Raw genomic sequence first — 57671 nt, 5'->3', positions numbered from 1 at the left:
ACTAAATGCAGGATTCGAAGAGGCTAAAAAATTAGGTTTAAATACATCAAACTCTGTTGGAATGGGTTATTGTTTTGGTGGAAGTTCTATTTTAGAAATGGCAAGAAGTGGAGCAGAGTTAAAAGCATTTATTCCTTTTCATGGAAATCTAGCAACTCCAAATGGACAAGATTATAAAAATACAAAAGGAAATATTGTAGTTTTCCACGGAAGTGCAGATACAGTTGTTCCTTTTAGTGAATTTGCTGATTTAGCTGTGGAGTTAGAAAAAACTGGAATTAACCATGAGATGATAACTTACAGCAAAGCACCACATGCCTTTTCTGTATTTGGAGCAAAAAGTTATGAAGAGGTTGCAGATAAAAAATCTTGGAAAAGATTTACAGAAGTTTTAGAAGAGACATTAAAATAAAAGCAAGTAAACCTTGCTTTTATTATTGTTCAAGTATATCTAACGTTGGTTCCCAAGAGTTAGTAAAAATATGTTTTTCTAATCTTGCTTTTATTTCATCTGGGATTTTTATAGCCATTTTTGTAGAAAAATCATAATGAATTAAAACTGATTTTGAAGAAGTACATAAAATTCCCTTTTGATAAACAGCATGTTTTAACTCAAAAGATGAATTTCCTATCTTTGATACAGCTGTTTTTATAACAACTTCTTCACCCCAAAATACCTCTTTTAAAAAGTCATTTGAACTGTGAGCCATCACTAAATTCCATTTTTTTACATCCAAGTTTGGTAAAAATAGTTTGTATATTGGCTCCCTTGCCGCTTCAAACCAAACTCCGTAAGTATTATTATTTATATGTCCTAAAGCATCTGTTTCGCTAAATCTTGGCATTATATTTTGTGTTAACACTGTTTTCTCCAATCAAAAGAGAAAAGTTTAACGAAATGAGTTTAGAGAAAAATAAAATTAAAAAATATAGAAAGAGAAAAATCCTCTTTCTTCTGTATTAAAATATATAATAAAAATTGTTTTCAAAAAAGTTTGTTAATACATTTACTATTACATCTGTAATCACATTTGAAAAAACATCAAAAATATATTTAACTATTATTTTTGCAAAATCTAACATTTTAACTCCATAAAAATTGCACAACAAGGTACTCTTATTGTTTTTTGATTTAACAATTTCACAATAGTTTATGATTAATAAAGAAGATATCAGATAGAATTTCAATCTCACAAGAAAGACATCTGTTATCGGTTTTTAATAATCGGTAACTTTTGTTTAATCATCACCTATAACATTTATATTTTAAGAAATATGTGGAGTTTTAAAACTTCAACACATAAATCTAATTTTTAGAAGTCGTCGAAATCTATACTTCCCTTACTATAATTAACAACATTCCCTTCAAAGAAATTCGTTCTTTGGTCATTGAAAGACGCATAACCATCAACCCATGGGATAGGATGTTTTACATTGTATTCTGGTTTATATCCAACAGCTTCTAATCTTCTATCAGCTAAGTATTGAATATATTGTTTGATAATTCCATCTGTAAATCCAAGGATTTGCCCTTGAGTGATATATGCTCCCCAAGATGATTCAAGTTCTACAGCTTTTCTAAACATTGCTCTTACTGTCTCTTCTAACTCTTGAGTAAATAAATCAGGTCTTTCTTTTCTAACACTATTTATCATGTTTTGGAAAAGTAAAAGGTGAGTTACTTCATCTCTTTGGATAAATCTAATCATTTGAGAACTTCCAAGCATTTTTCCTGATTTTCCAAGGGCATAAATAGCTGCAAATCCCGCATAAAAATATAAACCTTCTAAAATCTGATTTGCAAAAAGTGCTAAAACGATTTTTTCATCAGTGATTTCACCTGAAAGATTTTTATAAACATCTGCAATATAGTTGTTTTTTTCTCTTAATTTTGCATCGTTTTTCCACATATCATAAATCAAATCTGTATTATCAGAAATAGACTCAACCATAACTGCATAAGATTTACTATGATTTGCTTCTTCGTAAGATTGTCTACTTAAACAAGCATTTATTTCAGGAGCTGTTATATATGGATTTATATTGTCCATTAAATTATTTGTTTGTAAAGAATCCATAAAAATAAGTTGAGATAAAACTAAATCATACATTCTTTTTTCTGCAGGTGTTAAAAACTTATAATCTTTTGCATCACCTGTCATTTGAACTTCTCTTGGAAACCAAGTATTTGCTTCCATTGTATCCCAAAGATTTAAAGCCCATTGATATTTCATTTTTGTGAAATTAATCATTCCATCACTATTTCCACCAAAAATTCTTCTATCGTTTAAACTCTCTTTTGAGTCTGGGTTATATATGGTTTTTCTATCCATTTGGAAGTCCTTTGCTTTTTTCTAAAATTTTATTATATTTATTGATTTGTTCGTATAAAAAGAATGTAAGGTTATCTTACTGACAACCTGCACACTCCATACTTCTATCTTCTACATCATTTTTTGCTTCAGGAGATTGGCTTCTTAAATAGTATGTTGATTTAAGACCTAGTTTCCAAGCTAATGTATAAATTTCATGTAAATATTTTCCACTTGCTTTATCTAAACTCATAAAAATATTTGTAGATTGACCTTGGTCTATCCATTTTTGTCTAATTGCAGCTGCTTTAATAACTTGTAATTGGTCAATTTCAAAAGCAGGTGTATAATATGCCCAAGTTTCAGGGCTTAGTTTTGGAACAACAACTGGAATTAATCCTGATAAGTTTTCCTCAAACCATTTTCTTTTATAAACTGGCTCAATAGCTTGAGTAGTTCCAACTAAAATAGAAATAGAAGAAGTTGGAGCAACAGCCATTAAGTAACCATTTCTCATTCCATCTTTTTTAACTTTTTCTCTTAATACATCCCAATCATAAGAAGTGTCAAATAAGTCTTTATCTACAAGTGCATTTACAGCTTGTGGAGCATGGTCGTGAGGCATAATACCTTGAGACCATTTAGAACCTTCAAAAGTTGGATAAATACCTTTTTCTATTGCTAAATCTGAACTTGATTTAATTGCATTATATGAAATTGCTTCCATAACTTGGTCAATTTTTTTGAAGTGTTCATTTGAACCCCAAGCTAGTTTGTATTCAGCTAACATTTCAGCTTCACCCATAACACCAAGACCAATACTTCTTGATTTTAGGTTTGTTACTTTTACTTTTTTAAGTGGATAGAAGTTTAAATCAATTACATTATCTAGCATTCTAATAGCTATTGGAACAACTCTTTCAATATCCTCTTTTGTATTTATTCTTGATAGATTTATTGAAGCTAAATTACAAACAGCTGTATCTCCATCAATTTTCTCTTTTTCTACTATAAATACTCTTTTTCCATTGATGCTATCAAGTGCAGAAACTTTATTTGCTTTTTTAGTAATTCCACCATCAACAACAACTAAATCCTCTTCATCAAAAGTTTGAACTGTTCCATCTACAAACTCAAGTCTGATTTTGTAGTAGTTTGGATTTGTATTTTGGAAAATCTCTGTACAAAGATTTGAACTTCTAATATGCCCAACATGAGAGTTTGGATTTGCTCTATTAGCATTATCTTTGAAACATAAGAATGGACTTCCAACTTCAAAATATGAAGTTAGGATTTTTTTCCATAAATCTTTTGCTTTCATTCTATCTTTTGTAATAGTTTCATCATTTTCGTAAGCAATATATTTTGCTTTGAACTCATCACCAAAACATTCACTTAAATCTTTTACTTCATAAGGGTCAAATAAAGTCCAATAAGAGTCTTCTAAAACTCTTTCCATAAATAAATCTGTAATCCAAAGAGCTGGGAATAAATCATGCGCTCTTCTTCTTTCTTCACCAGAGTTTTTCTTTAAATCAACAAAATCAACAATATCCATATGCCATGGTTCCATATAAACAGCAATTGCACCTTTTCTAGTCCCAAGTTGGTCAACAGCAATTGCAATATCATTTGTGATTTTTAAAAATGGTACAGTTCCACCAGCAGCACTTTTGTGGTCATCAATAACTCCACCTAAAGCTCTGATTTGGTTCCAATCCCAACCAATTCCTCCACCATATTTAGATAGAAGTGCCATCTCTTTGTATCCATCAAAAATACCTTCAATATTATCAGGACTTGACCCAATATAACAAGATGATAATTGATGTCTATTTGTTCTAGCATTTGATAGAGTTGGAGTTGCAAGCATTACTTCAAATTTAGAAATAACATCATAAAACTCTTTTGCACATTGTTGTTTATTTTTTTCATCTTGAGCTAAGAACATAGCAATAGCCATAAACATTTGTTGAGGAAGTTCTATTGGCTCTGCATTTCTATTTTTTATTAAATATCTATCGTATAAAGTTTTAATACCTAGGTAGTTAAATAAAAAGTCTCGTTCTGGTTTAATATATGCATTTAAGTCATCTAAATCAAAACCTTCACCAAGACTAGGAATTAATCTTCCAGCCTCTTTTCCATATTTTAAATAATCTCTTAAATGACAATATGGTTCACCTTTAATACCATGAGTTACTTTTCCAACTCTATGGTATAAATCAAATACAAATAGTCTAGCAGCTACAAATGTCCAGTTTGGAACATCAATATCAATTTTTTCAACTGCTGTTTTGATTAAAGCATCTTGGATATCCGAACTACTCATACCGTCAATAAATTTAATTTGAGCATCAAGTTCTAACTCACTTTGACTAACACCATCTAAATCAGCTGTTGCCTCAATAGTCATTTTTTGAATTTTAGTAATATCTAAAACTTCTTTACGACCATTTCTTTTTTGAATCATAATTCCCATAAAATACTACCTTATTATTTAAAAACTCTATTAAAAATAGCGTCTACATTTTTTGTGTAATAATCAAAATTAAAACACTCTCTAATTTGTTCTTCACTTAATGATGCTCTTAATTCTTCATCAGCTAATAGATATTGAAGATATAAAGATTCACCTTTTTCATTTGTAGTAGGTTTTCCTTTTTGAATCTCTTCCCAAACTTTCATAGCATTTCTTTGAACAATTCTATAAGCATCTTCTCTACTTACACCTTGAAGTGGTAACTCTAATAATACTCTTTGAGAGAATACTAATCCACCAGTTAAGTTTAAGTTTTTCATCATATTTTCAGGCATAACTGTTAAGTTTGCAATAACGCTATTCATTCTGTGTAACATAAAGTCTGTTGTTATAAATGCATCTGGTAACCAAAATCTTTCAGTTGAAGAGTGAGAAATATCTCTTTCATGCCAAAGTGCAACATTTTCCATTGCTGGAATTGCATAAGCTCTAATCATTCTTGCAAGTCCAGTAATATTTTCAGTTAAAATAGGATTTCTTTTATGTGGCATAGCTGAACTTCCTTTTTGACCTTTTGCAAAATATTCTTCAGCTTCATAAACTTCTGTTCTTTGTAAATGTCTTACTTGAACTGCAAATTTTTCAACACTAGATGCAAGTAAAGCTAAAGCCGTTGCAAGTCTTGCGTATCTATCTCTGTGAATAACTTGATTTGAACAAGGTTCTGGTTTTAATCCTAATTCAGCCATCGCATACTCTTCAAGTTCAAGAGGTGCATGAGCAAAGTTACCCATAGCTCCAGAAATTTGACCAACAGCAATAACATCCATAGTCTCTTCTAAATTTTTTAAGTGCCTTGCAACTTCATCATACCAAACAGCTAAAGTTAAACCAAAAGTTATTGGTTCACCATGAATACCATGACTTCTTCCTACCATTAAAGTCATTTTATGCTCAAAGGCTCTTTTTTTGATAGATTCCATCAGCATTTTTACATCTTCAATAATAATTTTTAAAGAGTCTCTCATTTGAAGTGCAACACCTGTATCAACAGCGTCTGATGAAGTCATACCATAGTGGAACCATCTTGATTCTTCACCTAATGATTCAGATACACTTGTATTAAAAGCAATTAAATCATGTTTTGTAATAGCTTCAATTTCTTCGATTCTTTCAACTGAAAAAGTTGCATTTTTTACAATTTTCTCACAATCAGAATCAGGAATAAGTCCTAGTTTATTCCAAGCTTTTACAGCAGCCTTTTCAACTTCAAGCCATGCAGCATATCTTGCATGTTGCGTCCAATTTTTTGCCATTTCTTCTCTTGCGTATCTTTCAACCATCTAATGTCCCTTGTAATCATATTTTCTATAAAATTTATTAAAAATTTTTATTAATTTAAGTATGATATTGTATCTAAAAAGCCAAAATCTAAAATAAAAAATATAATAAAAAATAACAGAATTTGAAAAAAATATAGGGAAAAAATTTGCCATTTACACTAAGAAAACACAAAGCGATTAAAGATAAAAAAATACAAATATTTTTAATCCAAGATTTAGGAATAGACCCAAAAGTAGGGCAGAGGTTAACATCAAAAGGAAGAATTTTTGATGAAAATATGAATACAATAAATTCAGGGGAAAATATTCCAACAGAATATATTTATATAGCTGTTTTTGAAGGAGAAACAAGAGGTTTAAAGCCACTGTTGGAGTTTAGAGATTTTGCAATCTTTGATAAACCAACAAATCTTATGGTTCATCCTATTTCAAAAAATACACCTTACTCTTTACTTGATGAAATTAGGTTTCATTTTGGTGAAAATGCAAATTTAATACATAGAATTGATGCAGAAACTTCTGGACTTGTAATTGTTGGAAAAAATAAACAAAGTGAAATTGATTTAAAAGAGATGTTCCAAGAGAAAAAATATCATAAATCTTATTTAGCAATTGTTCAAGGTGAATTAAAAGAAGAGATAACAATTAATAAAGGTCTTGATAGGGAAGGAAAAGCTATTGGAGTTAGGATGATGGTTTGTGATGAAGGAAAAGAGTCAATAACAATTATAAAACCTATTAAATATAATAAAGAAAAAGATTTAACTCTAATTGAGGCTTTACCACTAACAGGAAGACAACATCAAATAAGAGTTCATCTTCACTCTATTGGTCATACAATTTTAGGTGATCCAATTTATGGTGTTGATGATGAAAATGCAGAAAACTATCTAAATAAAACTCTAAGTGAAGAGGATAGATTTAGTATAACAAAATCAAATCGTTTATGGCTTCATGCAAACTATTTAGAGTTTGAATATAAAAATGTAACTTATAAGATTTTTTCAAAAAATAGAGATTTATATAATGAATTTTCATTTTAATAATTTTTTTATGAGGAATTATTAAAAACATTTATTTATTATTTTTTAAGGGAAAGTTATTAGAATTCTTAAATAAAATTTAATTATTAAAGAAGAGAAATAACTTTGAAAAATAGAGAAATAGAATTAAATAAGAAAATGATGATTGTTTCTGAAACAAATGAAAAAGGAATAATTACTTACGCAAATAACGATTTCTGTAGTATTGCTGGATTTTCAAAAGAAGAACTTATTGGAAAACCACACAGTTTAGTAAGACATCAAGATATGCCAAAAGCTGCCTTTGAAGATTTATGGAAAACTGTAAAAGCAGGAAAGATTTGGAATGGAATTGTTAAAAATCGAACAAAAAATGGTGGATTTTATTGGGTAAATGCAACTGCCTACCCATCAAAAACAAGAAATGGGGAGATTCGTTACATTTCAGTAAGAGTTAAACCTACAAAAGAAGAGATTGAAAAGGCTGAAAAGCTATACAAAACGATGAAATAAGGAGCATAATGTTTTTTTCTAACAAAGGTAATACAGATATTCTTGAAGCTCTTGATAATATTGATTTATTCATTAATAACAAAATAAATTCTATTCCTGAAATAGAGGGTGTTTGTACAGGATTTAATGAACAAATAAAAATCAAACTAGAAAAAATAACTAATTCTTTAAAACAAAAAAATGAAGAAGAGTTAAAAGTTTATGGTGAGATTATGTTGATTTCAGAAAAATTTGCTGATGGAAATATCAATGATATAATCCATCATACTGAAACATCAAATGAAAAGCTAAATTATATTTCAAATACATATAATACTCTTGTTGAAAATTTAAAATTAATAATTGAAACTATACTTCAGACATTAAATGAATATTCTGAAAATAACTATACAAGAAAAATTGAAATGCCACATCTTCAAGGTGAGTTTAAATTATTGGTTGAGGGAGTAAATCATTTAAGAGAAACTATTACTTCAATGTTAATTGAAAATAAATCAAATGGTTTAACCCTTGATAAAAATTCAGAAATATTACTTGAAAATGTAAGAAAATTAAATAAAGGCTCAAATGAAGCAGCTGTTTCTTTAGAAGAATCAGCGGCTGCTTTAGAAGAGATAACAAGTAATCTAAGAAATAATACAGATAAAATATCATTAATGACTAATTTATCTACAAAATTAAGACAACTTACAATAAATGGCGAAAATCTTGCCAATGAAACTACAATAGCAATGGAAGAGATAAATACGGAAGTAAAATCAATAAACGAAGCTATTACAATCATTGACCAAATTGCTTTTCAAACAAATATTCTTTCACTTAATGCAGCTGTTGAAGCAGCAACTGCGGGGGAAGCTGGAAAAGGATTTGCGGTTGTTGCGGGGGAAGTGCGAAATCTTGCAAATAGAAGTGCTGAAGCAGCACGTGAAATTAAAAAGATTGTTGAAAGTGCGACTTTAAAAGCAACAAATGGGAAAGATATTGCAAATAATATGATTGAAGGGTATAAAGAGTTAAGTGAAAATATAAATTCTACTACAGATATCATTCATGATATACAAAATGCATCTAAAGAGCAATTACAAGGAATTGAACAAATCAATAACTCTATAAATCTATTAGATAAACAAACTCAAGAAAATGCAACTATTGCAAATGAGTCTTATGAAGCAACACTTATTACAGATAAGTTATCAAAACTTATTGTAACAAATGCTAATCAAAAAGAGTTTGTAGGAAAAGAGTCTGTAAAAGCTAAAGATAATTTATAGACTCAAAATTAATAGATTAAAAAAAATGACATTAAAAAAATAGTTACTTCAAAAGAGACTAAGATTACTAAATCTTTGTTTCCTATAGCTAATCTTCCATCTAAAATTTTACTTCTTTTCATTTCTATATTCTCTTTGTTTGGATTTAATGTACAGTTAAAACAGTTTGAAATATCTCCACAAGTAGCACAAGCAGGTGCTGTTTTTCCTATACAATCATATAAATATTTTTTCCATCTAATATCATCTGGTTTTAGTTTTGCTAAAGAGGTGAAATTTTTTGACATAAGTTCTCCCATCTCTTTTCTACTAGCTAATCCTAAATCAGAATACAAATGTCCCATTTCTAAAGATGTCTTGGCTATTAATGGAGCTAATTCATCTTTTGCATAAATATCATTTGCATGAAACTGTAGCAGCTCTAAAATTTGTTTCTCCATTAATACTAAATCTCTCATTTTCTTCTCCTACTTAACATCACAGAATTCTAATTCTAGTTTTTCTGGTTTCTTAAGATTGTTATTATTGTCTATGTACAACTCTTTTAAATTTTCCAACTCTTCAATTGATTTTGGTAAAGAGTCTAATTTATTATCTTCTACATCTAACTCTTGAAGTGTTTTAATATGTCCAATTTGTTCAGGCAAAGAGTTAAGTCTATTTGAACTAACACTTAAACTAACTAAATTTTGTAAATTACATATCTCATCAGGAATAGAAGTTAAAAAGTTATTGTCTATTCTTAGAATTTTTAAATCTTCTAATTTACTAATATCAAAATCTAAACTTTTTAAGTTATTGTCACTTAAATCAAGTTTTAAAAGCATATCGTGACTTTCTAAAGATGGTAACTCTTTTATTGTATTACCTTCTAAAATCAAGGTCTCTAACTCTTTTATTTTTGATAAAGAGTTTGGAAGATTAATTAAATGATTAAAAGATAAATCCAAATAATATAACTGTTTCATCGACACAAAAACTTCTGGTAACTCTTCAAGTTCATTTGTTTCTAAAGATAGATATAAAAGCTTTGATAAATTGCCAAATTCAGGCTCTAACTTCTCTATTCTATTTGAAGCAAGAGTTAATCTTGTAAGTGAAGTTAGTTTATAAAACTCTTTTGGTAAAACTTTTATTCTGTTTACATTTAGGTTTAAAATCATTAGATTTTCTAAATTACCTATAGTTTCAGGAAGTTCTTCAATCAAATTATTTTCACATTGTAAATTTCTAAGTTTTTTTAGCTCTCCAATTGCTTTTGGAAGTTTTCTGATTCTATTATTTGAAAGTTTTAAAACATTAAGATTTTTTAAAACACCTATAGATTCAGGTAAATCTTTTAAATTTCTTTTTGATAAATCAAGATGTGTTAAAAACTCCAAATCATCACTATGCGTTGACATTATTGGAGTTAAATCATTTGCTCTAATCCATTTAACGAAGTTTTCAATATCGCTTCCCATAGCTTAATCCTTTAACCTATCATTTTTTGCATCAATTAAAAAAGCTATCTCTTCATAGTCGATTTCACCAAATTCAATCATATTAAATAGTGCCATTAAAGGTCTTCTGCAACAAGTTTGATTACAACCAGTTACAAGTTTTTTTGCTTTTTTATATGGCAAATCAGTATGTTTGAAGATCTCTACAGCTTGGGCAACAGTTTTTTCACCGCACTCACAAATGACTTTATCTTCTAATTTTTCCATTTTATACTACTTATTTTAAATATGGATGTTTCTCTTGAAAATCAAGAACCTCTTTCATAGCACTATTTATCTCTTCACTTAATTTTGGCAAATTTACATAATCTGTCCAGATTCTATCTTCAACAATATCATGTACTTCACCAGCAAGCTCTACGACTTTTCTTTTAAATTTTGCTAACTCTTTCTTTAGTTCTTTTTGCTCTTCTAAAGTTGGTTCCATCTTTTTCTCCTTATAATCCATATAGATTTTCAAGTTTTATATCTGGCAATTCAGTCAAATACATAAGTTTAAAATCTCCATCGATTTTAAACTTATAGCTTTGATAAAGTTCAATAATCTCTTTTTCATTTGCTGGTGCATAAGCATAAATTTTTTTTAATCCTCTATAATATAAAACCCCTCGAAGAAGTTTTTCTGCATCAATAAAAGCCTCACTATCCATAAGCCATGGAGAGATTTTGATAAATCTTTTATTTACTACATAAGAGTGTAAAAATCCGTGCATTGTTGAAAGTTTTAAAGAATTAGAAAAAACACAATCTTTTTTTATGTAATCTTCTCTATTTTGATGAAAAACTTTTTTGTCAATTCTTTTTGAAACTTCATCATAATGTTCACCACTTACTTGTTTGGCTGTTGAATTTGAAAAATTAAAAGCAACAGCTTCTCCTGAATGAGTCATTCTTTTGAAGTTATAAAACTCTTTAAAACCTAGTTCCATTAGTTTTATAGATTTTTTATTTTCAACCAATAAAACAACGTTTTCATTTGGAATATTTTTTAATAAAAGTGAAATTAATCTTGTAAAAACATCTTCATATTTTTCGATAACTTCAAGTACATTTACATAAACATACTTTTCAAAAACATAAGCACTTAATACCCCTACAATTTTTGTTTTTTCATAAGCTGCAAAACAATATTCAGGAAAAACAGTATATGTTTGTTTTAACAATGAGATGTCTAAAAGAGGATTTTGAGTAAATAACTCTTCTAAATTCTCTTCAAAATCACTTTTCAAATATCCAATGAACATAGGTATAACTCTTTTAATTCTTTTGTACTTAATACTTTTTTTCTGTTAGTTACAATCTCTCGTACCTTTGGAAGTATTTTTTGTACTATTTGTATATTAGGCTCAATACCTAATAATTGTAGATGATAAATCAAAGTTGAACTTCCAGAGTGTTTTCCAATAGGAAACTCTCTTTTTAATCCCACAACATCAGGATTAAAAGGCTCATATGCAGTTTTTGATTTCATCATACCATTTACATGAATTCCAGATTCATGGCAAAATATATTTTTTCCGATAATTGGTAAATTTGCATCAACTCTTCTATTTGATGCACTACTTACTGTTTTTATCAATGATTTTAGAGCATTAGAGTTAATCTCTTTTTTTACTCCAAGTAATCGAACAAGTGACATTAAGACTTGTTCAAATGACGCATTTCCAGCTCTTTCGCCTATGCCAATAACAGTGGTGTTCGCGCTTTTTGCTCCTGCTTCATAACCAGCTATGGCATTTGCAGTTGCCATTCCAAAGTCATTATGTGTGTGCATTTCGATGTCTAATAAATTAGCAGAACTTAAATTTTTTATGTTTTCGTATGTCGTGTTTGGTGTTAAAATACCTACTGTGTCGCAATATCTAAATCTGTTCGCCCCTAACTCTTTTCCTAAACTCATAATCTCTTTTAGGAAATCTAAATTTGCTCTACTTGAATCTTCTCCACCAATACAAACAAATAGATTCTCTTTTTTAGCTTGAATAACTACTTTTTCAAGTTGTTTTAACAACCTGTTTTTATCGCCATTAAATTTCACGTCAATCAATATATCTGATACAGGGATTGATAAATCCACAGCTTTAAGTCCACACTTCAATGATTCATCTAAATCGCTCAATGTAGCTCTATTCCAACTCATTATTTGAATAGGTAAATTAAGTGCAAGAATCTCTTTTAAATCATCTTGTTCTTTTTTACCCATAGCAGGAATTCCAACTTCTAGTTCATCAGCCCCAGCTTCATATAAAAGTTGTGCTATTTGTAACTTTTCTTTTGTGTTAAATGCTACGTATGGCGTTTGTTCACCATCTCTTAAAGTTGTATCGTTAATAATTGCCATGTAATAACCTTTAATTTCGATATTAATATAGATGCAAATAGTGTTCCAAAACAAAAAAGCTAAATTTTATTTTTAAATTAAAAGGATAAGGAAGTTAAAAAAGTTAGGTTTTACCCTAACTCTTTTTGTGATTTTGCAGTATCTGAATAGAAATATTTTTGAACTGCAGCAAATACTGATTTTTCAATTGGTTGAAGTGCATATGAATCATCACAAATCAAATTAATTGATTTTAATTCATCCATTGGGCATCCACCAATTTTTTCTGTTAATAAAATATCAACATCTTTTAGTGTGTTTTTAATCTCTTCAATTGGATAAGAACCATCACAATCTTCAGGTCCTTTACAATATGGATTTTCTACTTTTCTGTGCATTACAAATTTGATAGCTTTATCACCAGCTTCATAAATTAAGAACTCTTTAGCATTACCAAAATGTAAGTTAATCATACCTTCACCAGCAGTTGTAACAGCAATTAGTTTAGTTTCACCCGTTGAACTTAATTGTTCTTTGCTAGCTTGTTCAATTTTGATTTTTTCATTTGCTTTTTCAAGTGCAGCTCTCCAGTTTTCAATAACTTGGTGTTTTGCAGCTCGTGCATTGATATCATATTTTTTAGTTAATTCTTCCCAATCCATTTTTACAAATGAATCTTTTGTGAACTCTTCACCTCTATCTTCACCAATTAATCCAACTGCATCAGCTCTACATTGTCTACAGTGTGACATTAATTTCATATCCATTCCACAAGCTTCTTGAGCAGCCATAACTTCTTGGTCAGTTGCACTTGCTTGCCCATTTAGTCCATAATATGTACCAAATTCTGGTTTAGATAATAAAGGCATGATATTATGTAAAAATACACCTAACTCTTTTAATTTTTTAGCAACATTTGGTAATTCTTGGTCATTAACACCTGGAATTAAAACAGAGTTAGCTTTAACTAAAATTCCTCTTTCAGTTAACATCTTGATTCCCTCAAGTTGTCTTTGTAAAAGGATTTTTGCTGCTTCTTTTCCAAATACTTTTTTGTGATTCCATAAAATCCATGGATAAATTTTTGAACCAACTTCACCAGTTTCATCAACAGAATTAATAGTAACCGTTACGTGGTCAACATTATATTTTTGGATTTGGTCAATATAATCTGGTAACATAAGACCATTTGTTGATAAACACATTTTTAAATCTGGTGCTTTTTCATATAACATTTTAAAAGTTTTAAAAGTTTTTTCAGGATTTGCTAATGCATCACCAGGTCCTGCAATTCCTACAACTGAAAGCTGTTGAATCTCACCACCAACATATAAAATCTTCTTAACTGCTTCTTCAGGTGATAATTTAGTACTAGTAACACCAGGTCTACTCTCATTTGAACAATCATATTTTCTATTACAGTAGTTACATTGAATATTACAAGCCGGTGCAACAGCAACATGTATCCTTGCATAGTGTTGATGAGCACCTTCACTATAACATGGATGATTATTAATTTTTGCCATTATATCTTCTTGGATTGATTCTTGAGAACTACTTGAAGTACACGAACAACTCATAGATAACTCCTTATTTGATTTATCAACACAATGCATTTAATGTTCCATACAAAAAATAGGAATAAAAAATGCATATAAAATCCATATCAAATAAGGAAGATATTATGAGAGTTCAAGAAGAGATAAAAAAAGAGTTATTAAAAGAGATATATGGAAATATAGACAATATTTATGATTTTATAGATATCAGATATAAACTAGATAAACCTTGTAATGATGCTGTGATAAAAAAATTAAATGAGTTAAAAGATGTGATTTATAAAGTTTCTAATTTAAGTGATTTAGCTTAAACTAGAAACTATTAATTTAGATTTTCTCTATTTCAAATTTTTTTGCAATTAAAAGTAAAAGTACTCCCCCAAATACAATTAATGCTGTCAAATATAAAGCATAATCATAATTGCCAAATTTTTCAATCAAATATACACTATAAAGTGGTGCGATTACTTGTCCAATTCCATAAGAAGTTGTTAAAGCTCCCATTAAAACAACAGGATTGTGTTTTGCAAGCTGACCTCCAAGATTCATAAAAAGAGCAACTAAACCAACAAAAGTTCCTCCATAAAAAATACCACTTAAAAAATTCATATAAATATTTGTCGTAAATGTTGGTATTAAAATACCAACCATTTGAATCAATAATGCAATGATGATTATATTTACACTTCCATATTTGTGAGCTAATCTCATCCAAATAATACAAGATGGAATTCCAGCAAGTCCAACTAAAGTCCAAGTTAAATTCCCATAACCTGCAAGTCCTGGAAGATTATTTATAATATCTGGTAAAAAAGTACCTTGAACAACAAATCCAACACCTTCTGTGAAATAAGCCATAATAAGTAATACAACAAAAATTGTAAATATTGATGTATCAAATTTGTGTTTTACTACATTTTGTTTTACCATTTTGTCAAAAGATAAAATATATATTGAATAAACTGACAAAATTGCACCAAAAATTGCTAAATACATCCATGCATCTTGCCAAGTTCCACCACTACTTAAAATATATCTGTTTAACAAATCTGTAGTCAAAATAGAAAAACCAATACCACTAAAGTGTATTCCCATAGCTTTTGTTTTACTCTCTATTTGCAATTTTGTCATTACAATTGCAGAACCAACAACTAATCCCATAGCTCCTGCAAATCCTGCAATGATTCTTGCTATAATCCAATAAGTTTCGTTTGTACTAAAAGCTAAAACAAAAGTTGTAAGAACAGCAAGTACAAGACCAAATCTAAATAACATCACTTTTTGGTTTATATCTTTTATAAAAACAGAAAGTATTGAACCAGTTAAATATCCTGCAAAATTTAGTGAAGCTAAAATTCCAGCAAATGTAATATCTAAATAATTTTCTAACATAGAAGGAATTAGTGAAGTAAACGCAAATCTTGCAACTCCAACTCCTGTAATAATTGCAAATATCCCTGCTATAATAATTGATAAGTTATCATTTCTATCTAACAATCTATTCATTTATAAACCTTTCGTTCATTAAATTACGTTATCATATCACTAAAGGTTATCTAGTGTCAAATAATCAATAATGATAGGTGATATAAGGAGAAATGATATGGATATGAATTTATTAAAAGTTTTTGTAAGTGTTGCAAACAAAAAAAGTATTTCACTTGCTTCAAATGAACTAAAATGTGCCCAATCAAATGTAACTTCAAGAATAAAACAACTTGAAAAGATTTTAGGACTTGAACTATTTTATAGGGTTCCTAAAGGAGTTATTTTAACGTCTTCAGGTGAAAGATTTTATCCTCAAGCATTAGAAATACTTCATAAAATGGAAAATGCCATATCAAGTTTAAATCAAGATGAACAAATGACTCACCTAAAAGTTGGCTCAACAGAGTGTAATGCAGTAGTTAGGATTTCTCCTTTTTTAATACAACTTCATAAAGATTTTCCAAAAATGCAACTAGAATTATTCACTGGAACAACAAAAGATATTATGCAATTGATTTTAGATTATAAAATTGATATTGCGTTTATAAGTGGTGAACCAAAAAATGATTCGTTAATGGTTTTAAAAAAATATGAAGAAGAGATAGCTATTTTAGAACCAAATGAAGAGAATGTTCCAAATGTGACATTGACTTTTAAAACGGGTTGCGTTTATGATAAATTTCTAAAAAACTATTATAAAGAAAAAGATATTTATGTTGAGAAATCTTTGTATTTAGGAAATCTTGAGACTATTTTGTCATGTATAAAAGTAGGTATGGGGAAAAGTCTGCTTCCTACAAGTATTGTAAAAAAAATGGGTTATGATAAAGATATTAAAATCACAATTTTACCAAAAAAAGAGGCAAATATTCCAACTTGTTTAGTTTGTAGAAAAGATTCTATTCCAAAAATTAGTGAATATTTAAAAGATATGGAATTGTAAAATTAATAAGCGATGAGTATTGTTTTAGTTAAACCCCTGTAAAGTTTTATACTCATCGGTAATTAATTTTTTAATTCATATCTATTTCAATCATTTTGCCATTTACAATTTGGGCAAACTCCTTTCCAAAATTATAACATTTTTCTAATTCATCTTCATTTGGAATAAGTCTTATTTTCATAGGTTCTATAGGAGGAACTCTAAAATGTAACGATTTCATTCTATCTAAAATCATATTTACAGCTTCTCCACTCCAACCATAACTACCAAAAGCTTGACCTGTTTTTCCTCTTTTTTCTAAATACATCATACAAGAGAGTAAATCCCAAACAGGTTTTGGAGCATCTGCGTTTATTGTAGGAGTTCCTATAAGTATTCCATCACTCTCTTCAAGAATATTTATCATATTTTGTTCTTCAATTGAAGCCAAATCATATAAGCTAGCTCGTATTGTTTTAATACTTTCTGCACCTTCAAATATAGCTTCAGCCATATCTCTTGTATTTTTATAACTTGTTAGATAAAAAATAGAGATGATTTTATTGTTTGAACTGATATTATCAGGTCTATCTAAACTCCATTTTCTATAAAGTTCAATATATTTATATGGCTTTTCTCTTATTATTGGACCATGCAACGTTGCTATCATTTTTATATCTAATTTATCATATAACTTTAAAGCATTTAAAACATATGTTTTAAAAGGTCTCATTATGTGGTCATAATAATATTTAAAAGCGTAAGAAAAATCTCCAACTAAATCATCAAATAATCTACTATCATAATAGTGGCTACCAAAAACATCTCCACTAAAAAGTAAACTATCTTCAACTACATATGAACTCATTGTTTCTGGCCAATGTAAATATGGAGTTGTTAAAAACTTAATTGTTTTTTCTCCTAATTTCAACTCTTTATTTGTCCAAACTGTTTCAAAATCAATATTTTCATTGTTTGTTATTGCTTTTAACATAGGAGTTGCTTGGGGAGAAATCAGAACTTTTGCTTGTGGAGCTCTTTTTATAAGTTCTGGAATTGCACCTGCATGGTCTGGTTCTAAGTGGTGACATAAAACATATTTTATTTCATCATAAGAACAAAGTTGTTCTATTTTTGAAAAGAAGTCACGTTGAAACTCTAATTTTACAGTATCAACTATAATTACACCCTCAGAAGTTTTTATTAAATAGGCATTATACGAAGAACCATTTGCCGTTTTCATAATAATATCAAATGTTCTAATATCTGGGTCAAATGCACCAATAAAGTAGATATTTTCTACAATTTCCAGTGGTTTTGTATGATTCATTGTTGTAGTAACCTTCTCATCCAAATAGGTGGATTTTCTTGCATTTTTATTAATTGTTCTAAAATATCAACAATTTTTTCATTTTCTCTACTTGATTGCATTGGAAAAATTTTACATGATTTAACCATCATTGAAGCCTTTGGTCCAATTTGTTGCACATATAAAATATCACTATCTTCTAAACACTCTATTTTGTATGAAAGTTTTTCTATCTCATCATCAATTTCAAGTGATGAATCAACAGCTCTTAAAAAAGTATATTCATTCCCTATTATTTCATAGATATAAAACTCTTTACACCAACCAAAATGTTGATTAACATAAATATTGTCTTTTGAAGCAAATGCAATTTTCATAATATAAAAATCCTAACCCTTTTATCTATTATTTGTTCAATAGTATTTTTAATCATCTCATATGTTCCAGTTGAAGCTATTGAACAGCCAACACAATTACCTTGATATGCAAGTCTTAACTCAATTTCAGGCTCATTTTTGTAATCAATTAAAACTATATCTCCACCATCTTTTTTCAAAATTGGTCTTATATATCTCTCAAGAGCATCATTTACTTTTTCAAGTTGAGTAGGCAAATCTTGGGCTCTAAAAAATTGATTTAATTCACTCACATCTTCTAAATTTTTATCTGAACCAGTAAGCTGAACTTTTGCCATAACATGACCATTTTGTGCAGCTTTTATCATACAGTCAAAACCTTCTTTTAAACTCTCAAGATTTTGTCTATCTTTTAATAAAATCAAAGCCAATCTAAATGCAGCTTGAACGTGTTCTTTATCTACTGCTTTTCTAAAATACTCTATTGCTTTGTTTATATCCTCTTCAACACCAATTTTAGTTTGGTACATCAAAGCTAAATTAAAATTTGCAGAGTCATTGTCATAAACACTTGCTTTTTCAAACCACTCTTTAGCTTTTGAAAAATCCTTTTCTACACCTTCACCCTTTAAGTACATTAAACCTAAGTTTGCCATAGCTTGGTCATTTTTATAATTTACTTCTTCACTCCAAATTTCAAAAGCCTTTTTGAAATCTCTGTTTTTGTATGCTTCTAATGCTGCTCTATGTTCCATAAATCTAATTCCTTCTCGTGGATTTGGTATTTGTTTACCTAACTCTAATTGCTTTTTAATATGCTCTTTTAAATATGCTCTTGCAAGTTCAACTGCTTCTTCATAATCTTCACTTGCAGCTTTTATATCAAAATCTAAATACTCAACCAAATAAGCGTCACCAAGCTCATGTTCTCCACTGTAACACTCAAATGGGTAATCCAAATTAAGATAGTAATCTAAATCTTTACTCATTAGCTACATCCTACTTTTTTGAACTACAAGCACAACTACCACTTGGCATTCCAGAATCCAAAAGAGTTGAACTATTTGCTTTTGTAACTTCTTTACATTTATTTGATAAAAATTGTCTATAAATTTCATCTATACTTAGATAGTTTTTTACGCAACTATAAACTTTCATTCCACTCTCTTGTAAAGAATTAAAAATTCCTTCTCCCATATGAAAAAAAATCGTGCTGTTTATTTGTTGATTTGAAAGAAACTTAGCTGTTTCCAATCCATCTCCACATCCTTGATTTTTCACTACCTTGAAATGACCAGTATCTTCATTTAAAAAGGCAAAGTATGCAGAGTTTCCGAACAATTCAGATATTGTTGTTGAATCTTTTTTATCTAGAGGTATAGCAATCATTTTAGACTCCTTCATTTATCAGTATTTACTTTGCAAATACTATTCCACAATAATGAAAGAGTGATTTTTTATTTTAAATAACTAATACAATTTATGTCAGGTCTTTCTTTATAACCCCATTCGCACATAGAATCTAAAATAGGAATAAGAGATTTTCCTCTTTGGGTTAAACTATATTCAACTTTTGGTGGAATCATTGGATATTCTTTTCTTATAATCAATTTATCCGCTTCTAATTCTTTTAATTGTGAGCTGAGCATCTTATAAGTAATACTTCCTATTTTTCTTTGTAGTTCATTATATCTTATAACTTCATACTCAGATAATAAGTACAAAATTATCATTTTCCATTTTCCTGAAATTAGAGATAAAGTATAACCAAATGGTGTTTGGGTGATATTATTTTCTTCATTTTTTTTCATTGACACTTTCCTAAATGATAGTATATTACATAAAAGTACATACTTACATTTTATTTTATATTTATATATAATCCAATTAAATTTATAAAAAAGGCTTTAAAATGAAAAAAATATTAGTAAATTTAGTTCATCCAAATATTGAGAATTCCGTTGTAAATAAAAAACTTATAAATGCAATTAGTAACTTAGAAAATGTAACTATAAACAATTTATATACAAACTATCCAGAGTTTAAAATAGATGTAAAAAAAGAACAAGAGTTGTTGTTAAACCATGATGTTATTGTTTTTCAATTTCCAATGTATTGGTTTAGTTCACCAGCACTTTTAAAAGAGTGGTTTGATCTTGTTCTTGAATATGATTTTGCTTATGCAGCTAATTATAAATTAGAAAACAAAGCTTTTGCCGTTGCTGTTAGTTGTGGAGGAGAAGAAAAAGCATTTAGTGAAACTGGTAAAGATAAAAAAAGTGTTGAGGAGTTTCTTTCTCCATTTTTAGGTACAGCAAACTACATAAAAATGGACTATAAAAAACCATTTATATCTTATGGAACAGAATATAAACTAACAGAAGAAGCATTAAATAAATACACAAAAGCTTATGTTGAATATATAAATCAACTATCTAAATAATTCTTTTAATTCTAAATGTCTAAACAGACATTTAGAACTTATTTCTTATGGGAATAGAATTTGCATAAATCATAAAAAAATCCAAAACAAAAGAGGACGTTATGGTAAATAAAAAATTAATCAAAGAATTATTAAGCGAAAGTGCATGTTCTCATAATAAAACAAAAAAATCATCATGTGATAAACCAAAACCAGGAGCAACTAGCGGAGGTTGTGCATTTGAGGGAGCTCAAATCGCGTTATTCCCTTTTGCAGATGTTGTTCATTTAGTTCACTCTCCTGCAACTTGTATTGGAGCATCTTGGGAAACAAGACAAACTTTAACTTCTCACCATGGCGAAAATAACACTGTTACAGGATTTACAACTGATGTTAATACAAATGATGTAATCTTTGGTGGTGATAAAAAACTAGAAGAAGCAATAGATTATATAGTTGAACATAAAAATCCAAAAGGTATATTCGTATATGAAACTTGCGTAACTGCAATGATTGGTGATGATATGGATAATACTTGTGCAAGAATGCAGACTAAACATGGTATTCCAGTAGTTGTTATTCACTCTCCAGGTTTTGTTGGTGGTAAAAATCTAGGCTCACGTCTTGGAGGAGAATCTGTTCTTCATCAACTAATTGGTACAAGAGAACCAGAAGAGATTCATCCTTTTGGAATCAATCTAATTGGAGAATATAATGTTACTGGAGATATGTGGCAGTATACTCCTATTTTAGAAAAAATTGGAATAAAAGTTGTTTCAACACTTGCAGGTGATGGAAGAATTGAAAATATCCAAATGGCACACACTGCAAAACTAAATGTAATTGTTTGTGCAAAATCTCTAATAAGTCTAACAAGAAAAATGCAAGAAAAATATGAAATTCCATATATTTCTATCTCATTTTATGGAAAACGAGATACAACAAATGCTATTAGAAGTATCGTAAATGCTTTTGGTGATGAAGCATTAAGTGCACGTGCTGAAGCAGTTATTGCTGAAGAAGAAGCAAAACTTGAAGAAGCATTAGTTCCATATAGAAAAATACTTGAAGGTAAAAAAGCAATTTTAAATACAGGTGGAAATAAAACTTGGTCAATTGCTAGTGCTTTACAAGATATAGGAATTGATGTAGTTGCAACAAGTGTAAAAAAAGCTACATTAGAAGATAGAGAAATTTGTGCTCAATATGTAAAAATTCTTATGGAAGACCCAAGTGAACAATCAAAATTAATTGATGAACACAATATTGATATTTTACTTGCAGGTGGAAGAAGTTTATATACAGCTATTAAGAAAAAAGTAGCTTTTGTTGATGTTAACCAAGAGAAAAAAGTAAGTTATGGAGCTTATAGTGGTTTAATCAATCTTGCTATTGATGTTTGTAATGCAGTTAATAACAAAGTATTCCAAATAGTTGGGAACCCTGAACCTTGGGGGAATAACTAAAATGGAAGCTATTAGTAAAAAACCTTTACAACTAAACCCTATAAAACTATCGCAGCCAATGGGAGCGATGCTCTTCTTTTTAGGAATAAAAAACTGTATGCCATTGATGCATGGAGCTCAAGGTTGTGCTTCATTTACAAAAGTATTTTTTACAAGACATTTTAATGACCCAATTGCTGTTCAAACAACAGCTGTAAATGACATAACTGCTGTTATTGATGGTGGAGATTATGCTATTAGTGAGAGTATAAAAAATATTACTAAAAAAGTAAAACCAGATTTAGTTGGTCTTTTTACAACTGGACTTACTGAAACAAAAGGTGATGATATAAAAGGTGCAACTTTACTTGTAAAAGACCAACAACTAATGGTTTACGTAAATACACCTGATTTTGAAGGCTCAATTGAGAGTGGTTTTGCAAAAGCAGTTGAAGCTACTATTGATCAACTTGTTGAAAAAGATAGTGAAATAGATACAAATAAAGCACTAATTATCCCAAATGTAAATCTAAAACCAATAGAAATAGAAAAAATCAAAGATACTATTTCACTTTTTGGATATGAAGTTTTTGCACTTCCAGATTTGAGTGAATCACTTGATGGTCACTTAGGTTTAAAACAAGGAGCTTTAAGTAGTGGAGGGATAAGTGTTGAAGATATTAAAAAACTTGCTACTTCTCATCTTGTAATAACAGTTGGTCAAAGTGTTCAAAAAGCTGGGCAAAAAATGCTTGAAAAAAATGCAAATATAAATCTATTTCATTTTGACTCTTTAGGTGGTTTAGAACAAAGTGATAAATTTTATAAGATGTTATGTAATCTAAAAAAAATCTCTCAACCACACCCTAGTATTGTTCGATGGAGAAAAAGATTACAAGATGCACTTTTGGATACTCACTTTGCAATAGGAAGTTCAAAAGTAATATTAGCTCTTGAACCTGACCAAGCAATAAGTATTGCAAATACGATTATTGAAGCAGGTGCAACTATAAAAGCTATAGTTACTACTCATAGAAATGATTTATTAGATGAAATCCCATGTGAAAATCTTTTAATTGGAGATTTTGAAGATGTGGAATCATTTTTGCAAGAAAGTGATCTATTAATATCAAATTTCCATGGGGAAAGACTTACTATAAAACATAAAAAAGCTTTGATGTTAAGAGGTTTTCCTGACTTTGAAGGTTTAGGAAATCAACTTAAAAATGATGTTTTATATGAAGGAAGTGCTTATTTACTTTTTGAATTGGCAAATTTGATAAATCATCACAAATATGGAGTTAACCATGAGCATTAATCCAAATTTTCAATTAGTTCCAATTACACCAATAAAAATGTTAAACGAAAGTACAAAACTACTTGGTCTTCCAAAATTGCAAGCTCAAGTTATTTTATCTTTACCAAATATTTTAGAGTTTAATGAAAAATTAAAAGAGAGCATAAATTTTTCAAAGGACAAAATTGAGTGTTTTATCATAACTTCAAGCTCAAAAAATGAGATAGAAGAGTTAGCACAAAAATATGAACTAAATAAATCATATATCTCAAATGATTTTACATCTTTTGCAAAAACATTTAATCTAAAAGATGAAAAAAACAATCTAGTTAGGTCAATAATGATGATAAATAAAGATTGTCAAATAATACACAAGGAAATTTTATAAATGGAAATCACATACAAAAATAATAGTTACACTTTAGGTAAAAAAGAGAGAAAAGTTGAGGGTGAAGCACCTGCAATTAGAGTTAAAATGTTAAATGATGAGGTAAAAGTGATTGGACTTATGGCACCTTCTGTTCAAGTTATGATTACTTTAAATGATGTAAATAAATACGACTCTGACTTACACCAAATAATAAACAGCACAAAAAGAAAAGTTTTTCCTTATATCATCACTTCAAGTGCAAATGAGATTATTGAAGATGTTGCTGAAAAGTTTGCTTTAGATAGAAGTTTTATCTCAAATGACTTTGTTGATTTTTCAAATAAATTTGGAGTAAATATAAATGACTCTATGCTTGCAAACTCTATTTTTGTGATTGATAAAGAGGGAGTTATAAAATATAAAGAGATTCCAACTGATTTAGATGATGATTTTAAAATGGAAGAGTTTTCTATTACTTTAAATGAAGTTGTAAACTTCAAACCAAAAGGGCACACACACGAAAATTGGATGGGTGTTTAAAATGACAAGTGAATTAAAAAAATGGTTAGAAGAGAATGAGTATGATTTAACAAACTTAAATAGTGTTGGAAAATATGGAAACTCTGCTCTTATGAAAGCCTGTCGTGAAGGAAAAATAGAGTTAGTAAATGAACTTTTATCTTTAGGAGTTGATTTAAACATCAAAAATGTTGATGGAAATTCTGCACTTTGGAACTCATGTTTTGCAAACTCTTATGAGTGTTTTGAAGCTTTGATAAAAGCAGGAATTGATATAGATTCACAAAATGTAAATAATGTAACTGCCTTGATGTATTGTGCAAGTGCAGGAAAAGAGAGATTTGTAGAACTTCTTTTGGATTATGGTGCAAATAAAGAGTTAAAAAGTTTAGATGGTTTTAAAGCAATTGATTTGGCGGTTACTTCTAATATCGTAAGACTATTAAGAAATGCAAAAGTTTTATGATAAAACTGATATTAATGCAAAAAAATATCTAACAGGCTCTAGTTTTATAGATTATAGAACTCAACCAAGAGCCTTTAAAAAATTCCCAACTTTTTTTTTATCTTATGATTTAGATGAATTTGAAGAGTTAAAATTTATCAAAAATATTGGGAAAATTACAGCATCTAAAACCTATGGAAATGTGAAAGTAGATTTAAGAGCAAATCCAAGTGCTGGTGGTTTATATCCAAGTGAAATTTATATTCAACTTCGTGGAATAAAATCTTTAGTAAATGGAATTTATCACTATGAAGCACTTGAAAATAGGCTCACTTTAATCCATGAATTAAGTAATGATGGAGTTGAATTTTATTTTGAAGATAAAACTCAAAAAAAAATCATCTTCTTAATAAGTAATGCCTATTTTCGTTCAGCTTGGAAATATGAAAAAAGAGCTATAAGATATATTTTACTTGACAGTGGTCATCTTTTGGGTTCTATTTATGCTGCTTTAGAGCTTGAAAATTTACCTTTTAATATAAATTTTAATTTTGATAAAAAGAGTTTAAATGAAGATTTTTCATTTGATAATTTTGAAGCCTTTTATACTTCTGTTTTTACTCAAATACATAAAGAGTTGGAGTGTAAAAAACTAAGAACTCAAATAGTAAATGTATGCGCTTGTGATTACCAGTTAAAAGAGAAGTTTATCGAAGAGTTTTATGAAAATTCTTTAAAAGATGATTTTCCTATTGTTTCAAATATAGAGTTCTTAAAAGGGATAAAAAAAGAGGATTTACAAAAAGCGATAGATACTCGCCGTTCAATTAGAGCTTTTAAAAAAGAGCCGATTTCAAAAGAGGAGTTTTTGTTTATTACAAAAGATATTTTTGAATTTGCACAAAAATATGAAATAGAGATTTATTTTATAAATAACAATATTAAAGAGATGAAAAAAGGTCTTTACAAAAATGTAGAACTTCAAAAAGAGGGCGATTTTAAGGAGATTGCAACAAAACTTGGTTTAAATCAAAAACTTTCAGGAGATAGTGCAGTTACACTCTTTTTTACTTCAAAAAATAGTGAAAATATTTTTTATTTATATATCTTAAGTGGATTTATTTCACAAATTTTATATCTTCGTTCAACTCTTCTAAATATCTCTTGTAGTGGTCTAGGTGCCTATTTTGACGACCTTTCTAAAGAGTTTTTAGAGACTTCAAACAATATTTTTTATCTTTTTACAATAGGAAAATAAAACAAAAAAAGTTGTGGAACACTAATTGCATATAGCTCTTTATATATAAATATAGGATGTCACATGAAAAGCATTAAAATAAAATCAAATGAACCCTCAACTGGTAATCTAAAAGTTGCCTTTGCAACTAGCGATTTAGAAAATATTGATTCACATTTTGGAAGTGCTAAGCAATTTGCTGTTTATGAAATAGGGAAAGACCTTACTAACGTTTGCGAAATCATAAAAATTGAAGATAAAGATACAGATAAAACTGTTGAACTTTTAAAAGATATAGATATTGTTTATTTTACAAATATTGGAGCAATTGCAGCTGCAAAAATTATAAATAGTGGAATCTTTCCTATCAAATATAAGGAGAGTGTTTCAATTGAAGAAGAAATAAAAAAACTAACAACTATGCTAAATACAAATCCACCTCCGTTTATTAAAAAAATCATTGAAAAAAAGGCTGCATAATGGACGCTAAGAAACTATTTATAGATACATTAATTGGTCAGATTAGAGCCTTAGACCAATTTGGAACTTGGGCAAATAAAAGTGATAAAGACTTAATAGAAGAGAAATATATCAAAACAAAAGAGGATTTAAAAAATATCCCTATTATTGCTGATATTGATGAGATGCAAATCAAAGATATAAGACTTATCTATCAAGCTGTTGCACTTGCCTTTGAAAAACTAACAGGAATTATGTGTTCTGTTGTTATGGAGATGAGTCACGAAGGTTTTGGAAGAGTTGTTGTTTTCACAGATAAAATCGTTATTTGTGAAAAATTCTTCAAAGATGCGCATAGATTCTCATTTAGAACTTATGAGGATTTAGAAAAAGAGGGTGAAAAATACCTAAATAACGCACAAGAAACTTACAATAAATATAAAAACGTATAAGGATTGAGAAATGTCAAGTATGGGAATATTTTGTGGAACAGCTGGTGGAACATCTATGAAAGTAGCTAAAGCATTAGCTAAAGAGTTTGAAATAGATGAAGATGACGTAATAAATATGGAAGAAGATTATGATGATTTAGAGCAACTTCAAAACTATGACATTTTGTTCATAGGAAGTTCTACTTGGGGACAAGGAGATGTTCATTTCTCTTGGGTTGATGTTCAACTAGAACTTCAAGATGAGAAGCCAGATTTATCTGGAAAAACAGTAGCTTTCTTTGGAGCAGGAGATAGTGTAAAACATGGAGAACAATTCTGTTCAGCATTAGGGAAACTATATAAAACTTTTACAGATTTAGGAGCAACTGCTGTTGGATTTGTGGATAAAGATGAATATAAATATGAGTTTTCTTTAGCTGAAATGGATGGAAAACTATGTGGTTTAGCTATTGATGACCACAATGAAAAAGGTAAAACTAAAGAGAGAATTAAAAATTGGGTAGAACAATTAAAAGGCGAATTAGACCTATAAAAGGATGAATTATGGGAACTGTAGAAGAATTTTATAAATTAAGAGATACGGAAGATTTCTTTAACTTTTTTGGTATTGAATTTGACCAAAAGTTAATAAATGTAAAAAGATTTCATATGATGAAAGAGTATGGAAGTTTGATAAAAAAAGGTTTAGATTCTATTTCAGAAGAGAATAAACTTTTAGAATTTTTAAAATTTTCTCTTTTAAGAGTTTATGGAGATTACAAAACTGGGCACTCTCCAAGTGCAGCTGAAGTTTGGAATATGTATGAAACTGGGAAACTAGAAGGTTGTTCTTCTTGTGGTTCTAGTTCATCATCTACAGGAGGAAGTTGTGGCTGTTGATCATAAACAAATCGTAGATGCAAATACTTTTTTGCATGATAGCGTAACTGCGAACCGTTCAGGAAGAGATGAAGAAGTTGCAAAATTTGGTATAGGACAAAAAGTACAACTTCTTGAAGATGTAAAAAATGATGGAACTTACCCTCATGCACCAATTGGAACAGTTATGGTTCAAAAAGGGGCAATTGGATATATCAAATCTATTGGGGAATTTTTACAAGTAATTAGAGTGTATGAAGTACATTTTTTAGATGTAAATGCACTTATTGAAGTTGTAGGTTGTAGGGAACATGAACTACTTGCAATGGAAGATTATAGAGATGAAGTTCAAGAAGAGTTAGAATTTATGAGAAAACATAGGGAGAAATACTACTCAAAATAGTATTTCTTCTCAAGTCAAATGAAAGGGTTTAAAGAACCTTATCACTTGGCTTGATAAGGTTTTATTACAAGTCTAAAAAAAGGTAGGAGGAAAATATGGCAAAAGTAATTTTTATGCATTTTGACATGGAAACTGACGGAGTGTACGAAGGTAAGATAGGTGAACCTATTGTTAGGTTAGCAAAGGAAAAGAAGATTCCTATTCCTTTCGCAGTTGATGGTGACTATTCTAATTGTTTAATTTCTGTTGAAAACTTGAGTAATGAAGAACCAACAAGTTATATGGAAGATGAAGAGTTAGACATCTTAGTTAAACTTGGAGCTATTAGTTCAAAAGAGGCAGAGCAATGCCAACAATTCACAATTAGCCCAAAAATCAGAATTGCACCAATGATGTTAATCAAAGGTGATATTTTAGTAAAACCATTCAAATTAAAATAAGGAATAGAAAATGACAACAAGAGTAGAAATAGTAAATGATTTTTTAGCAATCAATGTAAAACCAGGAAGTACAATTCAAGATGTAGTTGAAGCATCTGGTTCAGCTTTACCATTTGGTTGTAGAGATGGTCAATGTGGAACATGTTTAGTTTCAATTGAACAAGGTATGGAATTTATTTCTGAAATTAACGAAAAAGAGAAAAAAGTAATTGCTGAAGCTGGTGCTGGAACAAACACTGAAAAAGCAAGACTTTCTTGTCAAATGAAAATAGTTAAACCAAACGGTGTAATTAGAATTAAGTATTAAAAAATATACTAAAGGAGTGTCCAAATTCATTTTGAATTTGGGCATAATAAAATCATGGCAAACACATTATCTATATCAACAACACAAAAACAAAATCTAAACCTTTCGTTAAAGTTATGGCTTCCAATGCTACAAACTTCGATACAAGATTTAGAATCATACCTTACTAATTTATCGTATGAAAATCCATTTTTGGAAGTAAAAAAACCAAAAGAGTTTTATAACAATTTTACCTCAAATGGAACAAGTGGTGAGTTTATTGAATCACTTGCATTTTATACAAATTCATTAAATGATAAATTGAGTGAGCAAATAGAAGATGATACACTATTTCCTACACCAAATTCAAAAAAAGTTGCACTTGAAATTTTGTGTGATATTGATGAAAATGGTTACTTTGATGGAGATATTGAAAAAATTGCCGACACATGTAATGTATATAAAGAGTATGTTGAATCAATTCGACAAAGATTTTCAAGATTAGAACCAAGTGGAGTTGGTGCACTTAATATCGAAGAATCGTTTTTATTTCAATTGGATTCAATGGATAAAGATATTGATGATGAATTATATAATTTCACCAAAAAAATTATCAAAGATATAGCTCATATTGATAAATATGCAACACATCATAGATTTAATGATGCAAAAGATATTATTAAATATTTTAATAATCCCCCTGCAATTGATTATATAAATGATAACGTTCAAGTAATTCCTGATTTTTTTGTTGAGATAAATGAGGATATTGATATTAGAATCAATAACTCATACTATCCAGATATCAAAGTAAAAAATCCTTTTAATACAAAAAATGAAAATATAAAAGAGAAACTAAAAGAGGCAAAAGATTTAGTGAATCTATTAAATCTTAGAAAAGCAACTTTATATAAAATTGTTTTAATTATCGTAGAAAAACAAATCTCATTTTTTGTAGGAGGAGAGTTAAAACCTTTTTCTATGCAAGAGATTGCAACAGAGTTAGGTTTTGCAGAATCTACAATTAGTAGAGCTGTTTCAAACAAATATATTGAGTGTAACTTAGGAACTTTTCCTTTAAAATTCTTTTTTACAAATGCTGTTGATAAAGATTTATCATCATCTCAAATAAAAAGTTATATAAAAAGTTTGGTTGATTATGAAAATAAAGATGAACCTTTAACTGATGAAACTATCTTAGAATTTATTGAAGAAAAATTTGGTCTAAAAATGGTTAGAAGAACTATTACTAAATATAGAAAAATATTAGATATTCCATCTTCTAAAGAACGAAAGAAACTCTACAAGGTAGAAAATTTATAAAAAAAGTTTCACGTGACACACTTTTTATAGAATTAGTTTATAATAACGATTATAAAAAAAGGAGTTTCATGGATAATCAATATCATAATTTGTTATCAACATTATTTAATGAATCTCTTGATGCAATTTTAGTTCTTGATTTAAAGACACAAAAATTTATCTTATCTAATCAAAAAGCTTTAGAATTATATAACTACACAAAAGAAGAGTTTAAAGAGATTACTCCAAAAGATTTGACTTTAGAATTTATAACTCCTGAAGAGATGGAAAAAAGACAAAAAAACATTTTGGAAAAGGGTTGGGATAAATTTAAAACAAAACATAAAACAAAAGAGGGAAATCCACTAGATGTTTTAATCAAAAGTAAAAAAATTGAGTTAGTTCCCGAATCTCCATTATTATATATAACAGTAATTAATTTGGGAAAAGAACAAAAAATCGAACAAGAGTTTGAAACGATATTTTATAGCTCAAAAGATGGAATTGCAACTATTGATTTAGATGGAAATTTTATAAAATTTAATGACTCTTTTAAACAATTGAGTGAATATAGCTACAAAGAACTTATGAACATTTCAGCGTTAGAACTATTTTCAAAAGAGAATAAAGAAAAAATCAAAGAGTTAATAACTCAAGTAATTAAAAAGAAATATATAGAAAACTTTGAAACTACATTTATTACAAAATATGAAAAATCAATGATTATTTATATCACAATGAATTTAATGCCAAATCAAAAAGAGATTTTATTAATTATCAAAAACTTTACTCATTTAAAACTTATCGAATTAGAAAAAAAATTCAAATCTTTAAATGAATTAATTCAAAATATTTCACATCAATGGAAACAACCACTAAGTACAATTTCAATTATTGCAAGTGGAGTAAAATTACAAAATGAATTAAATTTATATGATGTTTCAAACTTAGACCAAGATATGAACAAAATTGTAGAAATAACAAATTATCTATCAAATATAATCAATAATTTTGATGATATGGCTTTTGAGAATCTTGAAAAATCTTATAGTATTTGTCAATTAGTAAATGAAATTTTGCATGATATGAAAAAAGTTATAAATAAAAATCAAATAACTATTGTAACTGACTATAAAATTGATAATAAAGTATTTATAGATAAATTTAGATTCGCTGAAGCAATTAAAAATATTTTAAATAATTCAATTGAAGCATTTATTGAAAACAAAATTGATAATAGAATTATCACTATAAAAACAGAAGATATTAATAGTCATCTTAGATTAAAAATTGAAGATAATGCTGGTGGAATAGATGAAAAGATATTACGAAAAATATTTGAACCATATTTTACAACTAAACATCAAAGTCAAGGCACAGGTTTAGGATTAACAAACACCTATAAAATAATCGTAGAAATGCACAAATATTCACTATCAATTGATAATTGTCAAATAATTTTTAACAATAAAAAATATAAAGGCTTATGTGTAGCTATAACTTTTTAAAGTAGGATTTATAAAAAAAATCCTACTAAAATAGTTAAAATTCCTAAAATCATCAATAAAATAAAACTTGAAAAAGTCTTATCTTTTCCAAACCATAAAGTATAAATTGCTTTTAAAATATTATTACTTCCAGAAGCTATTATAATTGCTGAAGCTATTTGAACTGGTTCAATAGAATATTTACCTGTTAATAAAGACAAAATAAAAGGGTCAATATCTGCAAATCCAATAATTGAAGATAAAAATCTTAGTCCATTTGTACCAAAATTTTCAATTACATAATTTGTAACTAACATTGTCATAATAAACAAAATTGCAAAAATAAATGCTGTTCCCAATTCTAGTGGATTTGTATCTTTTATTGTTATATTATTTGTAGTTGTAGATGCTTTTTTATAATAAATATATGTAACAATTATTGTCAAAAAGATAAAAAAAACAAAAGGAAACAAAATTGTTTTTGCTACTTCAAAATTGAAAATATATGAAATTATAAGAATTCTTATATACATCATTGTTGTTGCAGCAATTATTGAAGCTGTAATTATGTGATTTAGTTCAAGAGTTTGTGCCTTTTTTGATAAAACAACAGTTGTTGCTGTTGAAGAGTAAGTTCCTCCAATTAATCCAGTTAAAAAAATTCCTTTTGAAGGGAAAAGATATTTTTGAACTAAATAACCAGCATATGAAATTCCTGAAATTACAACAACAGTTAACCAAATTTTATAAAGGGAAATTCCTAAATAAGGGATTATTTTTTCTTCGGGTAAAAGTGGTAAAACAACAGCTGAAAGTAAAACCATTTTTCCTAAAGTTTCAAATTCGTAGATATTTATTTGCATATTAAAATTTAAAATCTTTTTCTTCGCATTTAATAAAAAGATTGTTAAAACAAAAACTAAAGAGGTAAGCCATAAAGGAAAAAGATTTGACAAAGGTCCAAAACTATAAACAATCAATAAAACCAAATATAAAACTATACTATGTTCTTTTTCTTCCAATAACTTTTTATAAAAAAGGGAAAACAAAAATGTAATTCCAAGAAAACCCACAATATAAACGGAAAAATTAACTGGTTCAATTTTGTATAAAATAAATCCTAATATTCCAACAAAAGTGAAAGTTCTAGCTGTCCCAAAAAAGAGTATATCTTCTGAATGAAATTTTAATTTATAAGCTCTTAGTTCTAATCCAATTAAAAAACTAAACAAAATTGTAAAAAGTAGATGAGTGAAAAGTGAATCTATTATCATATTTTGTTAATCCTTTTTTAATCCATATAACAAATTATACATTTTTGAAACTATATTTGCTTCAAAAATTTTCAAAATATCTCCAATTAAAATCGGATAAAAATTCTCCTAAAAATAAATTACAAAATTTATTTCATAAATATAATCCCTATTTTAAGGGTTTTTTGAAAAAAATTTAAAAATTTTCAAGAAATTTTTTTCTGTGGAACACTAGATGCAATAATGATTTTCGTAAACATAACAATCAAAGGAGATAAAATGTCAGCATTAAGACAAATCGCGTTTTACGGAAAAGGTGGGATTGGTAAATCTACTACATCTCAAAACACATTAGCAGCTATGTGTCACTATTATGGTCAAAAAATATTAATCGTTGGATGTGACCCAAAAGCGGATTCAACAAGATTAATTTTACATGAAAAAGCTCAATCTACAATTATGCAATTAGCTTCTGAAGCTGGAACAGTTGAAGATTTAGAATTAGAAGATGTATGTAAACCAGGTGCTGGTGAATTCCACTACGATAACAATGAAATAACTGAAGGTTATATCAATTGTACTGAGTCAGGTGGACCAGAGCCAGGTGTTGGATGTGCAGGTAGAGGAGTTATCACAGCAATCAATTTCTTAGAAGAAGAGGGTGCTTATGATGACGAATTAGATTTCGTTTCTTATGACGTTCTTGGAGACGTTGTATGTGGTGGATTTGCTATGCCAATTAGAGAAGGTAAAGCACAAGAAATCTACATCGTAATGTCTGGAGAAATGATGGCTATGTATGCAGCTAACAACATTTCTAAAGGTATTTTAAAATATGCAAATACTGGTGGGGTAAGACTTGCTGGATTAATTTGTAACGCTAGGATGACAGATAAAGAGTACGATTTAGCTAAACACTTAGCAATGCAAATTGGTACTCAAATGATTCACTTCGTTCCAAGATCTAACCACGTTCAAAGAGCTGAGTTAAGAAGAATGACAGTTGTTGAGTTCGCTCCATCATCTGACCAAGCTATGGAATACAAAGAATTAGCAAGAAAAATCATTGCTAATGATTTAAAAGTTATCCCAACTCCATTAGAAATGGATGATTTAGAAAACCTATTAATGGAATTCGGTTTAGAAGAAGAAGCTGATTTAGATAATATCGGTAAAAAAGCTGAAGAAGCTTAATTAAATTAAAAAATAAATAAAAAATAGTAGTAAGGAGAAAATCATGTTTATATGTGGATACCACTTCCCAGCAAGTGAAGGAAATAACGTTAGTTTTGAGAAAGTTATCGAAAAAGTTCAAGAAGGTATTGATGCTACAGGGAAAACTGTAACTTTAACAAGTGAAACAAGAGAAGGTGTTAAATTAGAAGAACTTTCTGTGCCAGCTGGTACTTTTTTACACACAGCTTTAGTTGATTATTATACAAACACAGAATGTGCACCTAAAGATGATTTCAAAATGATTTATTACACAAATAAATACCAAATTTCTGAAATTTCAAAAAGCGTAGATGGTGATTCAACTAAAGATATTTGTAAAAAATTAGATGATATGAATCTATACAGAGTAAAAGTAGCGTAAGCTACTTAACTCTTATATAAAGAGGAGAAAACTATGGGACCAGAAACATTAGAAAGTCTACAAAAAGAAGCTCTTGCTGAAGTACTTGAATCATATCCTGAGAAAGTAAAAAAAAGTAGAGCAAAACATTTAGGTATTGATTCACCAGAAACTTCAAAAGGTTCTTGTGATACAACAAAAAGTAATAAACAAACCGTTCCAGGTGTTATGTCACAAAGAGGTTGTGCATATGCAGGTTCTAAAGGGGTTGTTTGGGGACCAATTAAAGATATGATTCATATCTCTCATGGACCAATTGGGTGTGGACAATACTCAAGAGGTGGTAGAAGAAATTATTATATTGGAACAACTGGTATTGATACATTTGTTACAATGAACTTCTCTACAGATTTTAATGAGAAAGATATCGTATTTGGTGGAGATAAAAAACTTAAAAAAGCACTAGCTGAAATTGATGAATTATTTCCATTAAATAATGGTATTTCAATTCAATCTGAGTGTCCGATTGGATTAATTGGAGATGATATTCATGCAGTTGCAAAAGTTTATAAAAAAGAGTCAGGAACTCAAACTATAGCTGTTTCATGTGAAGGATTTAGAGGGGTTTCTCAATCACTTGGTCACCACATTGCAAACGATATGATTAGAGATTATATCATGCCTGATAACTCTTATAAAAAAGATTTCGAATCAACTCCTTATGATGTATCAATTATTGGAGATTATAACATCGGTGGAGATGCTTGGTCAACAAGAATTATATTAGAAGAAATGGGATTAAGGGTTATTGCTCAATGGTCTGGAGATGCTACTTATAAAGAGTTAGCAATTGCACCTAAAGCAAAATTAAATTTATTACATTGCTATAGATCAATGAACTATATCGCAAGACATATGGAACAAGAATTCAACATTCCTTGGATGGAATATAACTTCTTTGGACCAAGTAAAACAACTGAGTCTTTAAGAAAAATTGCTTCATTCTTTGATGAATCAATTCAAGAAAAAACTGAAGCTGTTATCGCTAAATATACGGCTATGACTGATGCTGTTATTGCAAAATACAGACCTTTATTAGAAGGTAAAAAAGTTATGCTTTATGTTGGTGGATTAAGACCAAGACACGTTATTGGAGCTTATGAAGATTTAGGAATGGAAGTAATTGGAACTGGTTATGAGTTTGCTCACGGTGATGATTATAAAAGAACTAAAGACGAAATCGAAAGATCAACACTTATTTATGATGATGCAAATGAGTATGAATTAGAAGCTTTCGTTAAAAAATTAAGACCAGACTTAGTAGCAGCTGGAGTAAAAGAGAAATATGTATTCCAAAAAATGGGATTACCATTTAGACAAATGCACTCTTGGGATTATTCAGGACCATACCATGGTTATGATGCATTCGCAATTTTCGCTAGAGACATGGATTTAGCAATTAACTCACCAGTATGGAACCACACAAAAGCTCCATGGGAAAAAGAAGCGTAAGGAGAAGGCTATGCAAGACGTTGAAAACATTGTAAATGGACAAAAACTATTTTTAAAACCTGAATATCAAGAAGTTTTAAAAAACAAAAAACAATTTGAAAGTGCGGCTGGTGCTACATCACCTGAAAGAGTTGCTGAAGTTCAAAAATGGACTGAATCTTGGGATTATAGAGAAAAAAATTTAGCTAGAGAAGCAATCACTGTTAATCCAGCTAAAGCTTGTCAACCTTTAGGTGCTGTTATGGTAGCTTTAGGATTTGAAAATACTATGCCTTACGTTCATGGAAGCCACGGTTGTGTTGCGTATTTTAGAACATATTTTACAAGACACTTTAAAGAACCAACTCCTTGTGTTTCAGATTCTATGTCTGAATCAGCAGCAGTATTTGGTGGATTAGCAAATATGAAAGATGGTTTAAGAAACTGTAATGCTTTATATAAACCAGAAATGATTGCTGTATCTACTACTTGTATGGCAGAGGTTATTGGAGATGACTTAAATGCATTTATTATTGGAGCACGTGAAGAAGCTGAAGGTGAATTAGATAATATTTTAATTCCTCATGCACATACTCCATCATTCGTTGGATCTCATATTACTGGTTATGATAATATGATGAAAGCAACTTTAGAGCAATTATCTGAAGGTGTTACAAAAGAAGTAGATGCAGAGAGAATCAACATAATCCCTGGATTTGAACCATATTTAGGTTCATTAAAAGAGATTAAAAAAATCTCTAAAATGTTTGGTGACAAAATCATTATGATTGGTGACCATGAAGAACAATGGGATACTGGTGCTGGTGAATATACACTATATGCTGGTGGAACTAAAATTGCTGATGCTAAAACTGCAATTAATGCAGCTGCAACAATTAGCTTACAAAAATATTCAACTATTTTAACAGCTAAAACAATTAAAAATAAATGGAAACAAAAATATGAAGTTTGTAATCCTATTGGTTTAAGTGGAACTGATGGATTCGTTATGAAACTTGCTGAATTAACTGGTAAAGAAGTACCTGAAGAGTTAAAACAACAAAGAGCAAGATTAGTAGATGCAATGCAAGATTCATATCCATATATGCACAGTAAAAAATTTGCTATCTGGGGAGATCCTGACTTCTTATTAGGAATGGTTTCATTCTTAGTTGAAATGGGAGCAATTCCAACTCACATTCTTTGCCACAATGCGCCAAGAAAAGGTTGGGAAGAAGATATGCAAGAAATCTTATCTAAATCTCCAAGAGCAGCAGAGTGTAATATCTGGGCAGGAAAAGATTTATGGCATTTAAGAAGTTTACTATTTACAGAACCTGTAGATTTTATGATTGGAAATGTTTACGGAAAAGAATTATATAGAGATACAAAAATCCCATTAATTAGAATTGGATTCCCTATCTTTGATAGACATCACTTACACAGATATTCAATTAGTGGATATGAAGGTGGTATCAATCTTCTAACATGGATTACAAATAGTATTTTAGATCACTTAGATGAAGAGACAAAAAATATTGCTGAAACAGATTATTTCTTCGATTCAGTAAGATAATTTTAAAACTAGAAGTTTTTACTTCTAGTTTTTTTTAATTTATCGTTATATATTAAGTTATATAATGATAAAATTTTTTCGTTATCGTTATATACTTTAAAATATAGCCAAAAGGATTTATGTGGAAATATCATCAAATTTGACATTAGAGATTTTTAATCAACCTTTTTTATTAGAAAAAAGAATCGATTTATTAATGGCAATACAAAAAACTGGTTCTATTAGTAAAGCTGCAAAAGAGGTACCAATGAGTTATAAAGCAGCTTGGGAAGCAGTAGAAGCTATGAATAATTTATCTATTAGTCCAATTGTACAAAGGGAAACAGGTGGTGTTGGAGGTGGAGGAACAACACTAACAACTTATGGAGAAAATCTTCTTCAAACTTATCACTTACTAAAAGAAGAACAAAAAAAGTTTCTTGAAAATCTAAATAGAATGACTGATATAAATACAGGGACTTTAAAAGCAATAAGGAGATTATCAATGCAACTAAGTGCAAGAAATCAAATAAGTGGGATTGTAGAATTAATAGAACATGGAAAAGTAAATGCAGAAGTATTTATTAAACTAAAAAGTGGTTACACACTTGTTTCAGTAATTACAAATACAGCTGTTAAAAATCTTGACTTAAAACCAAAAGATGAAGTTGTTGCAATATTCAAATCAAGTAATGTTTTACTTACAACTGATATTACTTTAAATATTAGTGCAAGAAACAAATTTCAAGGTGTAGTTGATAATGTTTTTCAAGGTGAGATAAATTCAGAAGTGATTATGGATATTGGAAATGGTGACAAAATCGCTTCAATAATCACAACAAATTCAGTAAATAACTTAGGTCTTAAAACTGGTACAAATTTGAGTGCAATAATAAAAGCCTCAGACATTATGATAGGAAAATAAGGAGAAAAAAATGAAAAAAGTAATTTTAAGTTTAGTATTATTATGTTCAAGCATTTTTGCTGGTCAAATCAATGTTGCTGTTGCTGCAAATGTGAGTTATGCTATAAATGATTTAGTGGCAGAGTTTAATAAAACACATCCAAATACACAAGTTCAAATCAATCTTGGAAGTAGCGGAAAATTCGTTGCACAGATAAAAAATGGTGCTCCATTTAATATCTTTATGTCTGCAGATATGAAATTTCCTCAAGCTTTATTTGAAGAAAATTTTGCAATTACAAAACCCGTAATTTATGCTCAAGGAAGTTTAGCGATGTTGAGTTCAAAAGAGCTTGATTTTTCAAAAGGAATAAATCTTGTAAAAGAGAATTCAATATCAAAAATTGCCGTAGCAAATCCTAAAACAGCACCTTATGGAACAGCAGCAATGGAAGCTATTAAAAATGCAGGTTTAGAAGAAGTTACAAAAGATAAGTTTGTATATGCAGAATCTATTTCTCAAGCTGTAACTTATGCAACAACTGCTGCTGATATAGGATTTGTTGCAAAATCATCAATGTATGATGAAAAAATGGCAAAATATAAAGAGAATGTAAACTGGGTAAGTGTTGATTCTAAATTATACACTCCAATTGACCAAGGTATAGTAATATTAAAAAATGCTGTGGATAATAAAGAAGTAAAAGCATTTTATGATTTTATTTTAAGTGATAAAGCAAAAGAAATTTTCGTTAAATATGGGTATTTAGTAAAATGAGTCAATTTATTGCAACAATAAAAAAGATAAATAGTATTGATAGTTTAAATATTGTCGAATTCTCTTTTTGTAATCAAACTCTAAAAATGATGAGTTTAGATTTAAGTAAAGATGTTCAAATAGACAAAAAAGTTAAACTCTCTGTTAATCCTTCAAATATAATTATCGCAAAAGATTTTTTTGGAGAAATTAGTTTATCAAATCAACTTGTTGCAACTATAAATAGTATTGAAAATGGTGAGCTTTTAAGTAGTGTTATTTTAAATATAGAAAACATCTATTTTGAAAGTATTATCACTGTAGATTCATCAAAAAGGATGAATCTACAAAAAGGTGATAAAGTAACTATGTTGATAAAAGCTAGCAATTTATCAATTGAGGAGATATTAAATGATTGAACTAATAAAAGATATTGAATTTGAACCGTTTTTAATCTCCTTTAAACTTGCAGGAATTACTACTTTTATTCTATTTTTTATTAGTTTACCTCTTGCTTGGTATTTATCTCAAACTAAATCAAAAATAAAACCTTTTTTAGAAGCAATTACAGCTTTACCACTTGTTTTACCTCCATCTGTTTTAGGTTTTTATATCCTTTGGGCTTTATCTTATAATTCGCCAATTGGTATCTTTTTTGAAGAAAATTTTGGAATAAAATTGGTGTTCAATTTTTATGGACTTGTAATAGCAAGTTGTTTTTATAGTTTGCCATTTATGGTACAACCTATGCAAAGTGGATTGGAAAGCCTAAATAAAAATATGCTTGAAGCTAGTTATATTAGTGGAAAAAGTAAAATCCAAACACTTTTTAGAATAGCTTTACCAAATATGAAACCATCACTAATAACTGCAATTATAGTAACTTTCGCCCATACTGTAGGAGAGTTTGGTGTTGTTTTAATGGTGGGAGGAAGTATTCCAGGAGAGACAAAAGTGGCTTCAGTTGCTATTTATGAATTTGTTGAAATTATGGATTATACAAATGCACATATTTACAGTGTAATAATGGTAATTTTAAGTTTCTTAACGCTTCTTGGTGTATATATTTTTAATGGAAAACAAAAAAAATTAACAGGTTTAGATAGATGATAGAGATAAATATAAATAAATTGCTTCATGGTTCAAATGGAGAAATGAATTTAGATGTTAGTTTAAAGATAAATAAAGGTGAATTTATAGCACTTTCTGGACTTAGTGGAAGTGGGAAAACTACACTTTTACGAATTCTTGCAGGTCTTGAAAGTTCCAATGGAACGCTAAAAATAGATAATGAGACTTGGCTTGATAATAAGTTTTGTTTAGCACCACAAAAAAGAGAGATAGGTTTTGTTTTCCAAGATTATGCACTTTTCCCAAACTTTTCAGTAATGGAAAATCTTTTATATGTAAAAAAAGATAAAGAGTTAGCCAATAAACTTCTTCAAATGACAGAAATGGAAGAGTTAAAAAATCGTTTTCCTTCTACTTTGAGTGGTGGTCAAAAACAAAGAGTTAGTTTATGTCGTGCACTAATGAATAGACCAAAACTTTTATTGATGGATGAACCACTATCTGCCCTAGACCCAAATATGAGAACAAAACTTCAAAGTGAGATATTAACTTTACATAAAGAGTTCGAAACAACAACTATTATGGTAAGTCACGACCCAAGTGAAATGTATAGATTAGCTTCAAGGGTTGTGGTTTTAAATCAAGGGAAAATTATCAATGATGGACTTCCTAAAGATGTTTTATTAAAAACAAAAGGAAGCCAAAAATTCTCTTTTGAGGGAGAACTTCTTGATATAGTAAAAGTAGATGTTATTCATGTTGCTATTGTTTCAATTGGGCAACAACTTGTAGAAGTTGTAATTGGAAAAGATGAAGTTTCCACTCTAAAAATAGGGCAAAAAGTAAATGTGAGCACAAAAGCATTTACACCAATAATACGTGGATTTTAAAAGGAAAAATATGTTTAATTTATCAATAAGCGAATTAGAAAAATATATTCAAGATGATTTACCATATTTTGATTTAACTACAAGTTTACAAAATTGTCATGATTCACATGCCCAAATTGAAGTTTATACAAGAGAAGATATTATTGTTTCTTGTAGTGAAGAAGCTGCAAAAATAGCTGAGCTTTTAAATTGTAAAGTTGAATTTTTTGTAAAAAGTAAAACAAAACTTGAAAAAGGCTCAACAATTTTAAAGTTTTCAGGACTTTATGAAGATATTCATAAAGCTTGGAGATTAACCCAAATACTTTTAGAATATAGTTGTAAAATAAGCACTTATTCTTATGAAATGAATAAAAAACTAAAAGAAAAAAATCCAGATTGTGAACTTCTAACTACTAGAAAAACTTTTCCTTTTTCAAAAAGATTCTGTATAAAAGCAGCTATTTGTGGAGGGGCAATGCCTCATAGACTGAATCTATCTGAAACTATTTTATTTTTTGATGGACATAGAATTTTATATAAAAAAAGTGACGAGTTTTACGAAGATTTAAAAAGAATAAAAAGAAAAATCCCAGAAAAAAAACTAAATGTCGAAAGTAATAATTTACAAGATAGTATAAATCTAATGAAAATAGGGGTTGATGTAATTCAACTTGATAAAATAGATTTTGAAGAGTTAGAAAAAATTATAGAGTATAAAAATGAAAACTATCCATTTGTAAAAATCTTAGTAGCAGGTGGAATAAACCTAACAAATATAGAAAAATATGCTTCATATAAAATCGATGGAGTGGTTACAAGCTCTGTTTATAACTGCGGAATGGCGAATATTAGTAGTAGATTAGAATTAAATTAAATCATTTTTATAATGGAACACTTATTGCATATAAGTAAATACACCCTTTAAACTTAGAATTGAGAGAAGAAATTTTCTTCTCTCATCTTAGTTAAAAAGAAGTGTTATTATATATATGAAGAAGAGTTACGATTATGATTGCTACATTTGATGATACTTACAATTTTGCAAAAAAATTTGCTCATTATAAAGATTTCTATGTAAAACACAATAATTTGATATTTTCAAAACTAGGACTAGGTACTTTTAATAAAGAACCTTATAAAGAAGAAAACTATCTATTTCACTATATAGCTGGTGTAAAAGAAGCTATTAAAAGTGGTATTAATCTTATAGATACAGCAAGTAACTATAGATATGGACAAAGTGAAAAAGAGATTGGTGTTGCTTTAAAAGAACTATTTGAAGAGGGTGATACAAAAAGAGAAGAATTAATAATATGTTCAAAAGGTGGATTTATTCAGCTTGATTATCCATTTCCACAAAATCCTTATACTTGGATTGAAGAAAATATTATTAATACTTCATTGGCAAAACTAGAAGATATAGAACTTGACCAACACTGTATGACACCTGATTATTTAGAGTGGTCATGTCAAAAATCTTTAGAAAATCTTGGTGTAAAAACACTTGATATCTATTTTTTACATAATCCCGAAATACAAATAAGTAAACTTGGTTATAAAAATTGGTTAAAAAAAATCGAAACAATCTTTAAAAGATTTGAAAAAATGGTAACTAAAGGAATGATAAAATCTTATGGTGTTGCTGTTTGGAATGGTTTTATCGATAAAAGTACAAATGAACATATCAATTTAGAAGATTTAGTTGAAATAGCTATAAAAGTTGGAGGAGTTAATCACAACTTTAAATATATTCAAACACCTTTTAACATGGCAAAAACTTCAATTTATACAATGCCAACACAAACTGTAAAAGGTGAAGAGTGTACTTTACTTCAAGCTGCTCATAGATTAAAAATTGGAGTAATTTCAAGTTCTTCTCTTTTACAAATGAATCTATTTAAAAAATCATTTAATGCCCAAGTTGGTTACTTACTTGATTCAAAAATGGTTTTAGAAAATGATATTCAACTAGCACTTCAATTTGTTCGTTCAACTCCTGGATTAATTTCATCACTTTTTGCCTCAAAAGTTCCAGTACATATCAAAAAGAATTTAGAAATCACAAAGGTTCCTGCAACATCAAGAGCTAAATATGATTTAATGTATCGAGTATAAATGATTTATGATGTAATAGTAGTTGGAGGTGGAATTGCAGGATTAATGGCTGCAATTGAAGCAAAAAATGAAAACAATAAAGTTGCCCTAATCACAAAAGGAAATGTTTTTAAATCTAACTCTTCAATGGCAAGTGGTGGAATAAATGCAGTACTTGACCCAAACAATACAAAAGAGATAAACCAACATATAAATGATACTTTGATTTCAGGAAAAGGTTTAGGAAATAAAAAAGCTATCACTTACATGTGTAAACAAGCTTCTAAAATAATAAATAAATTAGTTGAATATGGTGTAGAGTTTGATAGAAATGAAGATGGAACAATAGCTCAACGACCTTTTGGTGGAGGAAGTTCAAATAGAACTTGTTATGTTGGAGATAAAACAGGAAGCGCCATAACAATGGCTCTTATAAAAAAGGCTAAAACTAAAGGCATAACTTTTTTACCAAACAACTATATTTTAAATCTTGCAAAATATCAAGATAGAGTAAGTGGAGTAGTATCTTTAAATAAAGATAATTCACAAGTAATGATATATTCATCAAAAGCTGTGATTTTAGCAGGTGGTGGATATGCAGGAATTTATAGAGGATATTCAACAAATGCCCCTGATTATACGGGAGATTTATTAGCTGTTGCATTACGAGCTGGATTATATTTAAAAGATATGGAGTTTGTTCAGTTTCATCCAACTGGTTTTGTAAAAACAAACTATTTAGTAACTGAAGCTGCACGAGGTGAGGGTGGTTACTTAGTTAATAGTGATGGAAATAGATTTGTAAATGAACTTGATACTAGAGATAAAGTTGCAAGGGCTATTTTAAAAGAGCAACTTGAAGGTAAAAAAGTTTTTATGGATTTAAGACATCTTGGACTTGAAAAAATCCAACAAAAACTACCATCTTTATACAATGCTGCATTAAATCAAAGTGGAATAAATTTAGCCGAAGAACTACTTGAAATAAAGCCTGTTGCTCACTACACAATGGGTGGAGTTGATGTAAATATGACAAAATGTGAACTAAAAGGTTTATATATTTGTGGAGAAATGGCGTCAAATGGAGTTCATGGAGCAAATCGACTAGGAGGAAACTCTTTACTTGAAGGTTGTGTATTTGGAGAACTTGCTGGAATGGAAGCTTTAAAATATTCACAAGAAAATGAATACTCACCAATAGATTATAACACTGTGATAAAAGATATAGAGATGATAGATTTTATCTTCTGTGGTGATACAACTAAAAACTTTAATGCTATTAGAATAAGTTTAGGAAAAACACTTTTTGAAAAAGTTGGAATTATAAAAAATGAACTAAGCCTTACATTAGCTTTTGACTATATAAAATATTTAAGACAAATCTCATATACACTTCACTGTATAAATAAAGAAAAAAACAATAATGTCGAACTTACAGCTATTTTAGAATTGAGAAATGCCCTTGAAATTTCTGAAGCAATAATTCTAAGTGCCTTAAAAAGAAAAGAGAGCAGAGGAGCTCATTTTAGGGAAGATTATCCAGAACAATCAAAAGAGTATGATAGAAGTTTGGTTGTTAAAGAGCTAAAAAAAGGTTTCTTTAAAATTTCATTCAAGGAGAATGATATTTTAAAAATTATCAAAAATTTATTTATAAACAAGGAGTAAAAAATGGCAAAAGTAATGTTAAGAGAAGTAGATGGAATAGTATCTTTTTATTTTCCAAAAAAAGATATGGAAGAGACTATTGTGGAAATAGAGTTTGATACAGAAGAAAATTGGGGTGGAAATGCTGTTTTATCAAATGGTGAAACATGGTGGATTCAACCAGGAGTTAAAAAACTACCTAAAGAAGAGGTTTGTAAAAAAATTGCCGACTAAAATTGTCTATCTTATATACAAATGGTCATTCATTTTTGACTAAAAAACTCATTATAATTAGACAAGAAAAATATTAAAAGGAGGCATAATGTTTGATAAATCTGCCTGTATGGGCTGTCTAACTATTAGAGAGCTAACAACACTCTATGAAATATCTTCTATTATTTCAAATCACTATGATTTACAAACTTCATTAGAAAAATCAATGAGGGTATTAAAAAATAGTTTGAATTTAGACAATTGTGTTGTACATATTTTAGAGGATGATATTCTAAATGTTTTTGCTTCAATTGAATTATCTAAGTTCCAAAAAACTTTATCAACTTATAAGGTTGGTGAAGGTGTAACTGGAATGGTAATAGAATCTAAAGAACCAGTAGTTGTTGAAAATATCCATAATAATTCTCTTTTTTTAAATAAATCAGGAAAAAGAGATTTTAATGGAAAATCTTATGTAGCAGTTCCTTTGATGATTGATAATGTTGCTATTGGTGTTTTAGGAACAGTTATAACAAAAACAGCTGAAATTGAACTTGATGATACAGTTAGGATTCTTACAATTGTAAGTTCAATTTTTGCACAAACAATCTACTCTTTTCAATTAAATAAAAAAGAAAAAGAGAGACTTCAAGAGTTAAAACTTTACTATAAAATGGAGTGGGATTCAAAAGTACATAACTTTGGGGATATTATTGGAGATAGTCCAAAAATGCAACAAGTTTTCAAAGTAATTCAAAGAATTGCCCAATCAGATGTTACTGTATTGGTTCGAGGAGAAACTGGGACTGGAAAAGAGTTAGTTGCAGCTGCTATTCACAAAAGAAGTAATAGAAAAGATGAACCATTTATTAAACTAAACTGTGCAGCAATTACAGATACTTTACTTGAAAGTGAACTTTTTGGACATGAAAAAGGTGCTTTTACAGATGCTAGAGAGACAAGAAAAGGAAGATTTGAGCTTGCTGATGGTGGAACTCTGTTTTTAGATGAAATAGGTGATATTTCAGCTTCAGCTCAGGTAAAACTTCTTAGGGTTTTACAAGAAAGAGAGTTTGAACGAGTAGGTGGAAGTAAAACAATAAAAGTAAATGTTAGACTTGTAGCTGCAACAAATAGAAATCTTGAACAAATGGTAAAAGATGGAAAATTTAGAGAGGATTTATATTATAGATTAAATGTAATTCCTATTGATTTACCACCACTTAGAGAAAGAGGAGATGACATAAAACAACTTGTTAACTTCTTTTTAGAACGTTCGATGAAAAATCATAAAAAGATGGTAACCATAACAGATGAAGCTATGGAAGCGCTCTGTAGTTACCCGTGGCCGGGCAATGTAAGAGAATTAGAAAATACAATTGAAAGAATTGTACTTATGGGGAATGAAGAGGGAATTAGCAAATATGATATGTTATTACTACTTCCAGCACTAAATGACCAAAAATTAAAAAGTGATTATAAACCTATTTCAAAAAGAACTTTAACTTTAGATGATATGGAAAAAGAGGCAATTATTGAGGCGCTTGAGAACAATGACTATAATCATTCAAAAGCAGCAGATGAGTTAGGAATAACTCTTAGACAAATTGGGTATAAAATAAAAAAATATGAAATCTAAAATAATATATAAAAATGAAGAGATGGAATTAACTGATGATTTTATAGATATTGGTTATATGGCTGAAAATTTTGAAGCAATTGATATAAATAAAAATGAGATTGAAATAAAAAAAGCTAGTCCAAATAGAAATATCCAAATATTCATGTCATTCCCTTCTTTTGAGGAATTTTCAAATGAAATTATTATGTTTGATGAGTTTATGAATGACGCAAAAGTTGATATTTTTACTTATATTATTTTTAACAAGGAATTTAATATTCCTTACCAATTTAAAAAAATAATTCCTATATTTGATGTAAATGAAGAGTTTGCTTCTATGTACGGAACAAAAATTGTAAGTGGTACTTTGGAAAACAGATTAACAAAGGCACTTTTTTTAATTGGTAAAGATGGTGCTGTTTATCATATTGATATGCCTAATGATTTAGAAAAGCCTTTAAACATAGAAAGAATAAGGGTTGAACTAAACAAAGTCTATCAGTCATACACAGGAGCAGGATGTCATGGATAGTATAGTTGAGAAGATAAAAAGTGGAGAACTTATTCCATTTTTAGGAATGGGAATATTTGAAGATACGAAATGTAAGGACGGAAGTAGCCTTCCTTATGATAGCGATTCAATGATTTTAGCATTGAATAATGGAAGAGCCATGAGTCCAAGACTTATGTATGAGTATAGCCGAGCTGCTATGAGTTTAGAACAAAGAAAAGGTAGAGATTTCATTGTTCAAATGGCAAATTTTATCTACTCTTCAAAAGAGTATGAAATCCCAGATACATACAAATGGTTAGCAACTTTAAAACCAAAATATGTTATCGATACAAATATGGATGATAGCTTACAAAAAATTTATAGTGATACTAATCACTTCTTAATTACAGGTGTTTCAAGAATCACAGCTGATTGGGATAGATACCTTATCTATTTTTATGATGTTGAAACAAAAACTTACACAAGAGTTGAAAAAGATAAACTAACTTTAGATTTACCAATTTTATTTAAACCAATGGGTTCAACTAAACCTGAAATGAATTTTATTATCTCTGACGCTGATTTTGTGGATTGGTTAACTGAAGCCATGGGTGGTTATGCAATGCCTGAAATTTTAAAAGAGTATAGAAAAAATAAAGAGTATCTATTTTTAGGTGTTGATTTTTCAAGGGATACTTTTAGAATGGTTACTAATGAAATAACTATAAATCTAAAAAGTGGAATTGTTTTATTTAATAAAGATGAATTAACTAAAAAAGAGGATAAATTTATTAAAACTCATAATTTGACATCGTTAAATATGGGTATTAATGAGTTTATAAAAAGCCATGAGTGAAATACATAATTGTGACTTCTGTGGAAAAGAGATAACAGAAGTAAAAAAAATCTTCTCTAGCGAAGAGGCTCACATTTGTGATGAATGTGTAACTATGTGTGCAAAAGTTTTAGAAAAAGAACTTATAAAAGATAATAAAAAAGAGTTCCAAAAAGGACTTAGTGTTCCAGTTAAAATAAAAGAACATCTTGATGATTATGTAATTGGGCAACTTGAAGCAAAAAAAGTTCTAGCTGTTGCTTTATATAATCACTATAAAAGAATTGATAAACCAATAGTTAAAAATGTTGAAATTGAAAAATCAAATATTATGCTAATCGGACCAACTGGTTCTGGAAAAACACTACTAGCTAAAAGTTTAGCAAGAATTATGGATGTTCCATTTGCAGTTGCAGATGCAACAGCTTTAACTGAAGCTGGTTATGTGGGAGAAGATGTAGAATCAATACTTTCAAGACTTTTAGCTGCTGCTGATTTTGATGTAGAAAAAGCAAAAAGAGGAATTGTTTATATCGATGAAATAGACAAAATTGCAAATAAAAGTGAGAGTTCAACAAGTGGAAGAGACGTTTCAGGAGAAGGTGTTCAACAAGGACTTTTAAAAATCCTTGAAGGTGCTGAAGTTTATGTTCCAGTTAAAGGAAGTAGAAAAAACTCTAGTGCAGAAACAATTCTTTTTGATACAACTCATGTTTTATTTATTTGTGGTGGAGCCTTTGTTGGTTTAAGAGAAGATGATAGCCACAAAAAAAGTAAAAAAGCTCCTAAAATGGGATTTTTGAAAAAAGAAGATATTCAAGAAAATAAAAAAGCAATTGAAGCAAAAGAGTTAATATCTTTTGGTTTAATTCCTGAATTTATTGGAAGAATCCCAGTTATTGCTGAACTTAATAAATTGTCAAAAGAAGATTTAATAAGAGTTTTAAAAGAGCCTAAAAATGCAATTACAAAACAGTATGAAATTTTATTTGAGCTTGATGGGGTTGAACTTATATTTACAGATGAAGCACTTGAAAGAATTGCTGAAATTGCACATGAAAAAGATGTTGGAGCAAGAGGACTTAGAGGTATTATAGAAAATATAATGCTTCCTTTACAATACATTATTCCTTCTGAAGATAATTTAGAAAAATGTATTATTACAAAAGAGTATATAGACAAAGAAAAAGATATTGAATTAGTTTATAAAGAAAATAATGACATTCAAGAGTCAACAAAAGAGATTTTATTTAAAAAAATAGTTAATTAATTTTAGAATGGAATAGCTTTTGCAACGTAATTTTTATATTTTTATAAAAAAGGATAGAAAATGGCAGTTAAAATTACAGAAGAATGTATAAGCTGTGAGGCCTGTGCTTCTGAATGTCCAGTTGCAGCTATATTACCAGATGGAAATGAAAAAAATCCAAAAGACGGGATTTTATATGTAAAACCTGAATCATGTGTTGAGTGTGTTGACCATGCTGATTCTCCAAGATGTGCAGAAGCATGTCCAACGGAGGGTGCAATTGTTTGGGATATGCCTTATACAGTTGACTTTAATTCTTACTATTTAAGTGGAAATGAAAAAGGTGAATATAAAATTAGAGAACATAAATCAAAAGGTTTAATGCTTCCAGAAGTTAAAGAACAAAAATTTAGAGCTGATATCACAATGGCTACAAGAGAAGCTCACGCTAACGTATCTGATTTCTAATATTAAAACAAAGGTTTTTCCTTTGTTTTAAACTACTAAAGCTATAAATAAATATCTAGAAAATTTAGAAATAATCACTAAAATCACAAACTTTTTAAAATCGTATTTTAAAACACCTGCAATAAATGTAATTGGGTCACCAATTATTGGTAACCATGAAAACAAAATCGTTATAAATCCATATTTATCAAAATACCTTTTTGAAATATCTATATATTTTTCTTTTAAAAGCTTTTTTTCTATTAAATACTCTTCACCTTTTAATCCAAGATAATAATTTAATATTGAGCCTAAACTATTTCCTAAAGTGGCAAAAAATAGTAATAAATAGATGTTATATCCCTCTTTTATATCATAAATCAATAAAGCTTCACTTCCTAAAGGAAAAAGTGTAGCAGAGATAAAAGCTGAAAAAAATAGTATTAAATATGTCATACAACTCTTTTTATAAAAATTTTAGTATAAATTAAAGATTGCTAAGTTATAATTGCAACCCTTAAAGAGGAACATTGAGAATACTTTGGTATTTTGAATGCTCTTCTTTAGACCTTTTCAAGCATTTCTAAAGACAACGCCCCAGGATGGGAACATAGCAAGGCACCTTTATTAGTGTTGTGTTTAGGTATCTGGAGAAGAGTACTTTTAAAAGTACTCTTTTTTTTTGCAAAAATTAAATCAAATCCTCAAAATTTGTATCTAAAATCAACAACTTTTTCTCTTTTTTGTTATAAATAAATCTTCTATCACCTTTTTTAATTGCATTAAAAATAGTAAATTTTATCTCTTGTTCTGTTTTATTTCCTCTTTTCATTAAAATAAAAAAATCTTTTAAAGATAAAAAACCACTACTGTTTTTTTCTCTTTTTTCTTCCATTTTTTGTTCTATTTGAGGTTTATAAATCGAACGCATTTCATTAAATGCGCTTTGAAGCAATTGAATTTCAGAATTAAAAACTTCGATTATTCTTTTTTGATTCTTTTCAAGTCTAAAAATCTCTGAAATATACTGTTTTTTCATCCATTTCATTGATTTTTTCAAAAGTTCTATTTGTTCATTTTTTACTTCAATTACCGCATTAAAATTATTAAAACTATTTTCTTCTTTAACTGGTTCTATTTTTTCTTCTTGTTTATATACTTTATTTGTATCATCAACATAAACAAAAACTTTACCATCTTTTTTAATTGATTTTAATTGATTTTTTTTAATACGATAATGTATCCCTTGTAAAGATAAGCCTAATATCTCAGCAGCTTGTGAAGTAGTTACTAATCTTTCCAAGGTTAAATTCCTATAGTTTTGAACTATCTATTTCAATAACTGTGTGTACATTTCCTCTTGGTTTAAAGTCTGCAATAACTTTAAGCCATTTTGGCTCTAATTTACTATTTAAAGTATCAAAAATTTCATTTGCAGAGTTTTCATGTGAAATATATCTATTCATAAAAGAGTTAATATAAATTTTTAAAGCTTTTAATTCGATAACTCTTTTATTTGGAGTATATTGTATTTTGATTGTTGCAAAATCTGGATAACCACTTCTTGGACATTTTGCCATAAATTCTGGTAGTTCAATATCAATTATATAATTTTTATCATGTTCATTTGGCCAAAAATTCACTTCATTGTTTATATCAAATTCTAAAATTTCTTTTTCACCATATTTAATTTCCATATCTTTTATAACCTTTATAAATATAAATTTTTGCCCATTTTATCGAAAATTGCCTTACAAGTGTTACATATTGAAAAAATTAATTATTTAAAGTATAATTTTTTGCTATTAAAATTATAAAAAAGAGAATTATATGAAAGATAAAATTTATGATATTGTAATTATCGGTGGAGGACCTGGAGGAATTGGTTGTGCTATTGAAGCATCTGCACATAAAATAGGTAATATATTATTAATTGAAAAAACTGAAAATCATTCAAATACTATAAGAAAATTTTATAAAGATAATAAAAGAGTTGATAAGGATTATAAAGGTCAAGTTATAACTTTACAAGGAAATGTAGATTTTTTTGATGGAACAAAAGAGACAACATTGGATTATTTTAATGATTTATTAGATAATGAAAAGATTGATTCCATATTTAATACAGAAGTTGAAAAGATTATAAGAAATAAAGAAACAGATTTATTAGAAGTTCATACATCAAAAGGGATTATTCAAACAAAAAATGCAATTGTAGCTATTGGTAAAATGGGAAAACCAAATAAACCAGATTATAAAATACCTCCTTCAATAAAATCACAAGTTGGTTTTAACTTAGATAAATGTTCATCAAATGAAAAAATATTAGTTGTAGGTGGAGGAAATAGTGCAGCTGAATATGCTTATCATTTAGCTGACCAAAATAACAATGTGACTTTGGTTTATAGAAAACCAACTTTTACAAGACTAAACGACCTAAATGAAGACCTTTTAAACAAATATAATGGGGAAGAAAAACTTAGACTTAGAATGAATACAGATATTGAATCTTTAGAAAATGAAGAGGGAAAAGTAAAAGTAACATTCAATGATGGTTTTAGTGTTATTTATGACAGAATAATTTATGCAATTGGAGGAACAACACCTGTTGATTTCTTAAAAGCCTGTGGAATCGAAGTAGATGAAGATTTAAAACCTATATTTGATGAACATCAAGAAACAACAGCTAAAGATGTATATGTAGCTGGAGATATTGCTTTTGCAAGTGGTGGTTCAATTGCTATTGCTTTAAATCATGGCTATCATATTGTAAATAATATTTTAAGAAAAAGAGGGGAGATTTTTTCTTTTACAGAAAAATTTTCAAAATAAAAAAAGCATAGTATAAACTATGCTTTTTAAAAATTAAACGTCTAAATGTTCAACGTCTTTTGCGTGCTCTTCAATATAGTTTCTTCTAGGTTCTACTTCATCACCCATAAATAGAGTAAACGTATCAGAAGCAATCTCTGCATCTTCAATTTTAACTCTTAAAAGTCTTCTATTATCTGGAATCATTGTTGTTTCCCATAATTGTTCAGGGTTCATCTCTCCAAGACCTTTATATCTTTGGATATATGCACCTTTTTTAGCTAAAGTTTCGATTTCATCTAAAATATCTAATAAATCTCTACCTTCAAATACTGATAAATCTCTTTCAGATAATTTATTAAAAATATAACTTGCTTCACTAAAATATGGTGATGCAAATAATTCATCATCAATAATTAACTCTTCTAAACCTTCATTTGTTTGAACAAATAGTTGAATTTTATCCTCAAGAACAGTTTTAGATAAGATGTTATAACCTTTATCATCTAAGAAAGTTTTAATTTTTTCATATAATGAAGCAAAATCAAGATTAACTAAATCAGAGTTTTCAATTAGATGTTTTAAAACTTCAAGTAAAGAGTATCTTTTTCCAAGTTGTTCTAACATTGCTCTATATTTTGAAACAATTTTAAATAAATCTAATAAGTCGTTGTATCCTAATCCTTCAAAAGTAAATGATTCTAAACCATTTTCAATTAAGAAGTTAGATAAAGCTGTATTATCTTTTAAATAAGTCTCATTTTTACCTTTTTTATATCTGTATAAAGGCGGTTGAGCAATATATAAATAACCTTTTTCAACAACTGGTCTTAAAAATCTAAAGAAGAATGTTAATAATAAAGTTTGAATATGGCTACCATCAACGTCCGCATCTGTCATGATAATTATTTTATGATATCTGATTTTTTCTTCATCAAAATCTTCACCAATTCCACAACCTAAAGCTGTAATCATATTTCTAATTTCATCAGATTTTAAAATTTTATCAAGTCTAGATTTTTCAACATTTAAAATCTTACCTTTTAGTGGTAAAATCGCTTGGAAAACTCTATCTCTTCCTTGTTTTGCTGAACCTCCAGCAGAATCTCCCTCAACTAGATATAATTCTCTAATTGCTGGGTCTTTACTTTGACACTCTGCAAGTTTACCTGGAAGTGTTCCAACTGTCATAGCATCTTTTTTTCTAGTTAAATCTCTTGCTTTTTTGGCTGCTTCACGTCCTCGTGCAGCCATTAAAGCTTTTTCCATAATAGCTTTTGCTTGTTGTGGATTTTCTTCAAAATATTTATCTAAAGCATCACCAGTTAATTTTTGAGTAATTGGTTTTACATATGATGAACCTAATTTACTTTTTGTTTGACCTTCAAATTGAGGTTCTGGAACTTTTACAGAAACTACAGCAATTAAACCTTCTCTAACATCATCACCAGTAATTTTTGTATCTTTTTCTCTTGCTGCACCGTTTTCATTTAAGTATTTAACAATACTTCTTGTAAGTCCAGCTTTAAATCCAGCTTCGTGAGTTCCACCATCAATAGTTCTAATATTATTTACAAAAGATAAAGTTTTTTCAACATAAGTATCATTATACATAACAGCAATATCAACTTCAACACCATCAATATTGTCATTAAATGAAACTGCATCACAAATTGCAGTATCTTTATTTAAATCTTCAACAAACTGTTTAATCCCACCTTCAAAATGGTAAACTTCTTTAGTTTTTGTAATTTCATTGTCAAGTGTAATTGAAATAAATGAATTTAAGTATGCAACTTCTCTAAATCTTTTTGCTAATACAGCAAATTCATATCTTGTAACTTCAAAAATAGAATCATCAGCTAAAAATTCAATAGTAGTTCCAGTTTTTCTAGGACTATCTCCAATAATTTCTAATGGACCTTGAGGAATACCACATTTGAATTCTTGATAATGAATTTTTCCTTCTCTATAAATTGTCATTTTTAAGTGTTTTGATAATGCATTTACAACAGAAATACCAACCCCGTGAAGTCCACCAGAAACTTTATAAGTATCTTTATCAAACTTTCCACCTGCGTGAAGAACTGTTAAAACAACAGTTGCAGCTGAAATTCCTTCTCCTTCGTGAATTGCTGTTGGAATTCCTCTTCCATCATCTTCTACTTTAATCCAATGATCTTTTGTCATTGTGATTTTAATATTTTTACAATAACCAGCCATAGCTTCGTCAATAGAGTTATCAACTACTTCATATACTAAGTGATGTAAACCATTTGTGTTTGTATCACCAATATACATTCCTGGTCTTTTTCTTACAGCTTCAAGCCCTTTTAAAACTTTAATATTATTAGCGCCGTATTCTTGTTGACTCATTATAGATTTCCTTACTTTTCTTTATAAAATTATTTTTCTAAAACTATTGGCATTACAATAGTAAAAAATTTATCATCTTCTAATAAAAATGGTAAATTAGATTCATTAAATCCAATTTTGATTTTTTCATTATTTGACATGCTTAAAAAGTCTAATAAATATTTAGCATTAACAGCTAAATAAAACTCTTTTTCAATATTTAGATCTATATCAATTTGAGTTTTAGCTTCACTATCTTCATCAAGTGATTCAAAAATTATTGACTTAGAATTAAATGTGATTTTGATATTTGAAAAAAGTGATGTTACAAGTTTAATTGATTCAACTAACATATTTTTTGGTAATGGGAAATTGTATTTTAATGTTGTAGGAATAATTCTTTCATAATCTGGGAATTTTCCGTTTATTAATTTTGTAAAAAATTTAGTATGTTCATTTGAGATAACTAAATTTGTGTCATCATAAGAGATTTTTGCTTCATCTAAAAATAGTTTTTGAATTTCCATAATAGCTTTTTTAGGAATGATAAATTGTGTTTCATCATTGTTTATATTTTGTAAAAAAGAAACTGCTAATCTTCTTGTATCAGTTGAAACAAAATTAATTTTTTGACTTTTAATATCTAATAAAGCACCATTTAATTCAAATTTTGGATTATTTGTATCAATTGCAGGTGTAATTTTTCTAATAGAATTAATAAAATTAATTGTTGACATTGATAAGTCTTTTAAATTTTCTGATTTATTAAGAGATGGAAATTCATTTGCATCATAAGTTGGTAATTTAAAAGTTGATTTATTTTGTTTAATTACTAAATTGTTATTTGTAGCTTCTAAAATAATCTCTTCATTTTTTAATCTTTTAATAATACCTAATAAGTTAGAACCATTTACTGTTGTTTTTCCATCTAGTGGATCTGTAATATTATCAATATGTGATTCTAGACCAATTTCATAATCAGTTGCTTTGATGATTAATTTAGAATTATTAATTTCTAAATAAATATGTGATGTTATTGAACTAGAATCTTTTTTTTCTAAAAAAGGTTGCATAGAAGCTATAACATTTTCAAGAACATTTTTTGTGATTACAAACCTCATTTTTCTCTCCTATATTTTCTTATTTAATTAGTGGAATTAGTAGTCTATGTGAAAAGATGAAAATAGATTTCCAAACACTGTAAAATAGGACTTTTACAAGTGATTAGAATTTATTATCTATTCACATCTTTTCACATAAGTCTTTAAAACTTTTTAATTTTAAAGCTTTTACCACTCCTTATTTATGATTTTATTTTTTAAATTTTCAATGATTAATTTAAAGTTTTCATCTTTTTCAATTAATTCATTTGCTTTTTTTATATTGTGCGAAATTGCACTGTGATCTTTCATTCCTAAGAACTTTGCAATATCTGGCATTGAGTTATGTGTTAACTCACGTGCAAGATAAATTACGATTCTTCTAGCATTTGCAACTGTTGCAGTTCTTTTTTTAGATTTTATATCACTTGGTTTAATATTTAATTGATTTGCAACAATATTTATAACATCTGGAAGTTTTATATTCTCTTTTGTCTCTTTTATTTGCTCTTTTAAAAGACCTTGAACCATTGGAAGAGTGATTTCTTGGTTAAGTAAAGAAGCACTTGCATTAATTCTTATTAAAACACCCTCTATTTCTCTAATTGAGTTATCTAAAGTTGTTGCTATAAAATTAACTATTTCTCTACTTAAATGAATTCCATTTAGTTCTGATTTTTTTTCAATAATTGCGATTTTTGTCTCAAGTCCTGGAATTTGAACATCTGCTGTTAATCCCCACTCAAATCGTGATTTTAATCTATCAACAAGCCCAGCAATTTGTGATGGAAGTCTATCACTTGTCATCACAATTTGTTTTTTTGCATTATGAAGTTCATTAAATGTGTGGAAAAACTCCTCTTGAGTTTGTTCTTTTCCACTTAAAAACTGAATATCATCTATTAAAAGTACATCACATTTTCTATATTTGTTTCTAAAATGTTCCATATTCTTATTTTTGATTGAAAAAGTAAAATCATTCATAAATTGTTCAATTGTTACGTAAATAACAGTGCTACCTTTTTCAATTGCATGATTTCCAACTGCTTGTAAAAGGTGAGTTTTTCCAAGTCCAGTTCCACCATAAATAAAAAGTGGATTGTATTGAGTTCCTGGTTTGTTTGCAACTGCTAGTGAAGCGTTATAAGCCATTTGATTTGAAGGTCCTACAACAAATGAATCGAATGTATAAGATGGATTAAGTATCGTACTTTCGGCAGTTTCATTTTTAACTTTTTCAGAGATAATATCTTTTTTAGATTTTTTTTCTCCAGCAAGTTTTATTTCAATAGATGGTTTTGAGCCGTCATAAATTTCAAAACAGTGTTGAATTAACCCAGTAAATTTGCTCTTTATCCAAGAGGCAATATACTTGTTATTTACTTCAAAAATGGCAATTTTTTCATCAGAAGAAACTTTTTTATATACCAATTGTTTTAGGTATCTTTCATAGTCTACTTTGTTTGCTTCTTTTTGAATAATTGTTAAAAAATCTTTGCTTGTCAT

66 protein-coding genes (1 of these 66 running past the window's edge) are annotated in these 57671 nt (G+C 28.6%); 41 read left to right on the top strand and 25 right to left on the bottom strand.

Annotation, left to right across the window (positions count from 1 at the left end; genetic code table 11):
* Positions 1-412: the 3' portion of a dienelactone hydrolase family protein gene (locus AELL_RS00325; protein ID WP_118916027.1), read on the top strand. 317 nt of this gene lie to the left of the window's left edge; the window shows 412 of its 729 coding nt (coding positions 318-729); its start codon lies beyond the left edge, outside the window; the stop codon is at positions 410-412.
* 22 nt (positions 413-434) lie between these two features.
* Here AELL_RS00325 and AELL_RS00320 read toward each other — a convergent pair whose 3' ends face one another.
* The 5 genes from AELL_RS00320 to purB all read right to left on the bottom strand — a co-directional run bounded on the left by AELL_RS00320 (position 435) and on the right by purB (position 6137).
* Positions 435-863, bottom strand: a complete 429-nt coding sequence (locus tag AELL_RS00320) for an acyl-CoA thioesterase (RefSeq protein WP_118916026.1) — start codon at positions 861-863, stop codon at positions 435-437.
* 97 nt (positions 864-960) lie between these two features.
* Entirely contained in the window at positions 961-1083 is a 123-nt protein-coding gene (locus AELL_RS14395) for a hypothetical protein (RefSeq protein WP_268878298.1), read from the bottom strand.
* Between the two features lie 230 nt (positions 1084-1313).
* The gene (locus AELL_RS00315; RefSeq protein ID WP_118916025.1) at positions 1314-2333 is read right to left on the bottom strand and encodes a ribonucleotide-diphosphate reductase subunit beta; all 1020 of its coding nucleotides are present in this window, start codon (positions 2331-2333) and stop codon (positions 1314-1316) included.
* A gap of 76 nt (positions 2334-2409) precedes the next feature.
* A complete protein-coding gene (locus AELL_RS00310) occupies positions 2410-4794 on the bottom strand; it encodes a ribonucleoside-diphosphate reductase subunit alpha (protein WP_118916024.1) in 2385 nt (794 codons plus the stop codon).
* 14 nt (positions 4795-4808) lie between these two features.
* Complete coding sequence (purB, locus tag AELL_RS00305) at positions 4809-6137, bottom strand: adenylosuccinate lyase (protein WP_118916023.1); 1329 nt, start codon at positions 6135-6137, stop codon at positions 4809-4811.
* Between the two features lie 146 nt (positions 6138-6283).
* Here purB and AELL_RS00300 point away from each other — a divergent pair, with 146 nt between their 5' ends.
* From AELL_RS00300 to AELL_RS00290, 3 genes are all read left to right on the top strand, one after another.
* The gene (locus tag AELL_RS00300; RefSeq protein ID WP_118916022.1) at positions 6284-7180 is read left to right on the top strand and encodes an RluA family pseudouridine synthase; all 897 of its coding nucleotides are present in this window, start codon (positions 6284-6286) and stop codon (positions 7178-7180) included.
* A 105-nt stretch (positions 7181-7285) separates the two neighbouring features.
* The gene (locus AELL_RS00295; protein WP_118916021.1) at positions 7286-7672 is read left to right on the top strand and encodes a PAS domain-containing protein; all 387 of its coding nucleotides are present in this window, start codon (positions 7286-7288) and stop codon (positions 7670-7672) included.
* A gap of 8 nt (positions 7673-7680) precedes the next feature.
* Positions 7681-8943 (top strand): methyl-accepting chemotaxis protein, encoded by a 1263-nt coding sequence (locus AELL_RS00290; RefSeq protein WP_118916020.1) that lies wholly within the window; start codon positions 7681-7683, stop codon positions 8941-8943.
* A gap of 8 nt (positions 8944-8951) precedes the next feature.
* On the opposite strand, the gene AELL_RS00285 is transcribed toward AELL_RS00290, so the two are convergent.
* From AELL_RS00285 to nifB, 7 genes are all read right to left on the bottom strand, one after another.
* On the bottom strand, positions 8952-9401 hold the full coding sequence (locus AELL_RS00285) for a nitrogen fixation protein NifQ (RefSeq protein WP_118916019.1): 450 nt from the start codon (positions 9399-9401) through the stop codon (positions 8952-8954).
* A gap of 9 nt (positions 9402-9410) precedes the next feature.
* Positions 9411-10406: a leucine-rich repeat domain-containing protein gene (locus AELL_RS00280; protein ID WP_118916018.1), complete on the bottom strand. Its 996-nt coding sequence runs from the start codon at positions 10404-10406 to the stop codon at positions 9411-9413.
* Between the two features lie 3 nt (positions 10407-10409).
* Positions 10410-10652 (bottom strand): hypothetical protein, encoded by a 243-nt coding sequence (locus AELL_RS00275; protein WP_118916017.1) that lies wholly within the window; start codon positions 10650-10652, stop codon positions 10410-10412.
* 10 nt (positions 10653-10662) lie between these two features.
* Positions 10663-10872 (bottom strand): CCE_0567 family metalloprotein, encoded by a 210-nt coding sequence (locus AELL_RS00270; RefSeq protein ID WP_118916016.1) that lies wholly within the window; start codon positions 10870-10872, stop codon positions 10663-10665.
* Between the two features lie 10 nt (positions 10873-10882).
* Positions 10883-11689, bottom strand: coding sequence for a hypothetical protein (locus AELL_RS00265; protein ID WP_118916015.1), 807 nt, complete (start codon positions 11687-11689; stop codon positions 10883-10885).
* On the bottom strand, positions 11671-12786 hold the full coding sequence (gene nifV / locus AELL_RS00260; protein ID WP_118916014.1) for a homocitrate synthase: 1116 nt from the start codon (positions 12784-12786) through the stop codon (positions 11671-11673). Before nifV ends, AELL_RS00265 begins: the two co-directional genes overlap by 19 nt.
* A 110-nt stretch (positions 12787-12896) precedes the next feature.
* Positions 12897-14345 carry a nitrogenase cofactor biosynthesis protein NifB gene (gene nifB / locus AELL_RS00255; RefSeq protein WP_164967197.1) on the bottom strand — a complete coding sequence of 483 codons (1449 nt, stop codon included), beginning with the start codon at positions 14343-14345 and terminating at the stop codon, positions 12897-12899.
* Positions 14346-14413: 68 nt separating this feature from the next.
* Here nifB and AELL_RS00250 point away from each other — a divergent pair, with 68 nt between their 5' ends.
* Complete coding sequence (locus tag AELL_RS00250; RefSeq protein ID WP_129096283.1) at positions 14414-14635, top strand: hypothetical protein; 222 nt, start codon at positions 14414-14416, stop codon at positions 14633-14635.
* Between the two features lie 16 nt (positions 14636-14651).
* Here AELL_RS00250 and AELL_RS00245 read toward each other — a convergent pair whose 3' ends face one another.
* On the bottom strand, positions 14652-15830 hold the full coding sequence (locus AELL_RS00245; protein ID WP_118916011.1) for a YbfB/YjiJ family MFS transporter: 1179 nt from the start codon (positions 15828-15830) through the stop codon (positions 14652-14654).
* 97 nt (positions 15831-15927) lie between these two features.
* Between AELL_RS00245 and AELL_RS00240 the strand changes: the two genes are divergently transcribed.
* A complete protein-coding gene (locus AELL_RS00240) occupies positions 15928-16755 on the top strand; it encodes a LysR family transcriptional regulator (protein ID WP_118916010.1) in 828 nt (275 codons plus the stop codon).
* A 70-nt stretch (positions 16756-16825) separates the two neighbouring features.
* Here AELL_RS00240 and AELL_RS00235 read toward each other — a convergent pair whose 3' ends face one another.
* The 5 genes from AELL_RS00235 to AELL_RS00215 form a co-directional block, all read right to left on the bottom strand.
* The gene (locus AELL_RS00235) at positions 16826-18064 is read right to left on the bottom strand and encodes an FprA family A-type flavoprotein (RefSeq protein ID WP_118916009.1); all 1239 of its coding nucleotides are present in this window, start codon (positions 18062-18064) and stop codon (positions 16826-16828) included.
* Positions 18061-18420, bottom strand: coding sequence for a NifB/NifX family molybdenum-iron cluster-binding protein (locus AELL_RS00230; RefSeq protein ID WP_118916008.1), 360 nt, complete (start codon positions 18418-18420; stop codon positions 18061-18063). The genes AELL_RS00235 and AELL_RS00230 overlap by 4 nt, the downstream gene beginning before the upstream one ends.
* Positions 18417-19388 (bottom strand): NifU family protein, encoded by a 972-nt coding sequence (locus AELL_RS00225; RefSeq protein ID WP_118916007.1) that lies wholly within the window; start codon positions 19386-19388, stop codon positions 18417-18419. The genes AELL_RS00230 and AELL_RS00225 overlap by 4 nt, the downstream gene beginning before the upstream one ends.
* Positions 19389-19398: 10 nt before the next feature.
* Positions 19399-19788, bottom strand: coding sequence for a NifB/NifX family molybdenum-iron cluster-binding protein (locus AELL_RS00220; RefSeq protein ID WP_118916006.1), 390 nt, complete (start codon positions 19786-19788; stop codon positions 19399-19401).
* Positions 19789-19856: 68 nt separating this feature from the next.
* On the bottom strand, positions 19857-20210 hold the full coding sequence (locus AELL_RS00215) for a winged helix-turn-helix transcriptional regulator (RefSeq protein ID WP_118916005.1): 354 nt from the start codon (positions 20208-20210) through the stop codon (positions 19857-19859).
* A gap of 101 nt (positions 20211-20311) precedes the next feature.
* Here AELL_RS00215 and AELL_RS00210 point away from each other — a divergent pair, with 101 nt between their 5' ends.
* The 16 genes from AELL_RS00210 (at position 20312) to AELL_RS00135 (ending at position 31842) form a co-directional block, all read left to right on the top strand.
* The gene (locus AELL_RS00210; protein ID WP_118916004.1) at positions 20312-20842 is read left to right on the top strand and encodes an NAD(P)H-dependent oxidoreductase; all 531 of its coding nucleotides are present in this window, start codon (positions 20312-20314) and stop codon (positions 20840-20842) included.
* A gap of 101 nt (positions 20843-20943) precedes the next feature.
* Positions 20944-22287 (top strand): nitrogenase component 1, encoded by a 1344-nt coding sequence (locus AELL_RS00205; RefSeq protein WP_118916003.1) that lies wholly within the window; start codon positions 20944-20946, stop codon positions 22285-22287.
* A 1-nt stretch (position 22288) separates the two neighbouring features.
* Entirely contained in the window at positions 22289-23584 is a 1296-nt protein-coding gene (gene nifN / locus AELL_RS00200; RefSeq protein WP_118916002.1) for a nitrogenase iron-molybdenum cofactor biosynthesis protein NifN, read from the top strand.
* Complete coding sequence (locus AELL_RS00195) at positions 23574-23951, top strand: hypothetical protein (RefSeq protein ID WP_118916001.1); 378 nt, start codon at positions 23574-23576, stop codon at positions 23949-23951. Before nifN ends, AELL_RS00195 begins: the two co-directional genes overlap by 11 nt.
* Positions 23952-24473 carry a thioredoxin domain-containing protein gene (locus AELL_RS00190; RefSeq protein ID WP_118916000.1) on the top strand — a complete coding sequence of 174 codons (522 nt, stop codon included), beginning with the start codon at positions 23952-23954 and terminating at the stop codon, positions 24471-24473.
* Position 24474: 1 nt separating this feature from the next.
* Positions 24475-24918: an ankyrin repeat domain-containing protein gene (locus AELL_RS00185; RefSeq protein ID WP_118915999.1), complete on the top strand. Its 444-nt coding sequence runs from the start codon at positions 24475-24477 to the stop codon at positions 24916-24918.
* A complete protein-coding gene (locus tag AELL_RS00180; RefSeq protein ID WP_118915998.1) occupies positions 24902-26155 on the top strand; it encodes a SagB family peptide dehydrogenase in 1254 nt (417 codons plus the stop codon). Before AELL_RS00185 ends, AELL_RS00180 begins: the two co-directional genes overlap by 17 nt.
* A gap of 63 nt (positions 26156-26218) precedes the next feature.
* Positions 26219-26614 (top strand): nitrogen fixation protein NifX, encoded by a 396-nt coding sequence (gene nifX / locus AELL_RS00175; RefSeq protein ID WP_118915997.1) that lies wholly within the window; start codon positions 26219-26221, stop codon positions 26612-26614.
* A complete protein-coding gene (locus AELL_RS00170; protein WP_118915996.1) occupies positions 26614-27045 on the top strand; it encodes a NifX-associated nitrogen fixation protein in 432 nt (143 codons plus the stop codon). The genes nifX and AELL_RS00170 overlap by 1 nt, the downstream gene beginning before the upstream one ends.
* Before the next feature lie 10 nt (positions 27046-27055).
* Complete coding sequence (locus tag AELL_RS00165; RefSeq protein WP_118915995.1) at positions 27056-27577, top strand: flavodoxin; 522 nt, start codon at positions 27056-27058, stop codon at positions 27575-27577.
* A gap of 11 nt (positions 27578-27588) precedes the next feature.
* A complete protein-coding gene (locus tag AELL_RS00160) occupies positions 27589-27924 on the top strand; it encodes a nitrogenase-stabilizing/protective protein NifW (RefSeq protein ID WP_118915994.1) in 336 nt (111 codons plus the stop codon).
* On the top strand, positions 27914-28306 hold the full coding sequence (locus AELL_RS00155) for a nitrogen fixation protein NifZ (RefSeq protein ID WP_192941204.1): 393 nt from the start codon (positions 27914-27916) through the stop codon (positions 28304-28306). The genes AELL_RS00160 and AELL_RS00155 overlap by 11 nt, the downstream gene beginning before the upstream one ends.
* Positions 28307-28401: 95 nt before the next feature.
* The gene (locus AELL_RS00150; protein ID WP_118915993.1) at positions 28402-28746 is read left to right on the top strand and encodes a hypothetical protein; all 345 of its coding nucleotides are present in this window, start codon (positions 28402-28404) and stop codon (positions 28744-28746) included.
* A gap of 10 nt (positions 28747-28756) precedes the next feature.
* Positions 28757-29053: a 2Fe-2S iron-sulfur cluster-binding protein gene (locus tag AELL_RS00145; protein ID WP_118915992.1), complete on the top strand. Its 297-nt coding sequence runs from the start codon at positions 28757-28759 to the stop codon at positions 29051-29053.
* Between the two features lie 54 nt (positions 29054-29107).
* Positions 29108-30355, top strand: coding sequence for an RNA polymerase factor sigma-54 (locus AELL_RS00140; RefSeq protein ID WP_118915991.1), 1248 nt, complete (start codon positions 29108-29110; stop codon positions 30353-30355).
* A 68-nt stretch (positions 30356-30423) separates the two neighbouring features.
* A complete protein-coding gene (locus AELL_RS00135; protein ID WP_118915990.1) occupies positions 30424-31842 on the top strand; it encodes a PAS domain-containing sensor histidine kinase in 1419 nt (472 codons plus the stop codon).
* Positions 31843-31850: 8 nt separating this feature from the next.
* Here the strand turns inward: AELL_RS00135 and AELL_RS00130 are convergent, their stop codons facing one another.
* Positions 31851-33095 (bottom strand): MgtC/SapB family protein, encoded by a 1245-nt coding sequence (locus AELL_RS00130; protein WP_118915989.1) that lies wholly within the window; start codon positions 33093-33095, stop codon positions 31851-31853.
* A gap of 258 nt (positions 33096-33353) precedes the next feature.
* On the opposite strand from AELL_RS00130, the gene nifH reads away from it, so the two are divergent.
* From nifH to AELL_RS00040, 18 genes are all read left to right on the top strand, one after another.
* On the top strand, positions 33354-34268 hold the full coding sequence (gene nifH, locus AELL_RS00125) for a nitrogenase iron protein (RefSeq protein ID WP_118915988.1): 915 nt from the start codon (positions 33354-33356) through the stop codon (positions 34266-34268).
* Positions 34269-34311: 43 nt separating this feature from the next.
* Positions 34312-34671, top strand: a complete 360-nt coding sequence (locus tag AELL_RS00120) for a hypothetical protein (protein WP_118915987.1) — start codon at positions 34312-34314, stop codon at positions 34669-34671.
* A 33-nt stretch (positions 34672-34704) separates the two neighbouring features.
* Entirely contained in the window at positions 34705-36162 is a 1458-nt protein-coding gene (nifD, locus tag AELL_RS00115; RefSeq protein WP_118915986.1) for a nitrogenase molybdenum-iron protein alpha chain, read from the top strand.
* A 10-nt stretch (positions 36163-36172) separates the two neighbouring features.
* Positions 36173-37717 (top strand): nitrogenase molybdenum-iron protein subunit beta, encoded by a 1545-nt coding sequence (gene nifK / locus AELL_RS00110; protein WP_118915985.1) that lies wholly within the window; start codon positions 36173-36175, stop codon positions 37715-37717.
* Positions 37718-37838: 121 nt separating this feature from the next.
* Positions 37839-38621 (top strand): TOBE domain-containing protein, encoded by a 783-nt coding sequence (locus AELL_RS00105; RefSeq protein WP_118915984.1) that lies wholly within the window; start codon positions 37839-37841, stop codon positions 38619-38621.
* A gap of 10 nt (positions 38622-38631) precedes the next feature.
* The gene (gene modA / locus AELL_RS00100) at positions 38632-39378 is read left to right on the top strand and encodes a molybdate ABC transporter substrate-binding protein (RefSeq protein WP_118915983.1); all 747 of its coding nucleotides are present in this window, start codon (positions 38632-38634) and stop codon (positions 39376-39378) included.
* Positions 39375-39776, top strand: coding sequence for a TOBE domain-containing protein (locus AELL_RS00095; protein WP_118915982.1), 402 nt, complete (start codon positions 39375-39377; stop codon positions 39774-39776). Before modA ends, AELL_RS00095 begins: the two co-directional genes overlap by 4 nt.
* Positions 39769-40467: a molybdate ABC transporter permease subunit gene (gene modB, locus AELL_RS00090; RefSeq protein ID WP_118915981.1), complete on the top strand. Its 699-nt coding sequence runs from the start codon at positions 39769-39771 to the stop codon at positions 40465-40467. The genes AELL_RS00095 and modB overlap by 8 nt, the downstream gene beginning before the upstream one ends.
* Positions 40464-41318 carry an ABC transporter ATP-binding protein gene (locus AELL_RS00085; protein ID WP_118915980.1) on the top strand — a complete coding sequence of 285 codons (855 nt, stop codon included), beginning with the start codon at positions 40464-40466 and terminating at the stop codon, positions 41316-41318. Before modB ends, AELL_RS00085 begins: the two co-directional genes overlap by 4 nt.
* Before the next feature lie 10 nt (positions 41319-41328).
* On the top strand, positions 41329-42174 hold the full coding sequence (gene modD / locus AELL_RS00080; protein WP_118915979.1) for a ModD protein: 846 nt from the start codon (positions 41329-41331) through the stop codon (positions 42172-42174).
* Positions 42175-42308: 134 nt separating this feature from the next.
* A complete protein-coding gene (locus tag AELL_RS00075) occupies positions 42309-43415 on the top strand; it encodes an aldo/keto reductase (RefSeq protein WP_118915978.1) in 1107 nt (368 codons plus the stop codon).
* Complete coding sequence (locus AELL_RS00070) at positions 43416-45062, top strand: L-aspartate oxidase (RefSeq protein ID WP_118915977.1); 1647 nt, start codon at positions 43416-43418, stop codon at positions 45060-45062.
* A 3-nt stretch (positions 45063-45065) separates the two neighbouring features.
* A complete protein-coding gene (nifT, locus tag AELL_RS00065) occupies positions 45066-45275 on the top strand; it encodes a putative nitrogen fixation protein NifT (protein ID WP_118915976.1) in 210 nt (69 codons plus the stop codon).
* A gap of 88 nt (positions 45276-45363) precedes the next feature.
* On the top strand, positions 45364-46893 hold the full coding sequence (locus AELL_RS00060) for a sigma 54-interacting transcriptional regulator (RefSeq protein WP_118915975.1): 1530 nt from the start codon (positions 45364-45366) through the stop codon (positions 46891-46893).
* Positions 46883-47407, top strand: coding sequence for a thioredoxin domain-containing protein (locus AELL_RS00055; RefSeq protein ID WP_118915974.1), 525 nt, complete (start codon positions 46883-46885; stop codon positions 47405-47407). The genes AELL_RS00060 and AELL_RS00055 overlap by 11 nt, the downstream gene beginning before the upstream one ends.
* Positions 47400-48224: an SIR2 family protein gene (locus tag AELL_RS00050; protein ID WP_118915973.1), complete on the top strand. Its 825-nt coding sequence runs from the start codon at positions 47400-47402 to the stop codon at positions 48222-48224. The genes AELL_RS00055 and AELL_RS00050 overlap by 8 nt, the downstream gene beginning before the upstream one ends.
* Complete coding sequence (gene clpX / locus AELL_RS00045; protein WP_118915972.1) at positions 48217-49473, top strand: ATP-dependent Clp protease ATP-binding subunit ClpX; 1257 nt, start codon at positions 48217-48219, stop codon at positions 49471-49473. The genes AELL_RS00050 and clpX overlap by 8 nt, the downstream gene beginning before the upstream one ends.
* 60 nt (positions 49474-49533) lie before the next feature.
* Entirely contained in the window at positions 49534-49920 is a 387-nt protein-coding gene (locus AELL_RS00040) for a 4Fe-4S dicluster domain-containing protein (protein ID WP_118915971.1), read from the top strand.
* A gap of 27 nt (positions 49921-49947) precedes the next feature.
* Here the strand turns inward: AELL_RS00040 and AELL_RS00035 are convergent, their stop codons facing one another.
* From AELL_RS00035 to queF, 3 genes are all read right to left on the bottom strand, one after another.
* Positions 49948-50355 carry a YqaA family protein gene (locus AELL_RS00035; protein ID WP_118915970.1) on the bottom strand — a complete coding sequence of 136 codons (408 nt, stop codon included), beginning with the start codon at positions 50353-50355 and terminating at the stop codon, positions 49948-49950.
* A gap of 235 nt (positions 50356-50590) precedes the next feature.
* Positions 50591-51202, bottom strand: a complete 612-nt coding sequence (locus tag AELL_RS00030; RefSeq protein ID WP_118915969.1) for a DNA-binding protein — start codon at positions 51200-51202, stop codon at positions 50591-50593.
* A gap of 10 nt (positions 51203-51212) precedes the next feature.
* On the bottom strand, positions 51213-51590 hold the full coding sequence (gene queF, locus AELL_RS00025; RefSeq protein ID WP_164967202.1) for a preQ(1) synthase: 378 nt from the start codon (positions 51588-51590) through the stop codon (positions 51213-51215).
* A 139-nt stretch (positions 51591-51729) separates the two neighbouring features.
* On the opposite strand from queF, the gene AELL_RS00020 reads away from it, so the two are divergent.
* Entirely contained in the window at positions 51730-52731 is a 1002-nt protein-coding gene (locus AELL_RS00020; RefSeq protein ID WP_118915967.1) for an NAD(P)-binding domain-containing protein, read from the top strand.
* A gap of 33 nt (positions 52732-52764) precedes the next feature.
* On the opposite strand, the gene gyrB is transcribed toward AELL_RS00020, so the two are convergent.
* From gyrB to dnaA, 3 genes are all read right to left on the bottom strand, one after another.
* Entirely contained in the window at positions 52765-55086 is a 2322-nt protein-coding gene (gyrB, locus tag AELL_RS00015; RefSeq protein ID WP_118915966.1) for a DNA topoisomerase (ATP-hydrolyzing) subunit B, read from the bottom strand.
* 29 nt (positions 55087-55115) lie between these two features.
* Positions 55116-56186, bottom strand: a complete 1071-nt coding sequence (dnaN, locus tag AELL_RS00010) for a DNA polymerase III subunit beta (RefSeq protein WP_118915965.1) — start codon at positions 56184-56186, stop codon at positions 55116-55118.
* A gap of 168 nt (positions 56187-56354) precedes the next feature.
* Complete coding sequence (gene dnaA, locus AELL_RS00005; RefSeq protein WP_118915964.1) at positions 56355-57671, bottom strand: chromosomal replication initiator protein DnaA; 1317 nt, start codon at positions 57669-57671, stop codon at positions 56355-56357.

The sequence above is a fragment of the Arcobacter ellisii genome (assembly GCF_003544915.1).
Taxonomy (GTDB): domain Bacteria; phylum Campylobacterota; class Campylobacteria; order Campylobacterales; family Arcobacteraceae; genus Aliarcobacter; species Aliarcobacter ellisii.
The sequence above is the reverse complement of the archived record's forward strand: the minus strand, read 5'-3'. Positions and strand labels throughout refer to the sequence as shown.

Coding starts and splice junctions, on each gene's coding strand:
- AELL_RS14395 (WP_268878298.1), bottom strand. CDS start 1,083: ATGTTAGATTTTGCAAAAATAATAGTTAAATATATTTTTGATGTTTTT.
- AELL_RS00315 (WP_118916025.1), bottom strand. CDS start 2,333: ATGGATAGAAAAACCATATATAACCCAGACTCAAAAGAGAGTTTAAAC.
- AELL_RS00310 (WP_118916024.1), bottom strand. CDS start 4,794: ATGGGAATTATGATTCAAAAAAGAAATGGTCGTAAAGAAGTTTTAGAT.
- purB (WP_118916023.1), bottom strand. CDS start 6,137: ATGGTTGAAAGATACGCAAGAGAAGAAATGGCAAAAAATTGGACGCAA.
- AELL_RS00290 (WP_118916020.1), top strand. CDS start 7,681: ATGTTTTTTTCTAACAAAGGTAATACAGATATTCTTGAAGCTCTTGAT.
- AELL_RS00285 (WP_118916019.1), bottom strand. CDS start 9,401: ATGAGAGATTTAGTATTAATGGAGAAACAAATTTTAGAGCTGCTACAG.
- AELL_RS00280 (WP_118916018.1), bottom strand. CDS start 10,406: ATGGGAAGCGATATTGAAAACTTCGTTAAATGGATTAGAGCAAATGAT.
- AELL_RS00275 (WP_118916017.1), bottom strand. CDS start 10,652: ATGGAAAAATTAGAAGATAAAGTCATTTGTGAGTGCGGTGAAAAAACT.
- AELL_RS00270 (WP_118916016.1), bottom strand. CDS start 10,872: ATGGAACCAACTTTAGAAGAGCAAAAAGAACTAAAGAAAGAGTTAGCA.
- AELL_RS00265 (WP_118916015.1), bottom strand. CDS start 11,689: ATGTTCATTGGATATTTGAAAAGTGATTTTGAAGAGAATTTAGAAGAG.
- nifV (WP_118916014.1), bottom strand. CDS start 12,786: ATGGCAATTATTAACGATACAACTTTAAGAGATGGTGAACAAACGCCA.
- nifB (WP_164967197.1), bottom strand. CDS start 14,345: ATGAGTTGTTCGTGTACTTCAAGTAGTTCTCAAGAATCAATCCAAGAA.
- AELL_RS00250 (WP_129096283.1), top strand. CDS start 14,414: ATGCATATAAAATCCATATCAAATAAGGAAGATATTATGAGAGTTCAA.
- AELL_RS00245 (WP_118916011.1), bottom strand. CDS start 15,830: ATGAATAGATTGTTAGATAGAAATGATAACTTATCAATTATTATAGCA.
- AELL_RS00240 (WP_118916010.1), top strand. CDS start 15,928: ATGGATATGAATTTATTAAAAGTTTTTGTAAGTGTTGCAAACAAAAAA.
- AELL_RS00235 (WP_118916009.1), bottom strand. CDS start 18,064: ATGAATCATACAAAACCACTGGAAATTGTAGAAAATATCTACTTTATT.
- AELL_RS00230 (WP_118916008.1), bottom strand. CDS start 18,420: ATGAAAATTGCATTTGCTTCAAAAGACAATATTTATGTTAATCAACAT.
- AELL_RS00225 (WP_118916007.1), bottom strand. CDS start 19,388: ATGAGTAAAGATTTAGATTACTATCTTAATTTGGATTACCCATTTGAG.
- AELL_RS00220 (WP_118916006.1), bottom strand. CDS start 19,788: ATGATTGCTATACCTCTAGATAAAAAAGATTCAACAACAATATCTGAA.
- AELL_RS00215 (WP_118916005.1), bottom strand. CDS start 20,210: ATGAAAAAAAATGAAGAAAATAATATCACCCAAACACCATTTGGTTAT.
- AELL_RS00210 (WP_118916004.1), top strand. CDS start 20,312: ATGAAAAAAATATTAGTAAATTTAGTTCATCCAAATATTGAGAATTCC.
- AELL_RS00205 (WP_118916003.1), top strand. CDS start 20,944: ATGGTAAATAAAAAATTAATCAAAGAATTATTAAGCGAAAGTGCATGT.
- nifN (WP_118916002.1), top strand. CDS start 22,289: ATGGAAGCTATTAGTAAAAAACCTTTACAACTAAACCCTATAAAACTA.
- AELL_RS00195 (WP_118916001.1), top strand. CDS start 23,574: ATGAGCATTAATCCAAATTTTCAATTAGTTCCAATTACACCAATAAAA.
- AELL_RS00190 (WP_118916000.1), top strand. CDS start 23,952: ATGGAAATCACATACAAAAATAATAGTTACACTTTAGGTAAAAAAGAG.
- AELL_RS00185 (WP_118915999.1), top strand. CDS start 24,475: ATGACAAGTGAATTAAAAAAATGGTTAGAAGAGAATGAGTATGATTTA.
- AELL_RS00180 (WP_118915998.1), top strand. CDS start 24,902: ATGCAAAAGTTTTATGATAAAACTGATATTAATGCAAAAAAATATCTA.
- nifX (WP_118915997.1), top strand. CDS start 26,219: ATGAAAAGCATTAAAATAAAATCAAATGAACCCTCAACTGGTAATCTA.
- AELL_RS00170 (WP_118915996.1), top strand. CDS start 26,614: ATGGACGCTAAGAAACTATTTATAGATACATTAATTGGTCAGATTAGA.
- AELL_RS00165 (WP_118915995.1), top strand. CDS start 27,056: ATGTCAAGTATGGGAATATTTTGTGGAACAGCTGGTGGAACATCTATG.
- AELL_RS00160 (WP_118915994.1), top strand. CDS start 27,589: ATGGGAACTGTAGAAGAATTTTATAAATTAAGAGATACGGAAGATTTC.
- AELL_RS00150 (WP_118915993.1), top strand. CDS start 28,402: ATGGCAAAAGTAATTTTTATGCATTTTGACATGGAAACTGACGGAGTG.
- AELL_RS00145 (WP_118915992.1), top strand. CDS start 28,757: ATGACAACAAGAGTAGAAATAGTAAATGATTTTTTAGCAATCAATGTA.
- AELL_RS00140 (WP_118915991.1), top strand. CDS start 29,108: ATGGCAAACACATTATCTATATCAACAACACAAAAACAAAATCTAAAC.
- AELL_RS00135 (WP_118915990.1), top strand. CDS start 30,424: ATGGATAATCAATATCATAATTTGTTATCAACATTATTTAATGAATCT.
- AELL_RS00130 (WP_118915989.1), bottom strand. CDS start 33,095: ATGATAATAGATTCACTTTTCACTCATCTACTTTTTACAATTTTGTTT.
- nifH (WP_118915988.1), top strand. CDS start 33,354: ATGTCAGCATTAAGACAAATCGCGTTTTACGGAAAAGGTGGGATTGGT.
- AELL_RS00120 (WP_118915987.1), top strand. CDS start 34,312: ATGTTTATATGTGGATACCACTTCCCAGCAAGTGAAGGAAATAACGTT.
- nifD (WP_118915986.1), top strand. CDS start 34,705: ATGGGACCAGAAACATTAGAAAGTCTACAAAAAGAAGCTCTTGCTGAA.
- nifK (WP_118915985.1), top strand. CDS start 36,173: ATGCAAGACGTTGAAAACATTGTAAATGGACAAAAACTATTTTTAAAA.
- modA (WP_118915983.1), top strand. CDS start 38,632: ATGAAAAAAGTAATTTTAAGTTTAGTATTATTATGTTCAAGCATTTTT.
- AELL_RS00095 (WP_118915982.1), top strand. CDS start 39,375: ATGAGTCAATTTATTGCAACAATAAAAAAGATAAATAGTATTGATAGT.
- modB (WP_118915981.1), top strand. CDS start 39,769: ATGATTGAACTAATAAAAGATATTGAATTTGAACCGTTTTTAATCTCC.
- AELL_RS00085 (WP_118915980.1), top strand. CDS start 40,464: ATGATAGAGATAAATATAAATAAATTGCTTCATGGTTCAAATGGAGAA.
- modD (WP_118915979.1), top strand. CDS start 41,329: ATGTTTAATTTATCAATAAGCGAATTAGAAAAATATATTCAAGATGAT.
- AELL_RS00075 (WP_118915978.1), top strand. CDS start 42,309: ATGATTGCTACATTTGATGATACTTACAATTTTGCAAAAAAATTTGCT.
- AELL_RS00070 (WP_118915977.1), top strand. CDS start 43,416: ATGATTTATGATGTAATAGTAGTTGGAGGTGGAATTGCAGGATTAATG.
- nifT (WP_118915976.1), top strand. CDS start 45,066: ATGGCAAAAGTAATGTTAAGAGAAGTAGATGGAATAGTATCTTTTTAT.
- AELL_RS00060 (WP_118915975.1), top strand. CDS start 45,364: ATGTTTGATAAATCTGCCTGTATGGGCTGTCTAACTATTAGAGAGCTA.
- AELL_RS00055 (WP_118915974.1), top strand. CDS start 46,883: ATGAAATCTAAAATAATATATAAAAATGAAGAGATGGAATTAACTGAT.
- AELL_RS00050 (WP_118915973.1), top strand. CDS start 47,400: ATGGATAGTATAGTTGAGAAGATAAAAAGTGGAGAACTTATTCCATTT.
- clpX (WP_118915972.1), top strand. CDS start 48,217: ATGAGTGAAATACATAATTGTGACTTCTGTGGAAAAGAGATAACAGAA.
- AELL_RS00040 (WP_118915971.1), top strand. CDS start 49,534: ATGGCAGTTAAAATTACAGAAGAATGTATAAGCTGTGAGGCCTGTGCT.
- AELL_RS00035 (WP_118915970.1), bottom strand. CDS start 50,355: ATGACATATTTAATACTATTTTTTTCAGCTTTTATCTCTGCTACACTT.
- AELL_RS00020 (WP_118915967.1), top strand. CDS start 51,730: ATGAAAGATAAAATTTATGATATTGTAATTATCGGTGGAGGACCTGGA.
- gyrB (WP_118915966.1), bottom strand. CDS start 55,086: ATGAGTCAACAAGAATACGGCGCTAATAATATTAAAGTTTTAAAAGGG.
- dnaN (WP_118915965.1), bottom strand. CDS start 56,186: ATGAGGTTTGTAATCACAAAAAATGTTCTTGAAAATGTTATAGCTTCT.
- dnaA (WP_118915964.1), bottom strand. CDS start 57,671: ATGACAAGCAAAGATTTTTTAACAATTATTCAAAAAGAAGCAAACAAA.